Source organism: Thermoactinomyces mirandus (assembly GCF_013868055.1).
Lineage (GTDB): Bacteria > Bacillota > Bacilli > Thermoactinomycetales > Thermoactinomycetaceae > Thermoactinomyces > Thermoactinomyces mirandus.
On record NZ_JACEOL010000002.1, the window covers coordinates 1 to 57,671 of the forward strand.

At 43.8% G+C, this 57,671-nt stretch carries 57 protein-coding genes and 1 riboswitch (1 of these 58 running past the window's edge); of the genes, 39 read left to right on the forward strand and 18 right to left on the reverse strand.

What is annotated here, in order from left to right; genetic code table 11:
* Positions 1-48 precede the first annotated feature (48 nt).
* Genes H2C83_RS00475 through H2C83_RS00485 form a run of 3 tightly spaced genes read right to left on the reverse strand, consistent with a single transcriptional unit; the run spans position 49 to position 2,754 of the window.
* Positions 49-1,032: an ABC transporter permease gene (locus tag H2C83_RS00475; protein ID WP_181736694.1), complete on the reverse strand. Its 984-nt coding sequence runs from the start codon at positions 1,030-1,032 to the stop codon at positions 49-51.
* Entirely contained in the window at positions 1,029-1,961 is a 933-nt protein-coding gene (locus H2C83_RS00480; RefSeq protein ID WP_181736696.1) for an ABC transporter ATP-binding protein, read from the reverse strand. The genes H2C83_RS00475 and H2C83_RS00480 overlap by 4 nt, the downstream gene beginning before the upstream one ends.
* Positions 1,942-2,754 carry a GDSL-type esterase/lipase family protein gene (locus H2C83_RS00485; protein ID WP_181736698.1) on the reverse strand — a complete coding sequence of 271 codons (813 nt, stop codon included), beginning with the start codon at positions 2,752-2,754 and terminating at the stop codon, positions 1,942-1,944. Before H2C83_RS00485 ends, H2C83_RS00480 begins: the two co-directional genes overlap by 20 nt.
* 147 nt (positions 2,755-2,901) lie before the next feature.
* Between H2C83_RS00485 and H2C83_RS00490 the strand changes: the two genes are divergently transcribed.
* From H2C83_RS00490 to H2C83_RS00510, 5 genes are all read left to right on the forward strand, one after another.
* Positions 2,902-3,564, forward strand: a complete 663-nt coding sequence (locus tag H2C83_RS00490; RefSeq protein WP_181736700.1) for a LysM peptidoglycan-binding domain-containing protein — start codon at positions 2,902-2,904, stop codon at positions 3,562-3,564.
* A gap of 19 nt (positions 3,565-3,583) precedes the next feature.
* Positions 3,584-4,525, forward strand: a complete 942-nt coding sequence (locus H2C83_RS00495; protein ID WP_181736702.1) for a phosphotransferase — start codon at positions 3,584-3,586, stop codon at positions 4,523-4,525.
* 71 nt (positions 4,526-4,596) lie between these two features.
* Positions 4,597-5,448: a nitrilase-related carbon-nitrogen hydrolase gene (locus tag H2C83_RS00500; protein ID WP_181736704.1), complete on the forward strand. Its 852-nt coding sequence runs from the start codon at positions 4,597-4,599 to the stop codon at positions 5,446-5,448.
* Between the two features lie 2 nt (positions 5,449-5,450).
* Positions 5,451-6,302 carry an NAD+ synthase gene (locus H2C83_RS00505; protein ID WP_246333665.1) on the forward strand — a complete coding sequence of 284 codons (852 nt, stop codon included), beginning with the start codon at positions 5,451-5,453 and terminating at the stop codon, positions 6,300-6,302.
* Positions 6,303-6,324: 22 nt separating this feature from the next.
* Positions 6,325-7,083 (forward strand): YebC/PmpR family DNA-binding transcriptional regulator, encoded by a 759-nt coding sequence (locus H2C83_RS00510; protein WP_181736705.1) that lies wholly within the window; start codon positions 6,325-6,327, stop codon positions 7,081-7,083.
* Between the two features lie 303 nt (positions 7,084-7,386).
* On the opposite strand, the gene H2C83_RS00515 is transcribed toward H2C83_RS00510, so the two are convergent.
* Positions 7,387-9,405 carry a glycoside hydrolase gene (locus H2C83_RS00515; protein WP_246333666.1) on the reverse strand — a complete coding sequence of 673 codons (2,019 nt, stop codon included), beginning with the start codon at positions 9,403-9,405 and terminating at the stop codon, positions 7,387-7,389.
* A 441-nt stretch (positions 9,406-9,846) separates the two neighbouring features.
* Here H2C83_RS00515 and H2C83_RS00520 point away from each other — a divergent pair, with 441 nt between their 5' ends.
* The 13 genes from H2C83_RS00520 to yajC all read left to right on the forward strand — a co-directional run bounded on the left by H2C83_RS00520 (position 9,847) and on the right by yajC (position 22,242).
* Complete coding sequence (locus H2C83_RS00520; RefSeq protein ID WP_181736707.1) at positions 9,847-11,898, forward strand: alpha-glucuronidase family glycosyl hydrolase; 2,052 nt, start codon at positions 9,847-9,849, stop codon at positions 11,896-11,898.
* Positions 11,899-12,376: 478 nt separating this feature from the next.
* The gene (locus tag H2C83_RS00525) at positions 12,377-13,549 is read left to right on the forward strand and encodes an ABC transporter substrate-binding protein (RefSeq protein WP_181736709.1); all 1,173 of its coding nucleotides are present in this window, start codon (positions 12,377-12,379) and stop codon (positions 13,547-13,549) included.
* A 54-nt stretch (positions 13,550-13,603) separates the two neighbouring features.
* Positions 13,604-14,713: an ABC transporter ATP-binding protein gene (locus H2C83_RS00530; protein ID WP_181736711.1), complete on the forward strand. Its 1,110-nt coding sequence runs from the start codon at positions 13,604-13,606 to the stop codon at positions 14,711-14,713.
* 4 nt (positions 14,714-14,717) lie between these two features.
* Positions 14,718-15,581, forward strand: coding sequence for an ABC transporter permease (locus tag H2C83_RS00535; protein ID WP_181736713.1), 864 nt, complete (start codon positions 14,718-14,720; stop codon positions 15,579-15,581).
* Positions 15,582-15,591: 10 nt separating this feature from the next.
* Positions 15,592-16,491, forward strand: a complete 900-nt coding sequence (locus H2C83_RS00540) for an ABC transporter permease (protein WP_181736715.1) — start codon at positions 15,592-15,594, stop codon at positions 16,489-16,491.
* A 438-nt stretch (positions 16,492-16,929) separates the two neighbouring features.
* A complete protein-coding gene (locus H2C83_RS00545) occupies positions 16,930-17,103 on the forward strand; it encodes a hypothetical protein (protein ID WP_181736717.1) in 174 nt (57 codons plus the stop codon).
* Positions 17,104-17,236: 133 nt separating this feature from the next.
* Entirely contained in the window at positions 17,237-17,743 is a 507-nt protein-coding gene (ruvC, locus tag H2C83_RS00550; protein ID WP_181736719.1) for a crossover junction endodeoxyribonuclease RuvC, read from the forward strand.
* Positions 17,740-18,342 carry a Holliday junction branch migration protein RuvA gene (ruvA, locus tag H2C83_RS00555; protein ID WP_181736721.1) on the forward strand — a complete coding sequence of 201 codons (603 nt, stop codon included), beginning with the start codon at positions 17,740-17,742 and terminating at the stop codon, positions 18,340-18,342. The genes ruvC and ruvA overlap by 4 nt, the downstream gene beginning before the upstream one ends.
* Positions 18,343-18,353: 11 nt before the next feature.
* On the forward strand, positions 18,354-19,352 hold the full coding sequence (gene ruvB / locus H2C83_RS00560) for a Holliday junction branch migration DNA helicase RuvB (RefSeq protein WP_181736724.1): 999 nt from the start codon (positions 18,354-18,356) through the stop codon (positions 19,350-19,352).
* A complete protein-coding gene (locus tag H2C83_RS00565; protein WP_181736726.1) occupies positions 19,349-19,567 on the forward strand; it encodes a DUF2905 domain-containing protein in 219 nt (72 codons plus the stop codon). The genes ruvB and H2C83_RS00565 overlap by 4 nt, the downstream gene beginning before the upstream one ends.
* A 45-nt stretch (positions 19,568-19,612) precedes the next feature.
* A complete protein-coding gene (gene queA / locus H2C83_RS00570) occupies positions 19,613-20,647 on the forward strand; it encodes a tRNA preQ1(34) S-adenosylmethionine ribosyltransferase-isomerase QueA (RefSeq protein ID WP_181736728.1) in 1,035 nt (344 codons plus the stop codon).
* 156 nt (positions 20,648-20,803) lie between these two features.
* Positions 20,804-21,940: a tRNA guanosine(34) transglycosylase Tgt gene (tgt, locus tag H2C83_RS00575; RefSeq protein ID WP_181736730.1), complete on the forward strand. Its 1,137-nt coding sequence runs from the start codon at positions 20,804-20,806 to the stop codon at positions 21,938-21,940.
* 14 nt (positions 21,941-21,954) lie between these two features.
* Positions 21,955-22,242, forward strand: coding sequence for a preprotein translocase subunit YajC (gene yajC, locus H2C83_RS00580; protein WP_181736732.1), 288 nt, complete (start codon positions 21,955-21,957; stop codon positions 22,240-22,242).
* A gap of 27 nt (positions 22,243-22,269) precedes the next feature.
* Here yajC and H2C83_RS00585 read toward each other — a convergent pair whose 3' ends face one another.
* Positions 22,270-22,677, reverse strand: a complete 408-nt coding sequence (locus H2C83_RS00585) for a TIGR04086 family membrane protein (protein WP_181736734.1) — start codon at positions 22,675-22,677, stop codon at positions 22,270-22,272.
* Between the two features lie 188 nt (positions 22,678-22,865).
* Between H2C83_RS00585 and H2C83_RS00590 the strand changes: the two genes are divergently transcribed.
* The gene (locus H2C83_RS00590) at positions 22,866-23,480 is read left to right on the forward strand and encodes a DUF421 domain-containing protein (RefSeq protein WP_246333667.1); all 615 of its coding nucleotides are present in this window, start codon (positions 22,866-22,868) and stop codon (positions 23,478-23,480) included.
* 2 nt (positions 23,481-23,482) lie between these two features.
* On the opposite strand, the gene spoVB is transcribed toward H2C83_RS00590, so the two are convergent.
* Entirely contained in the window at positions 23,483-25,048 is a 1,566-nt protein-coding gene (spoVB, locus tag H2C83_RS00595; RefSeq protein WP_181736737.1) for a stage V sporulation protein B, read from the reverse strand.
* 220 nt (positions 25,049-25,268) lie between these two features.
* Here spoVB and H2C83_RS00600 point away from each other — a divergent pair, with 220 nt between their 5' ends.
* From H2C83_RS00600 to H2C83_RS00630, 8 genes are all read left to right on the forward strand, one after another.
* The gene (locus H2C83_RS00600; protein WP_181736739.1) at positions 25,269-25,562 is read left to right on the forward strand and encodes a post-transcriptional regulator; all 294 of its coding nucleotides are present in this window, start codon (positions 25,269-25,271) and stop codon (positions 25,560-25,562) included.
* 118 nt (positions 25,563-25,680) lie between these two features.
* Positions 25,681-26,910: a protein translocase subunit SecD gene (gene secD, locus H2C83_RS00605; RefSeq protein WP_181736740.1), complete on the forward strand. Its 1,230-nt coding sequence runs from the start codon at positions 25,681-25,683 to the stop codon at positions 26,908-26,910.
* On the forward strand, positions 26,900-27,811 hold the full coding sequence (secF, locus tag H2C83_RS00610) for a protein translocase subunit SecF (RefSeq protein ID WP_312853818.1): 912 nt from the start codon (positions 26,900-26,902) through the stop codon (positions 27,809-27,811). The genes secD and secF overlap by 11 nt, the downstream gene beginning before the upstream one ends.
* 110 nt (positions 27,812-27,921) lie before the next feature.
* Positions 27,922-30,342 (forward strand): single-stranded-DNA-specific exonuclease RecJ, encoded by a 2,421-nt coding sequence (recJ, locus tag H2C83_RS00615; protein WP_181736744.1) that lies wholly within the window; start codon positions 27,922-27,924, stop codon positions 30,340-30,342.
* Entirely contained in the window at positions 30,281-30,796 is a 516-nt protein-coding gene (locus H2C83_RS00620) for an adenine phosphoribosyltransferase (RefSeq protein WP_181736746.1), read from the forward strand. Before recJ ends, H2C83_RS00620 begins: the two co-directional genes overlap by 62 nt.
* A gap of 523 nt (positions 30,797-31,319) precedes the next feature.
* Entirely contained in the window at positions 31,320-31,451 is a 132-nt protein-coding gene (locus H2C83_RS17985) for a hypothetical protein (protein ID WP_281364062.1), read from the forward strand.
* Positions 31,452-31,741: 290 nt separating this feature from the next.
* Positions 31,742-32,374, forward strand: a complete 633-nt coding sequence (locus H2C83_RS00625) for an FMN-dependent NADH-azoreductase (RefSeq protein WP_181736976.1) — start codon at positions 31,742-31,744, stop codon at positions 32,372-32,374.
* 130 nt (positions 32,375-32,504) lie between these two features.
* Positions 32,505-33,137, forward strand: a complete 633-nt coding sequence (locus tag H2C83_RS00630) for an FMN-dependent NADH-azoreductase (protein WP_181736747.1) — start codon at positions 32,505-32,507, stop codon at positions 33,135-33,137.
* Between the two features lie 179 nt (positions 33,138-33,316).
* On the opposite strand, the gene H2C83_RS00635 is transcribed toward H2C83_RS00630, so the two are convergent.
* Both H2C83_RS00635 and H2C83_RS17990 read right to left on the reverse strand, forming a co-directional pair.
* Positions 33,317-33,460 carry a hypothetical protein gene (locus tag H2C83_RS00635; RefSeq protein WP_181736749.1) on the reverse strand — a complete coding sequence of 48 codons (144 nt, stop codon included), beginning with the start codon at positions 33,458-33,460 and terminating at the stop codon, positions 33,317-33,319.
* Positions 33,461-33,546: 86 nt separating this feature from the next.
* Positions 33,547-33,681, reverse strand: a complete 135-nt coding sequence (locus H2C83_RS17990; protein ID WP_281364063.1) for a hypothetical protein — start codon at positions 33,679-33,681, stop codon at positions 33,547-33,549.
* A 452-nt stretch (positions 33,682-34,133) separates the two neighbouring features.
* On the opposite strand from H2C83_RS17990, the gene H2C83_RS00640 reads away from it, so the two are divergent.
* The 3 genes from H2C83_RS00640 to H2C83_RS00650 are packed head-to-tail and all read left to right on the forward strand — an operon-like array spanning position 34,134 to position 35,955.
* Entirely contained in the window at positions 34,134-35,315 is a 1,182-nt protein-coding gene (locus H2C83_RS00640; RefSeq protein ID WP_181736751.1) for a homogentisate 1,2-dioxygenase, read from the forward strand.
* A complete protein-coding gene (locus H2C83_RS00645) occupies positions 35,305-35,679 on the forward strand; it encodes a flavin reductase family protein (RefSeq protein WP_181736753.1) in 375 nt (124 codons plus the stop codon). Before H2C83_RS00640 ends, H2C83_RS00645 begins: the two co-directional genes overlap by 11 nt.
* A gap of 21 nt (positions 35,680-35,700) precedes the next feature.
* Positions 35,701-35,955 carry a hypothetical protein gene (locus tag H2C83_RS00650; protein ID WP_181736755.1) on the forward strand — a complete coding sequence of 85 codons (255 nt, stop codon included), beginning with the start codon at positions 35,701-35,703 and terminating at the stop codon, positions 35,953-35,955.
* Positions 35,956-35,970: 15 nt separating this feature from the next.
* On the opposite strand, the gene typA is transcribed toward H2C83_RS00650, so the two are convergent.
* The 6 genes from typA to H2C83_RS00680 all read right to left on the reverse strand — a co-directional run bounded on the left by typA (position 35,971) and on the right by H2C83_RS00680 (position 44,556).
* Positions 35,971-37,797, reverse strand: coding sequence for a translational GTPase TypA (gene typA, locus H2C83_RS00655; RefSeq protein ID WP_181736757.1), 1,827 nt, complete (start codon positions 37,795-37,797; stop codon positions 35,971-35,973).
* 235 nt (positions 37,798-38,032) lie between these two features.
* Entirely contained in the window at positions 38,033-39,484 is a 1,452-nt protein-coding gene (locus H2C83_RS00660) for a peptide ABC transporter substrate-binding protein (RefSeq protein ID WP_181736759.1), read from the reverse strand.
* Positions 39,459-40,535 (reverse strand): ThiF family adenylyltransferase, encoded by a 1,077-nt coding sequence (locus tag H2C83_RS00665; RefSeq protein ID WP_181736761.1) that lies wholly within the window; start codon positions 40,533-40,535, stop codon positions 39,459-39,461. Before H2C83_RS00665 ends, H2C83_RS00660 begins: the two co-directional genes overlap by 26 nt.
* Positions 40,536-40,693: 158 nt before the next feature.
* Positions 40,694-41,908, reverse strand: a complete 1,215-nt coding sequence (locus H2C83_RS00670) for an MFS transporter (protein ID WP_181736762.1) — start codon at positions 41,906-41,908, stop codon at positions 40,694-40,696.
* 15 nt (positions 41,909-41,923) lie between these two features.
* Entirely contained in the window at positions 41,924-42,658 is a 735-nt protein-coding gene (locus H2C83_RS00675) for a DUF5825 family protein (protein WP_181736764.1), read from the reverse strand.
* Complete coding sequence (locus H2C83_RS00680; RefSeq protein WP_181736765.1) at positions 42,658-44,556, reverse strand: RiPP maturation radical SAM C-methyltransferase; 1,899 nt, start codon at positions 44,554-44,556, stop codon at positions 42,658-42,660. The genes H2C83_RS00675 and H2C83_RS00680 overlap by 1 nt, the downstream gene beginning before the upstream one ends.
* Before the next feature lie 147 nt (positions 44,557-44,703).
* Here H2C83_RS00680 and H2C83_RS00685 point away from each other — a divergent pair, with 147 nt between their 5' ends.
* Positions 44,704-45,549, forward strand: a complete 846-nt coding sequence (locus H2C83_RS00685) for a cupin-like domain-containing protein (RefSeq protein ID WP_181736767.1) — start codon at positions 44,704-44,706, stop codon at positions 45,547-45,549.
* A gap of 212 nt (positions 45,550-45,761) precedes the next feature.
* Here H2C83_RS00685 and H2C83_RS00690 read toward each other — a convergent pair whose 3' ends face one another.
* Positions 45,762-45,926, reverse strand: coding sequence for a hypothetical protein (locus H2C83_RS00690; RefSeq protein WP_181737000.1), 165 nt, complete (start codon positions 45,924-45,926; stop codon positions 45,762-45,764).
* Positions 45,923-46,111 carry an H-type small acid-soluble spore protein gene (locus H2C83_RS00695; RefSeq protein WP_181736769.1) on the reverse strand — a complete coding sequence of 63 codons (189 nt, stop codon included), beginning with the start codon at positions 46,109-46,111 and terminating at the stop codon, positions 45,923-45,925. The genes H2C83_RS00690 and H2C83_RS00695 overlap by 4 nt, the downstream gene beginning before the upstream one ends.
* Positions 46,112-46,287: 176 nt before the next feature.
* Between H2C83_RS00695 and H2C83_RS00700 the strand changes: the two genes are divergently transcribed.
* The 5 genes from H2C83_RS00700 (at position 46,288) to H2C83_RS00720 (ending at position 51,580) form a co-directional block, all read left to right on the forward strand.
* The gene (locus H2C83_RS00700; protein WP_220183934.1) at positions 46,288-47,616 is read left to right on the forward strand and encodes an anti-phage deoxyguanosine triphosphatase; all 1,329 of its coding nucleotides are present in this window, start codon (positions 46,288-46,290) and stop codon (positions 47,614-47,616) included.
* 259 nt (positions 47,617-47,875) lie between these two features.
* Positions 47,876-48,259 (forward strand): hypothetical protein, encoded by a 384-nt coding sequence (locus tag H2C83_RS00705; RefSeq protein ID WP_181736773.1) that lies wholly within the window; start codon positions 47,876-47,878, stop codon positions 48,257-48,259.
* 494 nt (positions 48,260-48,753) lie between these two features.
* A complete protein-coding gene (gene zwf, locus H2C83_RS00710) occupies positions 48,754-50,289 on the forward strand; it encodes a glucose-6-phosphate dehydrogenase (RefSeq protein WP_181736776.1) in 1,536 nt (511 codons plus the stop codon).
* 17 nt (positions 50,290-50,306) lie between these two features.
* Entirely contained in the window at positions 50,307-50,936 is a 630-nt protein-coding gene (locus H2C83_RS00715; RefSeq protein ID WP_181736778.1) for a cyclase family protein, read from the forward strand.
* 395 nt (positions 50,937-51,331) lie between these two features.
* Complete coding sequence (locus H2C83_RS00720) at positions 51,332-51,580, forward strand: helix-turn-helix domain-containing protein (protein ID WP_181736780.1); 249 nt, start codon at positions 51,332-51,334, stop codon at positions 51,578-51,580.
* A gap of 9 nt (positions 51,581-51,589) precedes the next feature.
* On the opposite strand, the gene H2C83_RS00725 is transcribed toward H2C83_RS00720, so the two are convergent.
* Positions 51,590-52,393 carry a YqhG family protein gene (locus H2C83_RS00725; protein ID WP_181736782.1) on the reverse strand — a complete coding sequence of 268 codons (804 nt, stop codon included), beginning with the start codon at positions 52,391-52,393 and terminating at the stop codon, positions 51,590-51,592.
* Positions 52,326-54,119 (reverse strand): DEAD/DEAH box helicase, encoded by a 1,794-nt coding sequence (locus tag H2C83_RS00730; RefSeq protein WP_246333669.1) that lies wholly within the window; start codon positions 54,117-54,119, stop codon positions 52,326-52,328. Before H2C83_RS00730 ends, H2C83_RS00725 begins: the two co-directional genes overlap by 68 nt.
* A 141-nt stretch (positions 54,120-54,260) precedes the next feature.
* Positions 54,261-54,350, forward strand: a riboswitch (glycine riboswitch).
* A 160-nt stretch (positions 54,351-54,510) separates the two neighbouring features.
* Here H2C83_RS00730 and gcvT point away from each other — a divergent pair.
* The 3 genes in view from gcvT to gcvPB are tightly spaced (at most 22 nt apart) and all read left to right on the forward strand, a layout consistent with a single transcriptional unit that may run on beyond the window.
* Entirely contained in the window at positions 54,511-55,605 is a 1,095-nt protein-coding gene (gene gcvT, locus H2C83_RS00735; protein ID WP_181736784.1) for a glycine cleavage system aminomethyltransferase GcvT, read from the forward strand.
* Positions 55,606-55,627: 22 nt separating this feature from the next.
* Positions 55,628-56,977 carry an aminomethyl-transferring glycine dehydrogenase subunit GcvPA gene (gene gcvPA, locus H2C83_RS00740; RefSeq protein ID WP_181736786.1) on the forward strand — a complete coding sequence of 450 codons (1,350 nt, stop codon included), beginning with the start codon at positions 55,628-55,630 and terminating at the stop codon, positions 56,975-56,977.
* Positions 56,974-57,671 carry the 5' end (the start) of an aminomethyl-transferring glycine dehydrogenase subunit GcvPB gene (gcvPB, locus tag H2C83_RS00745; RefSeq protein WP_181736788.1) on the forward strand. The gene runs 766 nt beyond the window's last position, so only the first 698 of its 1,464 coding nucleotides appear in the window; its start codon is at positions 56,974-56,976; its stop codon lies beyond the right edge, outside the window. The genes gcvPA and gcvPB overlap by 4 nt, the downstream gene beginning before the upstream one ends.

Sequence of the window (57,671 nt, forward strand, 5' to 3'; positions counted from 1 at the left end):
TTTTGTCAACAGCCTCAATGCCATGCTGTTTAGCATGGCATTCTTTTATTATGCCAATACGTCTCTGCGCATAAAAGTAATAAAAGCAACCGTCAAGGCCAAAATGGCCCAGACACTTAAAACGGTCAGGGAAAAGGGCAGACTCATTCCCTCAATCAAAATTGGATTTCCCGCTAAATAATCGGTCAGGCTCAAGTGGGTAAAGGCAAAATATTTTAGCGCGGTCCAGGTTGGGGCCATTTGTGTAAGCAAACTGCCGGAGATGACAGCAGCCAGCATAATTCCAATGCTTGCCGCAGTACTTTTGACAAGGACTGACACCATAAACGACAGAGTCCCGACCATAAGGCCTGAAAACCAGGCCAGCCCGTAAGCCATTAAAAGGTATTTCCATTGCGGAATCAGATGGACGCCTTGAGTAACAAGCTGGTCTCCCTGCACTTTAAAACCGGTCAGTACAGGCATTGTCCAACCCCGGTAACCAAATACCGCACCGGAGATAACATAGCCGAGCAAGGCTGTCAAAAGCATTAACAGAGAAATTCCCAAACCAAGCGCCATATATTTGCTTAGCAAAATTTTCCATCGGGGTACTGGCCGTGACAGAAGCAGCTTGATTGTACCCAGGGAATGCTCGGCGGACACGATGTCTGCGGCTAACACAACCACCAGCAATGGGAGAAAAAGTGAAGTGGATTGTTCAATAAACTTGCGCAAAAATGTCGGAGCACCCGGTGCGCCCGGATTAATGTCATGTTCAAGATAGTATTGTTGCTGCTTTATATTCAGTTTGGCCCAGGTTTTCCATTCTTCCGGAATCCGGCTTGATGCAATCCGGTTTTGCTGGTCAACAATTTTTTGCTGCAGCAATGTCCTCCAGTCGGATGTGCCCAGTTGCCTTATCTGTTCCTGTGAGTTTCGATATTGCGCATAAGTAAAAACAGGGATTAACACCAGCAAAATCAGTGTAATAACAAGAATCCGTCTGTTCCGCAGGATTTTCAGCATTTCATTGTAGACCAAAGCTTTCATAGACCGAATCCCCCTGTAATATCAAAAAAAAGGTCTTCCAACGTTTGCCTTCGAGGGCTGATTTCAGAAACACGAATGTCATGTTTTAACAAATAATGATTTGTTTCCGCAATTTTATCCAAAGGCATCTGGACCGTTACTTTGCTATTTCCGGTCTGTAGGACTTTTGCAATATAAGGCAAGCTTTGCAAAAGGAGGAGTCCTTCTTCAAAAGGCTCCAACTTCCATTCGACCAGCGAATGGACACCGGTCAATTGGTCGATGGGTCCGATTTGCAGCAATTGACCGTTTTGAATAATGGCAACCCGATCGCAGAGATTCTGGATTTCATGCAGGATATGACTGGATATAAAAATGCCGATCCCTTCTTCGCGAGCCAGCTGACGGACAAAAGAACGCATATCCCGGATTCCCGCCGGATCGAGGCCATTCGTCGGTTCATCGAGAATTAAAAGTTTTGGTTGATGCAACAATGCCTGTGCAATTCCCAACCTCTGTTTCATGCCCAGGGAATATGTTCTTACCAGATCGTTGATCCGGTCTGTCAATTCTACCTGTTCAACAGCCTTAAAGATCCGTTCATCGGGAATTCCGGTCATGCGGGCAAACAATTCCAGGTTCTCCAGACCCGTTAAATATGGATAAAGCTCGGGATTTTCCACAATGCATCCCACATGGGAGATTGCTTTCATAAAATCTTTCTGAAGGTCATATCCTGCAATATGGATGCTGCCTTCGCTCGGACTGGCCAACCCGACCAGCATGCGGATAGTTGTTGTCTTACCGGCTCCATTGGGGCCCAGAAAACCAAAAATCTCTCCTGCACGTACTTCAAATGAAAGATTTCGAACGATGTCCCGGCCACCAATTTTTTTGCCCAGTTTCTTTACTGAAAGAATGGTTTCATCTTTATTTATTTTTGGTTGCATGAGGAGATGCCACCCCCGATTCGGTTGTATTCATCACTTGCCATAACCGGTCTGCCATTTTCTGATAGCCGGTTTTGTTGGGATGAAAATGATCACTGTAAAGGTAAGACCGGGGACTTTTATGAAAAAGGTCATAAACCGGAACGATCGTAACCTGGTTAAATGGTTGTGCTGTAACAATGGTGGCATGGTTCCAGTCAGCGACAATTTTTGAAGTTCGGTCAGAGTCTGGCAAATCGCCAAAAGGATTGTAAAGGCCAAACAGATAAACAGGGCATTCGGGATTTAGCCGTTGAATTTCAGTTAAAATAGCGGTCAGATTTTCCTTGTACCGTTCTTCCCTTTTCCGGATGGTTTGCAGGTCTATCATTTCGATGTCCTTTCTTTCCCGGAAAAGATCGTTTCCTCCGATGGTGATGACGATCGTTCCTGCTTCTTTAACAAATCGGCGTATTTGAGCTTCTTTGAACTGGTCACGCAAGTTTTGCGAACTTTGCCCGCGGATGCTCAAATTTACCGATCCGGAAGCATGGGCTGTAGCCTGCCATTTCTTTTTGATGATTCCGAAATAACCAAGCCCGTTTTCGTCTCCGACACCACGCGTAAGAGAATCTCCCAGCCCCAGCAGTATGCCTTCCCGGTCAGGAGAGGCCGGTTTAATACCAGCAGTGCTGTTTGCTTCTGCAGGCCCCAGGATTTCCTGCACAGCCAGTCCAAACCCGGCAAGCAACAGGCAGAAGGATAAAAAAGCCAGCCAATTGATGATTCTCGTCCATATTGGACCAGGTTTCATTCAGTTTCGCCTTCTTTCCGGATAAAAATTAATCATTCCAAAACGGGTCTTTTTTTGAGACATCTGCTATTTCTTTAAGCAAGAAAGCGTTTGTTGCTGCATAGGATGGTATTGATTCAGGGCTTAATCTAAAAGGGGGTAGTCACATTGAAAATCCATATTGTCCGTTCCGGTGAAACATTGTCGGATATTGCCCAAAAGTATAATATAACTCTGGAGCGGTTACAAGAATTGAATCCGGATCTTAGTAAGTCGGAAATGCTGAATGCAGGGGAAAAAGTTCGGGTTCCGACCGGAAAAATTGCACTGGCTGTGGAAAAAAGAGAAGAAAGCACAGATCCGGATGAGGAGGTTCGATATAAAGAGTATGAAGGGTATCCCAAAGAAAACGAAAAAAATTCCGATGCTGAACCTTTGTCCAATCAGTTGCCAAAACCGCCTTCAATTGAAGAATTGACTAACTGGTCTGAAATGATGGATTCATCTTCCATACTTGATTATTCGTCATTTGATTATTCGTCGGTTTATGAAAATCTGGATACTTCTGATACTTTATATTTGGAAACGCCGCCTGAGCCTTATCCCCGTTTTCGGCAGGAATCCGGTATGCTGCCGGTACCACCGTTTTTGAATCTGTCCTGTTATCCGATGGTGCAGGGATGGGGGCCCGCGCCCTGTTATGTACCGCCAATACCAATCAGCAATCCATATATAAACCTGTCTTATCCTCACCCTGCTGTTTCCGGACCGGAAAATGGTTTTGCCGTGGAGCATCGGGAGTGGAAAGAAAGTTCATCAAGCGAAGGATAAGGAAAATGAGGGAGAGCCGATGATTCAACCTGATCCACTTCATTTGGAAAAAGTGTTACATACACCTGTGCGCCGGATCAGACCATATCGAAACAATTGGTGTATTGAAACGGATTTTATGTGGTGGATAGCCAAGCCGGTTCCCGGTTCAAAAGCAAAATGGTGGCATCAGGTGGACAGTGAACTGCGAAACCGCGGTTTTCACTCTATGCTTCCAATGATTACGGATGGTTACCAGTGGATTTTAACCCCATTTATTCAGGGACAATCGTGCAAATACAACAAGATGAGTGAAGTAAAACGAATGGTGAAAACCCTGGCACATTTTCATCGGGTGGGACGAAATCTCAGAACGCCGCCACCAGAGGCGGCGTTTCTTTTGTCTCACCGGTTGGTGAATCGGCTGCAAAAATTTCACAGGCTGCTGTTATCGGCGGATCAGGTCAAGAGCCCGCTAAGGGAACTTCTGCTGAAAACGGGCAAAGATTTTTATCTGGACGGGATCGAGGCCTGGAAACGGCTGGAAAAGCTTCCTTTTCAGGATTGGATTGAGCGGGAGCGGAGTCACCATGTGCTGGCACACCGCGATCTGGCAAGTCACAACTGGATGACCGATCAAACGGGCGCATTGTGGTTAATTGATTTTGAAACGGCTGATTATGATGCCCAGGTAGGGGATGTATGGCAGATGTCGACACGAATTCTGGCAGCAAACCAATATCCTGAGCGGGGGATTGAGACGATACTTCGTGCTTATGAGATGGTTCGCCCTTTGGCCGGAATTGAAAAAAAGATTTTGGCTGCTTTATTTTTGTACCCGAATGAGTTTTTTCGGGAAATGATCGGGCTGGTGGAGAGGAAGAGAGGTTATGAGATAAAGGTTTCCTATCCATACCTGAAACAGATCGCCTGCAACAGAAAAAAATGGAAAAAACAAATTGCCGAATTCATGTATTGGTAGTGGTTAGATGCTTATGGTATGATGTAGAATGGTTTTATCGAAGCCTTGTTCCTGCTTGAGGAGGCAAAAGAATGAAAGTAGGACTTGCACAAATCAGACCACGATTGGGGCGAGTGGACAGCAATGTCGAACTGCATGAAGAAATGATCCGCCGTGCCCAGGAAGAACAGGTTGATCTTCTGGTTTTTCCTGAACTGAGTTTAACAGGCTATAATTTGTTAGATCTTACCTATGAAATGGCGAGAGATCCATTTAGTCCTGAAATACAAGGGCTGATTCAATTGGCTGGTGATATGGATCTGGTATTTGGTTTTGTTGAGCACAGCCCTGAACATATTTTGTATAACTCCGCAGCTTATATTTCTGCCGGGAATTTGCATTATTTGCATCGTAAAATTTATTTGCCTACATACGGAATGTTTGATGAAGGGCGTTATTTTGGGAAAGGTGAAGTGATTCGCAGTTTTCCGACCCGGTTTGGGCAAGCGGGGTTGCTGATCTGCGAAGATGTCTGGCACAGTTCTTCTTCTTACATTCTGACACAGGATGGGGCACAAATCCTGGTTGTTATCTCAAATGCGCCAGCGTCAGGTGTAGGAGGCCCAAAATTGGGAGCACAGGATACCTGGGATACTTTGCTGAAGAATCAAGCCATGCTTAATGGCAGTTATGTGCTCTACTGTAACCGTGTCGGAACGGAAGACGGAATTACGTTTTTCGGCGGCTCACAGGTGATAGATCCATTTGGAGAGATAGAAGCACGAGCCGATTTGTTTCATGAAGATCTGCTGGTCGTTGACCTGGATCTGGACAAAGTTCGAAAAGCCCGTTTTCAAACACCAGTTTTAAGGGACGAAAATCTGGATTTAACCATCCGTGAATTAAGTCGGATCAGACGGAAGCGGGCAGGGGAGGGAAGCTGATTATGCAAATGATCGATGAGTTTTTGGAAAAAGCTCCTTGTTTGCGATTAAATGAAGAATTGGCAACCCGCCTTCTGACAACGGCTTTACGTGAAGAAGTGAATAAGGCTGGATTCGATAAAGTCATTGTAGGCTTGTCCGGTGGAATTGATTCTGCCCTTTCATTGTATTTGTGTGTCGAAGCACTGGGACCTGAAAATGTGGTTGCCGTCCGCATGCCTTACAGGACAAGTAGCCCGGAAAGCCTGGAAGATGCGCAACTTGTCATCGATGATACGGGAGTTGAAGCGTTGACAGTGGATATCACGCCACAGATTGACGCTTATTTTGAACGTATGCCTGACGCATCGCCTTTGCGAAAAGGAAACAAAATGGCACGAGAGCGGATGACCATTTTATATGATTTATCTGCCCAGTATGATGCATTGGTAATTGGAACCAGCAATCGGACGGAGCTTTTGCTGGGATACGGTACGCAATATGGAGATTCGGCGTCGGCAATTAATCCGCTTGGGGATCTGTACAAGACCCAGGTCCGTCAGTTGTCCGCCTATTTGGGAGTGCCCGAGCCGATTATCACCAAGCCTCCCAGCGCTGATTTATGGGAAGACCAGACAGATGAAGGCGAGCTGGGATTTAATTATTTTGATGTGGATCGCTTGCTGTATTATATGATTGACAAGCATTATACCCTGGATCAGCTGCACGCGCTTCAGTTTGATGATGCTTTTATCCAGGAAGTAAGCAAGCGGATCATTCGAAATCAATACAAACGGACCATGCCTGTGATCCTGAAAGTAAGCAAACGGACAGTTGGTGTGGATTTCCGCTATTTGCGCGACTGGGGCTTGTAAACTTCAAAAGGAGTGATAAAGAATGGCTGGGCATTCAAAATGGAAAAACATTCAACATCGGAAAGGGCGTCAGGATGCTCTGAAAGGGAAAATATTTGCCAAACTCGCACGGGAGATTTACGTTGCAGCCCGTTCAGGAGACAAAGATCCTGCAAATAACCATCAATTGCGGCTGGTTATCGCCAAAGCCCGTTCGCAGAACATGCCCAATGAAAATATTGAGCGGGCAATAAAAAAAGCATCTGGCAGCGGAACCGGGCAAAATTTTGAATCAATCACTTATGAAGGATATGGGCCAGGTGGCACCGCCGTTATGGTTGAGGCGTTAACGGACAATCGCAATCGGACAGCTGCAGATATTCGCCATATTTTTTCAAAAAATGGCGGGAATCTGGGGGAATCCGGTTGTGTATCCTGGATGTTTGAACGAAAAGGTATCCTGGTTGCTGACCGTGTACAAACAGGCCTGGATGAAGAAGAATTGATGCTTGTGGTTCTGGAAAGCGGGGCAGAAGATATCGAGTCCACGGACAGCAATTATGAAATTACCACTTCCCCGGAAAACTTTGAAACGGTAAAAGAGACACTGGAAAAAGAGGGGCTTTCCTTTTCAACGGCAGAAGTCACCTTTATTCCTTCAAATAAGGTGGAGATTCACGGGGATGCGGTTAAAAAGGTGATCCAGCTGATTTATGCGCTGGAAGATCATGATGATGTTCAAAATGTATATTCCAATTTTGAAGCAAATGATGAGGAACTGGCAAAGGTTATGGATGAATAAATATTGAGAAATAAACAGTCGATATCGCCAGATAATGAACCACATCAGTAACGCAACAACTGGACAGATATGTAATATATTCTTCTTTGGTTCAGCTGTTATTTACCGAAACGGATTGGCTCCGTGTCTGTTCCAATCATGCACGATGGTGCAAGGTAACGAGCAGACGGTAAGTCTGTTCCGGTCTTTTAGTCAATTAAAGGATATTGTTGATGGAGAGTATAATGAAAAGGGGGAACACACACCCCCCCTTTTTTCTTTTTAATGTGTGAACGTCAAACTCAAAGTCAAACGCTGCCAGAGTTACTCTGTTTTTGTTGCTTGTACAAGTTTTCCGTCGCTAAATCCAAATTGGCTGACATTAAACATGTTTTTCTTCTTGTCACCTTTAAAAACAAGGTATACGTCATGCAGGCCGTACGCTCCATCTGTCGGGTTTGTATCAATCATGGTCGACACGGTAAACCATTTCCTGGGATTCTTCATTTTTGGAACTTCCATGATCCCTACAGTTTTGCCCTTTGGATGATCCAATCGTACTTCAATCTTTCCGCCACCATTTGAGGCGACACGGGCGTTCATACTTAAAATACCGCGCATATCTGCTTGTCCATTGGCAGATCCGTCAGCAAAATTGACATTGGTATACCTGATATAGGAGCCGTTTTTAAGATTTGTGATCATTTTGCCGCCTTCCGAACTCTTTTTCACTTGAAGTACAGGGGACTGTCCGTTATTTTCATATGCCAGGTAGCTGGAAAATACGTCTTTCAGATCAGGTAGTGCAGGCAATTGGAATTTTTCGGGTATAAAAGTTGTCACACTTTTTCCTCTTAACTCCATGGAAAACTGCTGCTTGTTGACTTTGATCGCATCCAGCTTTTTCAGATTTTCACTGGCGGAAGTACGATACGGAACAACTGCACCGGTATTGCCTGGAAAGTCTTTCAATTTAAAGGTGACGGTTTGATTCTCAGGGCTATTGTTTACAGCAACAATTGTGAAGTTTCCGGCACGTGGCTCTTTATACGCCGTAATCAACACATCATTAACCGGATGTTTATCCGCTTTTATCATTTTGTAACCGGGTTGGATAAAGCGGCTGTAATTGCCAAAAGTATAAAAACGCTTGAAAACACGGAACAGATTATTTTCTGTGGGAGCGACTCGCTGGTCTGAGCCGTCGTTAACGAGCCGGATCAAATCGGAACCATCAGCGCCGTTATTGGCTGCGGGCCACCACCAGAAATAGGCATTGACACCTGTTACATCGAATATGTTTCCGATGAGATTTGCATATTTCAGGCCATCGGTTATCGTGTTATTCTCAAAGGTTTGTTTATCATTGCCCTGGTTCATGAACTCTGTTTGCCAGATGGTTTTACCCAATTCTTTGGACCTGGCAAATTCATCGGGATCAGGAGTCGTGTCACCATCGAGCAAACCTTGATATGCATGAGCGGCAACGACGTCAATGTAAGGGTTTGTTTTAATATCATTTAAAGCGGGCAAAACATAATTTTCCGAGAACTCCATCGATTCACCAAGCACGATTTTAGAGGGAATCTTCTCTTTTTTAAAGGTAGGTGCCAAATAATCACGGACGAAGGTGTTTAATTCCTCGGGTGTCCACAGGCAGCTGGAATAACTTGTAGACAGTTCTGGCTCATTTGCGGGGGAAATGTGTGTAATGTTGAGGTTGAAATGTTCTTTATAGCCTTTTACGTATGCAGCCAGATATTCTGCATATTGTTGATACATGTCTTCATCGAGTTTGTTTGGTGTTTCACCGGTATCGATTACGCTTTTATTTTTCTTCATCCATGCAGGAGGACTCCAGGCAGTGCTCAGAAATGTATCTACACCTCTTTTTTTTGCCTCTTTCATGATCCATATCTGATATTTGTCAAATTCATCTTTATTCCAACGATCATCGTCCCAGACGTACTTATCCGGACCAGGCATAATGGTCTCAGTAGGGCCGTCATAGTGAGAGTCTCCCCAGTCATCAATTCCGCCGTCACCGATCATATTTCGGACAATGCTTAAACCGATGCCTTTCTCCTTGCTAAATATCATATCAAGAATCTGTGATCTTACTGGCTCATCCAATCGCATAACAGATCCGCCTTTATGGAAGGCGAAGGATCCGCCAAATCCGTCAATTTTCTGTTTTTCCACATTCCAGTATACGATACTGACATTTTCAGGAGATTGGGGATTCTTTGCTGCATAAACAGCGTTGCCTGAACCTGAAATACTGATCATAAGGAGCAAACTTATAATCACACTGAAAATTATAGTAAAATTTTTTCTTGGCAATAAAATCCCCTCCTTTTTCAAAGTGATCAATTACTTTAAAAGCTACTTAATCAATTAAACATAAGCGTTTTGTATTTTTGTTTAATGAAAAAATTTTCCCTTTATTTGGTCCAATTTTATTACACTATGAAACCGTTGTCAATTTTGGAAAGATAAATATAAAAGAGTTGTAAAATAGTCAGAAGAAAACTATAATAATATCCCGACCATCATGCCTGTGCAATTGGCTTGAAAAAGAAAAAAGGAATTATTTCATTAGATTAAGAAAATTTTAATCTATAATTTTTTTGCAAACGCTGATATGGAGTTATTATATCAAGCCTTATAATTAGAATGATCAATTTAAAAATATTTTTAGAGTTGTTGAGGTGGAAGGTTTATTAAAGTCCAGTAAGGTGTTTTTTGTCAAAAAAGGGATATGAACTGATGAGGTGATCGGCGATGGAGGAAAGTTATCGTTGCTGGCTGCAATATCGGTTTGTACAGGATACACAGCGATTCTATCAATATCGAAAATGGGTTTCTAATATTGTGGTTGCCAGGGAGACTGAAATTATAAATTCAGCTGCAAGAGAACTTCAGGATGCTTTGAAATCAATGTTAAATCTCAAGCCGTCGATTTGGCGACATCCGTTTCATCAGCAACCTTTTCTTTTTTTGGGATCATATGAGGATATCAATCCGGAAAACCATGGGATTTCAGCCTCGTTATTAAATCGTCTTGATGATGAGGGTTATTTGTTAAAAACAGTTAACAATCAAATCCTTGTAATCGGCAAAACGGATCGGGGAACCTTGTATGCAACATTCCATCTGTTAAGATTGCTGCAGTGTGAACAACCGATTGATTCTTTGGAAATAACCGATTCACCAAAAAACCAATTAAGAATGATAAACCAATGGGATAATATGGATGGCTCGATTGAACGTGGCTATTCCGGCAATTCTATCTTTTTTCGTGATAATGATTTTGTGGATGATTTAACTCGCGTAAAGAATTATGCAAGATTTTTGGCATCTGTTGGAATTAATGCCATTTCGATTAACAATGTAAATGTTTGGAACCTAGAAACGAGGTTGATTACAAAAGAATTTTTGCCAAAAGTAAAAGAAGTTGCGGAGATTTTTAAATCCTATGCAATAACTGTTTTTTTAAGTATTAACTTTGCGAGTCCGATTGAATTGGGCGGTTTGTCTACTGCGGACCCGTTGGATAGAGATGTCCAAAAATGGTGGGAAAATAAAGCAAAAGAGATTTACCAATATATTCCTGACTTTGGCGGATTTGTGGTAAAGGCTGATTCGGAAGGCAGACCGGGGCCTTTTACTTATCACAGAAGCCATGCCGAAGGTGCAAATGTATTGGCTCGTGCGCTGAAACCTTATAATGGAAAAGTGATTTGGCGTTGTTTTGTTTACAACTATTTGCAGGATTGGCGAGACAGAAGTACTGATCGGGCAAAGGCAGCTTATGACCATTTTGGGCCGTTGGATGGCCAGTTCCTGGATAATGTCATTTTACAAATCAAAAATGGTCCGATGGATTTCCAGGTTCGGGAACCGGTATCCCCACTTTTGGGGGCGATGAAGAAAACAAATCAAATGATCGAATTTCAAATTACACAAGAATATACCGGCCAGCAAATAGATGTATGTTATTTGGTTCCTCAATGGAAAGAAGTTTTTGATTTTGATACTTATGCTCAGGGTGAAAGCTCAACCGTTAAATCCATTGTGAATGGTTCTCTTTATAACTGTAAATACAGCGGAGTAGCAGGAGTTTCCAATATAGGTGATGATGTGAATTGGACCGGGCATGCATTGGCACAGGCTAATCTGTATGGTTTTGGAAGATTGATATGGAATCCGGATTTGTCAACAGAACAAATTACTAAAGAATGGATTTATTTAACCTTCGGCATTCATCAGCAAGTTGTGGAACCAATAAAATGGATATTGCTTCATTCATGGGAAACTTATGAAAATTATACAGCTCCACTGGGTGTAGGCTGGATGGTAAATCCAAATCATCACTATGGACCGAATGTAGACGGATATGAATATTCAAAATGGGGAACATATCATTTTGCAGATCGTGACGGTATTGGCGTCGACCGTACAGTGGAAACAGGAACTGGTTATACAGCGCAATATTTCAGTCCTTGTTCGGAAATATACAATTCATTGGAATGCTGTCCGGATGAATTGTTGCTGTTTTTTCACCATGTTCCTTACAGTCATCAGTTAAAATCAGGAAAGACTGTGATTCAGCATATATATGATACACATTTTGAAGGAGTAGAAACAGTAAAATTGTTTATCAAACTGTGGGATTCATTAGAAGGGAAAATAGATAACGGGATATTTCAAAATGTGAAAGAAAGGTTAAAACGGCAATTGGAAAATGCGATAGAATGGAGGGATCAAATCAATACGTATTTTTACAGAAAATCGGGTGTACCGGATGAGAAGAACAGAATGATTTATCGATGAAATTGAGTGGTCATGTTTCCGCATTAAAAAGTTGCCGGTCTAGCAAATAATATGGATTAATGAACAAAATGCAGTTTTTGTCGTCGAAACGCGAAAATGAATTGTCATCCCTAAAAAAAAACGTTAACATATAATTAGATTATTTTTTTAACAACTTTTTCTATTCATTAAACAAAGTTATATATAAAGTTTTTTTACTCAACGTTAATTGACGTTTTTTTGGATGGAGTTGGAAAACGCATTTTCAGCCAACCGATCTGTACAATTGATAGTAGGTAAGTACAAAAGACAGCAAACAGACAATATTTTTTCTTCAAAAATGAAACCGCTATCAAATTCAAGCTGAACTCGTGATTGCCGGAGAAGAACCGAGAGAAGTAAATCCCATTTTTCAGTTGTTAAACAAAGTGTCGCATACAAGTTGTCCCCACGACGTTTATTTGTTTGTAAATACTCAAAATTACGGGGAGGATAGAACATGCTGGAAAAAAGATGGCTTGTGATAACGGTTGTTTTATTGTTTGGCATTTGCCTCGCTGTGGGGCTGATTTTGTGGGATCCCTCTTCTGAGGGTAAAGATGATGCTGTGACTTTGACAATATATACCGTAGCAGGTGGAGATGAATACTACAAAGATATTGTCATTCCCATGTTTGAAGAAAAGACAAATGGAAAATATCAAATTGAATATGGACGCGGAACCGCACAGGAAATTATTAACAAGATTAAAACGCAAGGGAACAGTGGGACAATTGATATTGTAATTACAGGCTTGGATGGCCTTCCGTTAGGAATAAAAGAGGGATTGTGGGAACAGCTTTACCCCAAATACAGTAACGAAATACATGCCAATGAGTGGAATGAAATTGGAAAGGCTTATATAGAAAAATATGACGGATATGGTGCTCCTGTAACGACTGGATCCGGCGGGCCTGTCCTGGTTTACAACAGCAAAAAGGTGAACAATCCGCCTTCCACATACGCAGAACTGAAAGATTGGATTTTAAAAAATCCAGGGAGATTTACCTATGCTGCTGTTCCTTCCAGCGGTCCAGCTCGCGGATTTTTCTTTGGTCTTGCCCAATCTTTGGGAGAGGATTTTAATAATCCTGATTCATTAAACGAAACTTGGAAATATCTGGCCGATATCGGCAAGACAATTGACTATTACCCCTCAAAAACTTCAGATACCTTCGATTTACTTTATGAAGGGGAAGTGGATATTATTCCCCATACCCCATTTTGGTTTGCCAACCTCGTAGCGACGAATACAGTTCCATCACATATTAAAGCTGTGGCCCTGGAAGATACCAAACAAATTATCGATTCTCACTTCTATGTAATGGTGAAAAACTTGCCAGAAGAACGGAAAAAAGCTGCATTGGAATTTTTGAAGTTCGTAACTTCCAAGGAAATTCAAGCACAAGGTTACGCTGTTGGGCTTATTCCGGCAAATGAGAAATCTTCTCCAGCTTTGCTGGAATCGAAATATAAAAAGACTTACAATCATTATCTTAAAGGTGTCATGCCTGATTTCAAGGAAAAAGACACGATTCTTGTCCCTGAGAATAACTGGGTTTTATTCCCTGATCTGGAAGTTACAAATAAATTATATAATCTGTGGGAACAGAAAATTCAAGCACAAAAATAATTTTGGAGATTCCCCGCCTTTTTTGCTAAAAGGCGGGGAGAAGGAGTTGGTACAATGATTCAGGTAGAGAGGAAAAAAATATTTACAGGAAATTCTACAAGAGTAGAGCTGAAAAACCTGACTAAAAAATTTGGTTCGACTACTGCAGTTGAAAATGCCAGTCTTGAAATTGACAGCGGAGAGTTTATGACTCTCCTTGGTCCGAGTGGATGTGGAAAAACAACTATTCTTTCAATGATATTGGGCATTTTGGAACCTACATCGGGAGAGATCGCTTTTAATGGTCAGCCCATCAATCATATTGATATGAGTAAAAGGGATATTGGGATGGTTTTTCAAAACTATGCCCTGTTTCCTCATATGACAGTCTTCCAAAATATTGCTTTTGGGTTGGATATGAGAAAAGTAGAAAAAGAAGAAAAGAAAAAAAGGGTGAGGGAAGTTATTAAAATGGTCCAATTAGATGGTCTTGAGGACCGGTTTATTAAAGATTTGAGCGGCGGACAGCAACAAAGAGTTGCATTGGCCAGAGCAATAGTGATCAGGCCACGTATATTGTTGTTGGATGAACCTTTGAGCAATCTGGATGCCAAATTGCGTAAAGAAATGCGCACTCAGTTAAAAAAATTACATAGGGAATTGGACATCACTACGATCTACGTCACCCATGACCAGGAAGAAGCATTATCCCTGTCAACAAAAATTACAGTCATGTCCAAAGGGGTTATACAGCAAATAGGAGCACCTGAAGAAATATTCAGGAGACCGAGAAATTATTTTGTAGCTAATTTTATCGGATATGGCAATTTTTTAAAAGGCAAGCTTGTGGATGAAAAAAATGGACAATTTATTTTTGAAACGACGAAAGATTCCTTGCGTTTAACGGTTAACCGTGATAACAAGCACCAGGTCGGTGATCAAGTATTTTTGACAATCAAGCCTGAAATGTTGGAAATTGTCACAGGAGAGAAAACGGGTGTGAACCTGTTGGATGGGGAAATCGTGACAAGTGACTATATTGGAAGCGCTACCGGATATGAGGTTCAGATGGAGAATGGAAGGACGTTTCAGGTCAACGTACCGGGTTTGAATCCATACGCTGTTGGTCAAAAAGTGAAACTGTATCTGGATCCGGCCAAAATATTAATTGTTGACGAGGAGTGATCACATGAACAGAGTGGTTTTTGCCAGAAAAAGAGATTATCTTTTTTTTCTTCCTTCTTTGGTGCCCCTGTTGTTGCTCTTTGTTTATCCGTTATTGAAGGGACTGGTAATGACTTTCCAGGAGACTGGTTCATCCGGTTTAACATTGCATAATTACATCGAGTTTTTTACGAACCCAAGATACTATGATACGATTTTCCGAACCTTATATTTGGTTATACCGGCCACAATTATCGAGCTGATTATTGCTTTCGGGATTACCTATTTTATCAGGGGAAAAATGAGAGGAAAAGGAATTATCGCCGGGTTGACTATTTTTCCCCTTACCTTGGGATCGATCATTATTGACATGGGGATTATCTCTTTCTTCAAGCCCACCGGATGGTTTAATACTGTTTTGATAAACATTGGATTAATCGATGAACCATTCAAGTTGGTTTACAACTATTGGGGGACTTTTTTGGCACTAATTATTTTAGGAGTGGCATTTATGGCTTCAAACTTTGTGGGAATAATGGATTACATTGACCCCAACCTGGAACAGGCAGCACGGAGCCTTGGAGCTTCCCGCTGGATTACTTTCAAGCGGGTATATTTTCCTTTGATCCGTTCCAACGTTTTAACCGTTTTTGCTTTAAATTTGATTATGCAGATCGGCGTTTATTCATCTGCAGTAATTGTCGGTAATCCAGCCTCTGAAACCCGTACATTTGTAGTTGTGGCATTTGAGGAAGCGATGCGCAACTTTAATTATAACATGGCCAATACAGTCGCCATCGTAATGGGCATTACCCAGATCGTCATCCTTGGTATTGTTTTTGCGATTCGCAAACGGGGATATATCGGGAGTGCAAGCACGTTTAAATAAAGGGTGATGAATGATGAAAACGAAAAAAACAGTTTCAGAAAACGGAAATTACCATGCTCCTGTTCAAGGTAAAACCTTTATAAAAAATAGCATAAAAGAAATTGTTTTCTACAGGGGGTATCAAACTGTTTCATGGATTTTGATTATCGCTTTCCTTGCTGTTGTACTGGGAATGACCGTGTCAGTGATTCTGAATGCTTTTGGAGAAGAATGGTATGGTACATTTTTACCACAAGGCTTTACGCTGGAATGGTTTATTAACGCCTGGAACGCATACGAGGTTGGAGAATATTTCAAAATAACCATGCAAATTGTGTTTATCGCTACAGTCATTTCCTTGATTTTAAGTATTCCAAGTGTATATATATTAGCGAGAAGGAACTTTCCATTCAAGCAGGCGTTGATCAGTTTCTTTCAATTGCCGTTTACTTTGCCGGATCTCCTTTATGCCATACCCGTAGCCTCCATATTTTATTCCATTGGTCTGGCGGAAACGATGACTGGACTAATTATCGTTAATTTAATTGTCGGTGTTCCTTTCTCTGTATTTATCCTGCTTCCTTATATGGAATCGATCGATCCCCGTCTGGAGTATGCTGCTGAGTCTCTTGGAGCAACAAAGTTTCAATTGTTCCGAAGAATTATTATTCCACAAATAGTACCCGGGATAACTGCATCAGCTATCAATATTTTTATTCGCATGTTCAACACATTTACCATTATCCTGTTAATTTCGGGACCCAAAACGCAAACCCTGAATGTTATGGTATTCAGCGTGCTGCAGGGTTCTGGTTCACAACCGCCGGCTATGCTTAATTCACTTGCTTTGACACTCATGATCCCACTGTTATTCTTTTCATTTATCAGTCTATGGGTATCATCGTATACACAAAGACGTCTCGGCAAATAATGGATACTTGCCCGAGAACAGGAGGTGTATACGAATAAATGCCGTCTCCCATACAACACCCCGTACAACCCCGCCCTCTATGCTCTGGACAACTGTTGCAGGCTTATTGCTGCCTGCTTTTTTCTTCGAATGATTTCTCAGATAACACAAATTGTTTTTTGGTTAGTGGCAATCCCTGAATTTTATTTGCAAATGAAGAGGGTTCAGGCAATTATTAATGATACAACGGATTCGGGATGAAACATCGCCTTTTTTTAGTTCTTTGAACCGGTACTCCTGTCAGGCTGCTTTCGCCAATTTACATTTTACGGAAAAGCCGAAAAGTTAATATTATAAAAGGTTTGTTATAAAGAGAAAATAGTTTGTGTAAGTTTCATCATTTACCAATGATCATCATAAAGTATAGCGAAGGCATTTTTCTGTACAGGAGCACAGGCCATGGGAAAAATTTTTTGGAACTTTGCGTTGGAGAAGGCGATTCGGGAGGCTTTAAGTATACAGAAAGGACAGGGAACCTGGGAGGAATGGGAAAGCAGATGGCCGCCCGAGGTCAGGGAAAAGGCTGAAAGGGAATTGAAAATTTTTACGTTGTTGGGCTGGTTGAAACGCTAACCTTTTTAAAAGGGGAAGCGTTTTTTTCTGGGCATATTTTGTGTGAATAATGCAGGATCATGGTCAAACTGTGTTATAATTAGTCATGCCATAGGAATGAACGTTCGCTTCATGCTTGGAGAGGAGCTTACATATGCGTATTATGGGGATAGATCCGGGGATTGCCATTGTCGGGTACGGAATATTGGATCAGAAAGGAACCCGGCTGATTGATGTTGATTACGGGAGTATTCAGACACTGGCAGGAATACCGACCGCTACCCGGTTAAAGCAGATTTACGATGCCTGTACCAGGCTTTTCGGGGAATTTCAGCCGGATGTGGTGGCGATTGAGAAACTGTTTTTCAATCGCAACGTCACGACCGCTTTTACGGTAGGGCAGGCACGGGGTGTAATAATGCTTGCAGCGGAAGAAGCGAATATCACAATTACCGAATATACACCGTTGCAAGTAAAAATGGCTGTGGTCGGTTTCGGGCAGGCCGAAAAAAAACAGGTGCAGGAAATGGTCAAATTATTGCTTCATTTGCCGGCTGTGCCCAGACCGGATGATGTTGCGGATGCCTTGGCGATTGCGATTTGTGAGGCGCATTCATCATCGGCCGTTCACAAATATAGTAAGTGGGGATTGAAGCGATGATTGATTTTGTCAAGGGAAAGGTTCATTATCAGGAAACCGGTTATCTTGCCGTGGATGTGGGCGGGATTGGTTATCAGGTTTATGTGACCAATCCTTTGGCCTGGGAAAAAGAGTCGGAGATTTTCTTGTATACCCATCTTGTTGTCCGGGAAGATGCCCAATTGCTGTATGGATTTCCTTCGAAACAGGAACGCGACCTGTTTCGCCTGCTGCTGGAGGTGTCCGGTATTGGCCCGAAAGCAGCCATGGGGATGCTGGCAGCCATCCAGCCAAACCAGCTGGTTCAGGCCATTCAGATGGAAGATCTGAAATCATTGACGCGTTTGCCAGGGGTAGGGAAAAAGACCGCTCAGCGTCTGGTGCTTGACCTGAAGGACAAATTGAAAAAGATCAGCGATTTTGATTTTGTGGCAATGCAGCCATCTGTGGCACAGATTTGTCCTGACAGAAAACGGGATGTGATTGAAGCATTAATGACCCTTGGCTATAATGAAGAGGAAGCGAAGTGGGCAGTTCTTGAAGTCGCCAAAATTGCGGAAGAAGAATACGATACAGAGACCTGGATTAAACAGGCACTTAAAATGATAATGAACAAATAGGAGGGTCGGACATGGAGGAAAGGATCATCTCCGCCAGGATGAACCATGAAGATGAGATGGTCGAGTATAGTCTGCGCCCTCGTTATTTCAACGAGTATATCGGGCAAACTCAGGTGAAAGAGAATCTGAAAATATACATAGAAGCGGCCAAAATGCGTGGCGAATCATTGGACCACGTATTGCTTTACGGGCCACCAGGGCTTGGAAAAACCACTCTTTCCCATATTATTGCCAATGAACTGGGGGTTAACATTCGGACCACTTCCGGTCCGGCGATTGAACGCCCCGGGGATTTGGCCGCAATTTTAACCAATTTGCAACCAAACGATTTGCTGTTTATCGATGAAATCCATCGTTTGAACCGGTCTGTTGAGGAAGTCCTGTATCCGGCGATGGAAGATTATGCTTTGGACATCATGATTGGAAAAGGGCCCAGTGCCCGTTCGATCCGGCTTGATTTGTCGCCGTTTACCCTGGTTGGTGCCACGACAAGGGCAGGTTCCTTGTCTTCTCCGTTGCGTGACCGGTTTGGTGTGATGAGCCGTTTGGAGTTTTATAACGTGGATGAGTTAACCCTGATTGTTGAGCGGGCTGCAGATTTGTTAAACGTTAAGATTGTAGGCGAAGGTGCGAGAGAAATTGCTTCCCGGGCCAGAGGAACGCCGCGGATCGCCAACAGGCTCCTGAAGCGGGTGCGTGACTTTGTGCAAGTGAGGGGAGATGGCATTATCACGGAACAAGCCGCCCGTGATGCATTAGACCGCATCCAGGTGGATAAAATGGGACTAGACCATGTTGATCATCGTCTCTTAATGGCCATTATCGAAAAGTTTCGCGGGGGACCCGTGGGACTAGGTACACTGGCTGCCACCATTGGCGAGGAAGCACACACGATTGAAGATGTGTATGAGCCTTATCTCATGCAAATCGGTTTTTTGCAAAGGACGCCAAGGGGACGTATGGTGACGATGAGATGTTGCGAGCATTTTAAAGTGGAGTGGCCAAAATGAATTCTGTTGCAAAAATGCTGATCGTCATTGGGATCGTGCTGATTGTGATCGGGCTTGTATGGCAGGTTGGCGGGAAGTACCTGAACCTGGGAAAACTGCCTGGAGATATCGTGATTGAAAAGGGAAATACCCGGATTTATTTCCCTATTGTCACATGTATCGTAATCAGTATTGTTCTATCCTTGTTAAGCTATTTATTCCGCCTGTTTCGATAGGAACGGGCTTTTTGTTTGAGTTTGTCAGGAGGAAGGGAAACCGTTGTGGATGTATCCTTGTATGATTATCATTTGCCGAAAGAATTGATTGCACAGACTCCCATCAAGGATCGGGACCGTTCTCGCCTGCTGGTTGTCGATCGCCGGACATCCCGGCTGAAACACGGTCATTTTCCTGATTTGCTTGAGTATCTGAATGCAGGTGATGTGCTTGTATTAAATGACAGCCGCGTCCGGCCAGCCCGTCTGATCGGAGAAAAAGAAGGAACCGGTGCCAGGATTGAGCTCCTGCTATTGAATCCTTTGGGTGGAGATCACTGGGAAACCCTGGTCCGGCCAGCCAAACGGATCAAACCGGGAACGGTGGTTCTGTTTGGAGGCGGTCGTATAAAGGCAATCGCTGAAGAAAAAACAGAAGCCGCGGGTGGCCGGATTTTCCAATTGCAATATGAGGGCAATGATATTGAAAAGCTGTTTGAAGAGTTGGGGCAGATGCCATTGCCCCCCTATATTCATGAACAGTTGGACGATCCGGAACGTTACCAGACCGTTTTCTCCAGGGTAATCGGTTCGGCGGCTGCTCCGACAGCCGGGCTTCATTTTACCCCGGAATTGTTGGAAAAAATCACGGAAAAAGGGGTAAAAGTTGCTTTTATTACTCTGCATGTCGGCATCGGTACATTTCGCCCGGTGACAGTGGAGCGGGTGGAAGACCATAAAATGCATGCCGAATACTATGAACTGGACGAAGGGACCGCCAGGGAAATAATAGCCGCCAAAAGCAGAGGCAATAAAGTCTTTGCCGTAGGTACCACATGCATCCGTACTTTGGAAACCGTGGCGCAAAAATTTGCCGGTGAAATAAGAGCTGACAGTGGCTGGACGGATATATTTATTTATCCGGGCTTCACTTTTCGGGTGGCAGATGCCCTGCTGACCAACTTTCATCTGCCGCAATCCACTTTATTGATGCTGGTGAGCGCCTTTGCTTCCCGCAAATTGATTTTGTCCGCTTATGAGGAAGCTGTTCGTCAACGTTACCGTTTCTTCAGCTTTGGGGATGCGATGCTGATTCTCTGATTGTGCCGGTGGGAAGAAAGGGCTGTTCAAATTATTGTAGGCAGGCAAATAGGCAATGGTTCTGAAAAAACTTGTCCTGTGTACCCATGTTTTCTATAATGGGTAGCAGGAGTTTGTAATTTTGGTTAGAATGGTTTTTTAGTAGGAGGAAACACCTTGGCTGTACGATATGAACTGATCAAAGAATGCAAGCAGTCTGGTGCCCGGCTGGGTCGTTTACATACACCGCATGGGACGATCGATACCCCTATATTCATGCCGGTCGGAACTCAGGCTACCGTCAAGACAATGAGTCCCGAGGAATTGAAAGAAATGAATGCGCAAATCATTTTGAGCAATACCTATCATCTGTTTTTGCGCCCGGGGCATGAGATCGTCAAGGAAGCAGGGGGATTGCACACATTTATGAATTGGAAACGCCCGATTCTGACAGACAGCGGCGGGTTTCAGGTGTTCAGTCTTAGCCAGCTGCGCAACATCACCGAAGAAGGGGTCGCTTTCCGCTCTCATCTCAGCGGGGAAAAACTGTTTATCGGCCCTGAAAAAGCAATGGAGATTCAAAACGCCCTTGGAGCAGATATTATTATGGCGTTTGATGAATGCCCGCCTTACCCTGCACAACGCGAATATGTAAAAGCTTCTACGGAACGTACATACCGCTGGTTGAAGAGATGTATGAAAGCTCACCAGCGCCCGAAAGAGCAAGCGTTATTTGGTATTGTCCAAGGTGGAATGTATCAGGATTTGCGCGAGGAAAGCGCACGGCAGCTTGTTGAACTGGATTTGCCGGGTTATGCATTGGGAGGATTAAGCGTGGGGGAATCCAAAGACCTGATGTATGAGGTGCTCTCATATACCACACCATTGTTGCCAAGGCATAAACCGCGGTACCTGATGGGTGTGGGTTCACCTGATGCGCTGATTGAAGGAACGATCCGGGGCATTGACATGTTTGACTGTGTGTTGCCGACGAGGATTGCCCGTAACGGGACGACGATGACCAGCCAAGGACGCATTGTCGTGCGCAATGCCAAATATGCGCGTGATTTCACGCCGCTTGATCCTGAATGCGACTGCTATACCTGCCGAAATTACACAAGAGCCTATCTGCGTCACCTGATCAAGGCTGATGAGACGTTTGGCATACGCTTGACAACCTACCATAACCTGTATTTTTTGCTGAACTTGATGAAACAGATCCGCCAGGCGATCCTGGAAGACCGATTGCTTGATTTCCGCGATGAGTTTATGATGAAGTATTATGGTTCCTTGCAACCAAAAAATGCTTTTTAAGGAGGATAAACATAATGAGTCAGTGGGGTACATTGATACCACTCATTTTAATGTTTGTTGTTTTTTATTTCTTTTTGATTCGCCCTCAACAAAAACGGCAAAAAGAGCGCACGTCCATGCTGAATTCCCTGAAAAAGGGAGACAAAGTCATCACCATTGGTGGCATTCACGGGAAGATCGTGGAATTGACTGAAGATCGGGTAACTTTAAAAGTAAGTGAAAACACACGTCTTGTTTTTGAACGTTCGGCTGTTAACTCAGTCGTATCGGAAGATGAGCCTTCCTCGGAAGAAAACAAATAAGAAAGCAAAAAAGCTTCTGACGCCGTATCAGAAGCTTTTTTTATTCTTTTTCGTTTGTATGCCGGCAATGCCTCCCAGCGCGCCGCCTCCAAAGGCGAGCATGGAAAGCCATAAAGGATGAATCGTTGTAAATGTATCAAAAGCCAGGAAAGCGAGGAGCAAGATGATCAGTATGTACAAGGTTCCCTGAATTCCGCCGGCAATCCATCCCTGGTATTCCGATTTGCGGGCGGTTACAAAGCCGCCGCAAAACAGCGCAACTATGTTAAGCACAAGTGCGAATACAGGGAGTTGATTGGTAGATAATGAAGAATATTGCAGGAACATGGCGATAATCAGGGAACCGAAAATCAGGATGGCCCAAATCACAAATTGCCCGATCATCCATGGTGAGCGAAGTCCTTTTTTGGCTGAATTATAAAAGGTTTCTTTCATCACTTTTCCCTCCTTGCCGATTGGTACATTTCTATGCCGCAACGCTTTGAAATATCCCCCGCACCGATTCATAAAAACAGGGGGTTTGGTGAAACTAAGCGTGAAAAAAGGAAGTGATCAAGGTGATATGGAGCATGTTTTTGCGGACTGTGTTTATTTATCTATTTTTACTGTTGATTATGAGGTTGATGGGAAAACGGGAAATCGGCAAGCTTTCCATATTTGATCTCATTGTTTCATTCATGATCGCAGATATCTCCGCAATGGTAATTGAAAATCTGACTGAACCGCTGATCCTTGGAGTGGTCTCCATAATAACCTTGGCTCTCCTGCAAATTCTCCTTTCCTATCTGTCCCTGAAGAGCAAAAAAGTGCGCGAATGGGTCGATGGAAAACCTGTCATGATTATCAAAAATGGAAAAATTCTTGAAAAAGAGATGGCCCAGTCCCGTTACAATCTCGGTGACCTGATCATGCAATTAAGGGAAAAAAACATTGCCGACGTCTCGGATGTTGAATTTGCGTTCCTGGAGACAAGCGGCAAGCTAAGTGTTTTTAAAAAAGAGGAAAAACGTCCGGCGCAGCGCGGGGATATCCGCCGGTCCCTCAGGCCGTTCAGCATGCCAATCCCGGTGATTATCGATGGAAAGGTCCAGGATGATGGATTGCAAAAAATTGGCAAGACCCGGTTTTGGTTGAAAAACGAAATTCAAAATCAGGGATATCGCGATTTTAAGGAAATTTATTATGCGACAGTAAACAGCAATGGCAAGTTGTTTATCGATCGGAAAGACCACTCGTAAATTTACTTTGGCAGCAAACGGGAGATCCACTTTCCGATGTAGGGGATGCGGTATACATCATTTTTTCGAACCAGGGAAAAAGCTATCAGGCAAATGGTATAGGCGGCCAAAGCCAAGCCCGCCTGGAAAAGGGTTTTATCCAATAAAGACGGGTATTTGTCCAGGCTTGCATAGCGGCAAACCAATGCCGTGATAATGATGGTCAGCAACAATTTCCCCCATTCTTTCAGGTTCAGGTGAAATGGGATCAGGCGGACAATATCAATAAAATGCAGAGTGGTCACAATGAGAATTCCGCAATTGATGGACAGAGCGACCCCGTCGATGCCCAATTCCGGTCGGGAAGCGAGCAGTAAAATAAAAATGGTTTTAAACACGGCTCCGATAATTGAGTTGCGCATCGGGGCCTGTGCTTTGTCCAGACCTTGCAACACGGAAGCCAACGGTCCCTGCAGAGCGTGAATCATGGTAAAAGGTGCCATGATTTGGATCAAACGGGCGACATCATCCTGGCGATATAACAGAATGGAGAGTGGTTCCGCCAGCAGATACAAAAGCAGAGCGCAAGGGGCGGTTACAATGAAAGACATCCGGATTGCCTGTTGCAGGCGATGTTCAATCAACCTGGCATTGTTTTGCGCGGCCGCTTCACTGATTGCCGGGACAAGCGAGACGGACAGGGCATACGTGATAAAAGACGGGAAAAAGGTTAACGGGACAGCCATTCCCTCCAGCTGTCCATATAAGGAGGTTGCGGTTGCGGTCGCAAATCCGGCCATGGCCAGGCTTTGGGCAACGACAATCGGTTCGATCGCATAGGAGAACGAACCGACCAGTCTGCTGGCAGTCACAGGAATTGCCAGGCGCATCAGGTCCCGCAATGTTTGCCGGAATGAATCCCGTTTGGGTTTGTAAAATTTGCGGCTTAATTTGGGGCGCATGGGATCTTTTTTAAATGAATAGACGAGAAACATCATTCCCGAAAATTCTCCGATAACCATGCCGATCATCGCACCGGCGGCGGCAAATTCCACTCCGTAGGGAAGCAGAAACTGTGCCAGCATCAAAACGGTAAAGATCCGGACGGATTGTTCGACGATGGTGGAGAAAGCATAAGGACTCATGTTTTGCCGTCCCTGGAAATAACCGCGAAAAATGGAAGAAACGGCAATAATCGGGATGGTTGGCGCAATGCAAAGAAGGGCATAAATGGCACGCTCATCAGTAAGAAGCACCTTTGCAATCCATGGGGCGGCAATTAAAACCGTACTGGTTATGACGAGGCTGGTGATTATTACGATAAATATCGAAACCATAAGAATGGAACGGATTTTTTCTTCCTGGTTCCTCGCCTGCGCCTCTGAAACCAGTTTGGAAATAGCCACCGGCAGACCGGCAGTGGTAATGACAATGGTAAATATCAAGATCGGAAAGGCCATTTGAAACAATCCCATGCCCTCATCGCCAATGATTCGGGAAAGAGCAACCCGATATATAAATCCGAGAATTTTCGTAATAAATCCTGCACTGACAAGGACAAAGGTTCCATACAAGAATCCCCTGCGCACTGTTAGGCGGCCTCCTTCACAGTATCCTATTTAAAAGTATGAGTTGGTGGGACAACTCATGACAAAAAATGTTTACATTTACGTAAAATGTCTTGGCAACCCTTGCACAAATCAATGCAGAGTTGTTAACTAGAAGAAGCAGGGATTGAGTAGGAGTTTTTGTGCAAACCCCGAATGATTAACTTAAGATAGGAAGTGAACTTGATTGAGGAGGAACAGTATGACCAGACATGGTGCATTAAAGCCTGTCACCAGACGGCAAGAGTCGGTTGAACTTTTGTCCGAGTATGAACTGAAGCAATGTATCGAAAATTTGTGTAATACCAAAGCCGAAGAATTTCGAATGTACGGTTACAAAAATGTGACTGGCGAGCAGGTGTGGGCCTGTGTTTCGGAAGGGTACCGGAGAGGATGGCCCCGTTTGAACCGCCTGGTAAATGATATTATGTCCCTGAAAGCGAACCGGTTTATGAACTGGCTCATGTTATCCGTTTACAAGGATGAGGAAGAGTAGAATAACGACAGCCGCTTTTCATGCTGTCGTCTTTTTTTATGATCGTTAAATTGACATCGTTTTTCAAAGCATGGATAATTAAGATTATGGTGTGCTACATAGAAGGAGGAGCAAAGAAATGAAGGAACGAAAAAGGAATATTGTTTTTTTTATCCTCCTGGTGGTTGCAATTATCGTGCTAGTGTCTACAACTACCGGTTACATATGGAAAAACATTACCCTTGGTCTGGATTTGCAGGGCGGATTTGAGGTGCTTTATGAGGCGGCGCCCGGACAGAAAGTAAATACGCAGATGTTAAAAGATACAGCCGCTGCTTTAAATACCCGTATTAATGTGCTGGGGGTATCCGAACCGGACATTACCGTCGAACCGCCTAACCGGATTCGTGTACAGTTGGCGGGAGTAAAGGATAAAAACAAGGCACGCGAGATGTTGGGAAAGCAGGCAAAACTCACATTTCGGGATGCATCGGGGAAAGTGTTGCTGACAGGAAGTGACTTGAAGGAAAATGGCGCAAAAGTAGACTATGATCAAATCGGACAACCCGTGGTTACGCTCCAACTGAAAAATCCCGATAAGTTCACCAATATCACCCGTCAGTATCTGGGTCAGCCGATCCCTATCTATCTGGACGAGCAACAGCTGAGCGCACCGGTCGTGCAACAGGTCATTACTGGAGGCACAGCTCAAATTACGGGGCAAAAGAATGTTGAAGAGGCCCAGCAACTGGCTGATCTGCTGAACGCCGGAGCCATTCCGCTCAAGTTGAATGAAGTGCAGAGCTTTACGGTGGATGCCAGCCTGGGGGATGACTCTTTAAGAGACAGTCTGGTTGCAGGTGCATATGCCGTTATTGGCATTTTTATCTTCATGATCGGTTTTTACCGCTTGCCTGGATTGGTGTCGGTGATCACACTGATTTGTTATTCCTATCTGCTGCTGGTAACGTTTATGGTTATGGGAGCCACCCTGACATTGCCAGGAATCGCAGCCTTTATCCTCGGAATTGGAATGGCAGTTGATGCCAACATTATCATGAATGAACGGATCAGGGAGGAACTCAGGATTGGCAAGAGCATCAAAGCAGCGGTGCGTTTGGGTTCAAAACGCTCGTTCCTTACCATCTTTGATGCAAACATCACCACCATTATTGCGGGCGTTGTGCTGTTTATCTTTGGTACTGCCGCGCTCAAAGGTTTTTCTGTTACCCTGATCGCCGGCATTATTGTCAGCTTCCTGACGGCAATAGCACTCTCCCGGATGATGATGAACCTGATCATCCGTTCCAATCTAGTGAAAAACCCGGCATTGTTCAGGGTTCGAGAGGATGAGATCAGTGACTTATAAGTTTGATGTTGTCAAGCACCGCAAAAAGATTTTCATCATCACCCTGTTGGTCATGGCTGTCATGGTTACATCCCTGTTTGTGAGAGGGTTGAACCTGGGAGTTGACTTTGTCAGCGGAACGCGGCTGGACATTCATGTGAAGCCCAATGTGAATCTTGAACAGGCGCGGGAAATATTGCAGGATCTTGGTTACCAGAACCCGAATGTTCGTGTCGGGGGATCTGAAAACGAGTTTATTTTCTTTCGTTTGAGCGATACGGTAGACACCGGCCAAATCAACCGGATTCAATCGGCTTTCAGCGAAGCATACCAAACCAAGGTAAATATCCAGGAACAAACCGTCAGTCCGATTATTGGACGGGAAACAGCGATGAACGCCATTAAGGCAGTGTTGATTGCATCCCTGTTTATAATCCTATACATGGCATTCCGGTTTGAATACCGGTTTGCCGTTGCGGCAGTGATTGCCCTGTTTCATGATGCCCTGTTTATTGTCGGGATCTTTTCCCTGTTTCAAATAGAAGTAGACCTGGTTTTTATTGCCGCAGTCTTAACCATTGTGGGTTATTCCGTAAACGACACCATTGTTATATTCGACCGGATTCGTGAAAATCTTGATCTGGTAAAACCAAAAAAATGGGATGAATTGGCAAAAGTCGTCAATGACAGTATTAACCAGACACTGGTTCGTTCATTAAATACGGCGCTGACCGTGATTCTGGCCGCTTTTGCCTTGTGGATTCTGGGCGGGGAAAGCATCAGCAACTTCTCGCTGGCCCTGCTGCTTGGTCTGATGGCTGGTGCCTATTCTTCCGTCTTTGTTGCCAGCCCGATTTGGGTCACCTGGAAATGGAAATCGATGCAAAAACAAAGTACCAAAAACAGACCGGTAACGGAGTAAGAGAAAAAGAAGCCATGATTGATTTCACGGCTTCTTTTTTTTGGCAGAATAAAGGATACTTGACTTTTGCCTTTGTGCTATAATGTTAACGCGAAGTGAGGTGTTCGGCAATGTTACATGCAAGGGCAAAATGGCAATTTGAACCAGTGGATGAAGAACTTGGCAGAAAAATTGCCAAACAGCTGGGGATTCATCCAGTGGTATCAAATATGCTGTTACGCCGTGGAGTGACAGACGTTTCACAAGCCAATCGTTTTTTAAATCCTGCCTTAAGCGATCTTCATGATCCTTTTTTGATGGATGGAATGGATAAAGCAGCCGAGCGAATTCACCAGGCGTTAACCGGAAAGGAGCCAATCCTGATTTATGGAGATTATGATGCTGACGGGGTAAGCAGTACCAGTTTGCTGTTAAAGGTATTTGCTCATCTGGGGGCTTCTGTCGATTATTATATTCCGCATCGCTTCCGTGAGGGTTACGGCATTCATAAGGAAGCGCTCAAACTGGCGAAGGAACGTGGATTTAGCCTTGTTATTTCTGTGGATACCGGGATTTCTGCCGTAGAGGAAGCAGCTTATGCCAAAGAACTGGGACTGAATCTGATTATTACTGACCACCACGAACCACAGGAGGTTTTGCCTGATGCACTGGCCGTCATCAATCCCAAAAAACCTGGCTGTCCCTATCCGTTTAAAATGCTGGCCGGCGTTGGCGTGGCTTTTAAATTGGCGACGGCCCTGTTAAACCGCGTTCCGGAGGAATGGCTTGATATTGTCGCTCTCGGGACAATCGCCGATCTCGTCCCTCTGGTTGACGAGAATCGAATATTGGCCTATTACGGACTGAAACGCATGAACCAAACAGAAAACAAGGGGATTCAGTCATTGATCGAGGTAAGCGGGATCGATCGTACGCTGCAAGCAGCCCATGTCGGTTTTGCGCTCGGACCGCGCATTAATGCCAGCGGCCGGTTGGACTCAGCCGATACAGCCGTTCGTCTGCTGATTACCGATGATTGCGATGAAGCGGAAGAACTTGCCGGTTCGCTGGACAAGATGAATTGGGAAAGACAGCAACTGGTGGAAGAAATGACGCTTGAAGCGATTGCTGAGGTGGAAGAAAATCCCGAGCAGCATCAATATGTCATTGTCGTGGCAAGACCAGGATGGAATGTGGGTGTGGTTGGGATTGTTGCTTCCCGATTGGTTGAAAAGTATTACCGGCCGGTGCTGATATTGGGAATTGACGAAAAAAAACAAATTGCCAAAGGCTCTGCAAGAAGCATTCAAGGCTTTCATTTGTTCCAGGCTTTATCGCAGTGCAAGGAATGGCTGCCTCATTTTGGCGGACATGCCATGGCAGCCGGAATGACATTAAAAGTAGAGGATATCCCGAAATTGCATGATCGGCTTTCCTGCTTGGCAAAAGAATGGATTCGCCCGGAAGATTACACCCCTCTTCTTACGGCGGAAGGGGAACTGGAAGCGGACCAGATCGTGTCCGGTCTGATTGACCAGCTTGCAGCCCTGGCTCCGTATGGTGTGGGAAATCCAACTCCTCTGTTTATCATAAAGGAGACGCAGATTTCGCGGGTGCAACTGATGGGCAGACAAAAGGAACATATGAAACTGTTTTTGCAGGGAAAGAAAGGGATGATCAATGCTGTAGGATTTCGCCTGGGAAGCAAGGCGAACAGTTTGGCTCCTCATGTAAATGTACGTTTGCTGGGTGAACTGCAAATGAACGAGTGGAATGGCAAGAGAGCGCCGCAGGTGATTATCCGTGATCTGGAAGTTCCCCATCTTCAGGTTTTCGATTGGCGAAGCAATCGCAAAGACTGGTCACGGCTGACCGAACTGGATATGAAGAAGGTTTGCTTTGTCTGTACTTTGGGATCTCCCCTTTTCAAACAGTTAACCGGTCATCCGGATTGGATCGTGGTTACCTGGGAACAATTGAAAAAAGAAAAGCAACAGCAATCTCTCAAGCAATCCAGGTATTTGGTTCTGGTTGAATCACCACCCACGTTAAAGCTGTTTAAGAAAGGGTTAAGCTATGGATATGAGGCGGAACGGATCTATGTGATGTTTGGAGACAAGGAATTTGACGATCTGTTGCCTAAAACACCTACACGTGATGATTTCAAAAAACTATACAAAGCGATCGCCAGAATAGGAAAATTCCCCTATCAAAAATATTTACCCTCATTGATGCGAATTACAGGATTGCAAAAACGTGTTATTTCTTTTATGATTCAGGTGTTTGAGGAATTGGGATTTGTTACCCTTGAACAGGATGTATTGATTCTTCAAAAACATCCAGCCAAAAAGCCGCTGAATGAATCGAAATCCTATCAGACCCAGTTGGATCGGGAACATGTTTTAAAGACCCTGGTATATTCCAGCTATAGAGACTTATGCCGTTATTTGTTTTCAAGGATTGCTTTTAAACATATAGGAGGATATGCAGATGGACTTCAAGGAGAAGATTCGAGTTATTCCAGACTTTCCGCAACCGGGGATCAGGTTTAAAGACATTACAACTCTTTTGATGGATGGAAAGGCGTATCAGGCTGCGATCAACGAACTGGTTGAAAAACTGAAAGGAACTGAAATCGATTTGGTTGTCGGACCTGAAGCGAGAGGCTTTGTCGTGGGTGCTCCGCTGGCCTATGCCTTGGGAGTCGGCTTTGTGCCTGTACGGAAATCTGGAAAATTGCCAGCTGAAACAATTGAAGTAAAATACAGTCTGGAATACGGAAAAGACGCCCTTGCCATGCATAAGGATGCCATTGTTCCGGGACAGAAAGTGTTGATTGCAGATGATCTGCTTGCCACTGGCGGTACCATCTCAGCTACCCTGGATCTTGTCAAACAGCTTGGAGGAGAACCGGTCGGAGCATCCTTTTTTATTGAATTGAGTTATTTGAATGGACGTCAAAAGCTGGAAGGTTTGGATATCATTTCACTGGTGCAATATGAATAGGGAGGAAGTCCCATTTTATGGTGGTCTTGAGCTGACCGACAAAGAGTGAAGAAGTCACCCCGTCAAATGATGGGGTTTTTTGTGATCTTAAGCAGTTCCGAAAATAATATCCAATTGTGGGCAATGCTTTTTACCCGCTATGGTGCTGATCTCTGATTGTCAATGAGTCCGGCCCGCAAACGATGATTGCCAAATTTCCCGATTCGAAAGCAATTTGACTCTCCATTCTGCCACCTGGTTCTTTTTGGAGTTTTAATTGCTCATACTTTGACAAGATCAACAACTTCTTCGCAAAATGTTGATACTGTTCAAGTGCTTGACGATCAAATTTGATACGAACCCGGTTTTCTTCGGAATTAAAACATACTTTCTCAAAATAGTATTGAACTAATAAAATAACAATTCATCAACTAACGTATAAAATCAGATAAAAACAAATTATGTAATATAACAGACTGTTGCATAATGGAGTCTGTTATAATATAATGTTAACGAATTCTAAATTCTGCGGGGGGTTTTTTCCATGGATGCCCAAAAATATTCCGAAGAGCAGGAAGAACGTTGCGAACATTGCGGGGCTGTACTGGCGCAGGGTGAATCTGAGCCTTCAGCGGAAGAAATCATTCATCAATATCTGCTTGATTATTATAAATAGGATCTGTTTCCGGAAAGCGAAGCAAGTGTTTGCTGCAAGCAAATCTTTGGGCAATGTGTGTTAGTTATGTTCCCAGAAAGTGAGTTGGCACTCCACGGCGGGAGGCAGCGGGAATATGCCTTTAAATAAAGTTTTTCTGCAATCTGATGCTGGCTTATTGCCAGCTTTTTTATTTTTATCCAACGTTTCCTGCTCAAAGAGTGGTATATTGATTTAGTGTAGGTTTTTATACACAAACTGAACATTATTGATCAATTTCAATTGATCTTTGAATATGGGGGTTGTCCATGATGGCTACTCTACTTTATGTTACAGCCAACCCGAAACCGGAGTCTGAATCTGTCAGTCTGCAGGTTGGACGAGCTTTTTTAAGTGCTTATGAACTGGCAAACCCGTTTGATGAAATTGAGAAAGTGGATGTTTATCAGGATGATATTCCCCTTTTGGATGGGAATGTGTTTAATGCATGGGCAAAATTGTCCGAAAGCCTCCCTCTGTCCTTGTCAGAAAGAAAGAAACTGACCAGAATAAACCAGTTGGTTGACCAATTTGTCGAAGCGGATAAATATGTGTTTGTGACGCCCATGTGGAATTTTGGATTGCCGCCAATGTTTAAGGCTTACATTGATTTGATCTGCATGTCCGGAAAAACCTTTCGATATACAGAGCAGGGGCCGGTTGGCCTGATGGTGGGAAAAAAAGCGATCCATATCCAGGCAAGGGGAGGAATTTATTCGCATGGTAACGCCAGGATCATGGAGTATGGAGACAGTTATGTGCGGATGATCCTGGGGTTTATAGGAATTGATCAGGTTCAGTCGATCATTGCAGAAGGGACATCTGATCCAAAACAATACCAGGATATTATCAATCAGGCAAAAAAATTGGCCCAACGGACAGCAGTTCAGTTTGCCAGGCAATAATTGGATGTATGAGAACAGAATAACAGGAGGATAATACAGGCATCCATCCATATGTTGACCAAAGGAATTATATATATTATTTACTTACTGATTGCAAGTTAGTTATTTTATTTGTTAAGTGGTGATCATTTTGGCCAATATCTTGTACATTACCGCAAATCCCAAACCGGAACAGGAATCTTTCAGTTTGCGTCTGGGGCGAAACTTTATTGAAAAGGTGAAAGAATTAAGCCCCCGTGACGAAATAGTGGAAATGGATCTCTATCAGACAGGTATCCCGTTCATTGATGCGGATGTATTTAGCGGTTGGGGAAAACTGGCAAATGGACAAACCCTGTCAGCTGAAGAACAGAAAAAAGTGGACCGCATCAATGAACTGACCGATCAATTTGTCGAAGCCGATAAATATGTATTTGTGTCACCGATGTGGAACTTATCCATTCCGTCCCGCCTGAAACTGTACATTGATACGATATGTATAGCGGGAAAAACCTTTAAGTACACAGAAGAAGGCCCGGTTGGTCTGTTGCAGGGAAAAAAGGCCGTTCACGTGCATGCTCGCGGAGGAATATATTCCGAAGGTTTGGCCAAAGAAATGGAGTTTGCGGATCGGTACCTCTGCACGATTTTGAAATTTATGGGGATTTCCGATATCCAGTCAGTGATTGCTGAAGGAATGGCAGCCAATCCGCAGGAAGCTGAATCCATTTTCGCCAGGGCACTCGCACAAGTACCACAGGCCGCCGCCCGATTTGTGGAATGAGAAAATCTGATTTGGACCTTGTTTTCGAAACAGCGATAAGGGAACGATTTTCAAGTGTTTGCCGGAAGGAAATACGGGTGAACCGCATGAATGCATGCCTTTGTAAGCCCGCCTGAAAGCAAACGCTCTCTGGTTCCCTTCAAGGAGAAGATATACAGCCCAAAGAGTTTTCCAATGTTTCATTGTGGGGCAGCTTCGGTGACCGGCAATTGGATCTGATCAGGTGCCATGGGAAGATTTGGATTTGATAACCAAATCATGCAACTCACGATAAAAATCAAAAACCCTAACGACAAACCAGAAATAATCAGATCTTTATTCATTGAAAAGACCGCCTTTAAAAAAAGTCTTTTTCTATTAGACTGGTTTTCTTTTCATCTGGTTGCAAAAAATGATGTTAGAGATTATTTTAACCAACCTTTGAATCCGGAGTATCCATCTTCTCTTTGATGTGGTCTTCTTTGTGCAGCCGGTCATTTATGGCAAACCTGCTTGTTTTTAATTTCAACCACATCCCGCGCAGTCCGATGACTTTTTTGTTCAAAGATAATGTGGATGACCGTTTGCAAAAAGGCAGATGACTGGAGAGCTGAAAAAATTATCGATGATGGTGTGCGTCTTAGTCTGATTTGATCGGGGGTTTTATGGATGGTTCAGGCACTTTGGTGGGCTGAAAAACAAATATACTGACCAGAATGGCAACAATGATTCCAGTCGGGATGGAACTTTAGCCGAATAACGATATCTTTGATTCTATGAGGACCAGCTGATCCCCGGGGGAAGCAATCGTAATTTGGAATCAATTTTCCTGTTATATATTCGGGCAAGATTGGTGATCTGTTTCATTGGAAGATTATTTGGTTGGTATGTGTGATTATTCTGCAACAAAAGACAAAACGCGAGAATAGTCTTAATAATTTGTTTTGAATGAAAACATATTATTTTGCTAAAATAATAATAAAGCCTGGTTCCTAAAAAAGACAGGAGGAAAATAAGATGCCGTTTTACCATCGCCTGGGCAAATTGCCTCCCAAAAGACATATTCAGTTTCGACAGCCCGATGGCCGTCTTTACAGGGAAGAGGTAATGGGAACGAAAGGTTTTTCAGGGAAAGCGTCCATCTTGTATCATATTTATCCCCCGACTCAGGTTAAGGAGACCAGGTGGATTCGTACATGGTCGGTTTCCGTGACCGGGGAAGAGGCAAATCGTCACCGGCACTTGCTTACCTTTCGGGCAAAAGAGGGAAAAGATCCCATAGAGGGGCGAATCCACTGGCTGGTCAATGAAGATGTGGCGATTGCCACGGTTTCTCCAACAGAGACGATGAATTATTTTTTTCGCAACAGTGATGGTGATGAAATCATCTTTGTCCATGAAGGGGAAGGAGTGCTGGAAACAGTATTTGGCGATTTGTCGTACCGTCCTGGCGACTATTTGGTCATTCCGGTTGGAACAACCTACCGAGTCCGTATGAGTCACTGCAAGCACCGCTTTCTGGTGATTGAATCGAATGGAGAAATTGCCACTCCCCGCCGTTACCGGAATGAATTCGGCCAGTTGCTTGAGCACAGTCCATTTTGTGAACGGGATATCCGCATTCCTGAAAATTTGCAGACCAGGGATGAAAAGGGAAATTACGAGGTGCGTGTCAAGGCCAGAGGTGGCCTTCACAGCTATATTTACGATTTTCATCCGTTTGATGTGGCCGGCTGGGATGGTTATTTGTATCCATGGGCATTTAACATCGAGGATTTTGAGCCCATTACCGGATCAATTCATCAACCTCCGTCGGTGCATCAAACTTTCGAAGGCCCCAATTTTGTGGTTTGTTCATTTGTCCCCCGGATGTATGATTATCATCCGCTGGCAATTCCGGCATCATATTATCACAGCAATGTGGACAGTGATGAAGTGTTGTATTATGTGAAAGGAAATTTCATGAGCCGGCGCGGAGTCAGCGAGGGTTCAATTACTTTGCACCCGGCCGGGCTTCCTCATGGTCCCCAACCCGGGAAAACCGAGGGAAGCATTGGAAAAGAACGAACGGAAGAACTGGCGGTGATGATTGATACATTCCGTCCTCTGAAATTGACAGGGGCTGCGCTGGAAATTGAAGATCCCCGATATATATACAGTTGGTTGCCTGAACAGAAGGGTGATGGCAGTGCAAATTGATCCAGCTGCAAAGGCAGGAAAGGATAACTACAAGTTGCTGATCGGTAGCGTGCTTCCGTGGCCGATCGCTTTTGTGACTTCAGTCAGCTTGTCAGGTGTTGTCAACGCGGTTCCGTTCAGTTTTTATAACGCAGTTGCTACGGAACCACCGCATGTCGGCTTTTCATGTATGCACAAACCGGACGGGGCAATGAAGGATACGGCCCGGAATATTGTAGAGATAAGGAATTTGTCGTGCATAATGGTAAGTGAGGAAAATGTATCTATGGTTAATGAAACAGCTGTTGATTTTCCGCCCGACAAAAGCGAAGTAGAAATGGTTGGTTTTTATCTGGTTCCTTCTTCGGTCATTCAGGTTCTGTGAGTGAAAGAAACAAAACTTCAAATGAAGTGCAGGCTTCATCGGCATTTGCCGCTGGACGGAATGGAGAAAAGGCCAAATGCCGATTTTTTGATCAGTGAAGTTGTGCAATTTCATATCGACGATGAGCTTTATTTTTCCGGGAAGATTGATGAGAAAGCGTTGCTGCCTGTAGGGCGTTTGGCCGGGACAAATTATGTCAGGAGCAGGGAGATGTTTTCCATGCCGCATCTTTTTTATCACGAATGGATTGCCCAAAACAAAAAGAGCCGGTCTTGACCCAGCTCTTTCTTTTTATCCGTCCGTTATGGCAAATTTTTTCCGCTTGTTCCGTTCGCTTCTTGACAAATATTTTTTGCGCAGACGGAATGTTTTGGGCGTGATTTCAAGCAACTCGTCATCTTTCATGATTTCCAGCGCATCGTCAATACTTAATTGTCGCGGAGTATCCAGGCGCAATGCTTCTTCAGCCGTTGCCCGGCGAATACTGGTCAAATGTTTTTTCTTGCAGATATTTACTTCCAAATCGTTGTCACGAATATGCTCTCCCACAACCATTCCTTCATACACCTTCGTGCCGGGAGAAATATACAACTGTCCGCGTTCCTGGGCAGTATGGAGAGCGTAGGTTGTGGCTGTGCCGGATTCCCAGGCGATCAGGGAACCATGTTCATGGGTCTCAATCGGTCCGGCAAATGGTTCATAATCGTAAAACATGGTATTCATGACCGCTTCCCCGCGTGTAGCGGTCAAAAGCTGCAGGCGGAAACCAAGCAAACCGCGGGAAGGGATTTTGTACGTAAAACGGATATTTCCGTTTTCCAGTACCTTCATATCCTGAAGAAACCCTTTCCGCTTTCCTAACAATTCAACAACGGAACCCTGGTGCTCACTATTCACCTCGATTTCCACGAGCTCATAGGGTTCCAGTTTTTTCCCGTTTTCTTCCTTCAGAATTACTTCCGGTTTGCTTACCTGGAATTCATATCCTTCCCGGCGCATATTTTCAATCAAAATGCTTAAATGCAATTCCCCTCTCCCCGATACCAGAAAGTGATCTGCGGAGTCGGTATCTTCGACACGCAAGGCAACGTCTTTTTCCGTTTCCCGGATCAAGCGTTCCCGGATTTTGCGCGATGTGAAAAACTGACCGTCCTGTCCGGCAAATGGGCTGGTATTGACTCCGATCATCATGCGCAAAGTGGGCTCTTCTACTTTGATCGGAGCCAACGGTTCAGGATGTTCGGGATCAGCAATGGTATCGCCGATTCCCACTTTGCCCAGACCGATGATGGCGATAATGTCTCCGGCATTGGCTTCTTCCACTTCCTGGCGAAGCAGGCCGTTGTGAGTGAAAACTTTTCCCACTTTTACCGTTCGCTGACCCCCGGACTGGGGAAGCAGGGCAAGCGTCTGATTGCGCCGGATGGAGCCTCTGTTTAACCGTCCGATGACAATCTGGCCTTGATACTCATCATGGCTCAGCAAAGTGGCCTGCATTTGTGTCGGTCCGTTCTGTTTCACTTGCGGGGAAGGAAGATAGTCAAGAATCGTGTCAAAGAGCGGTTCCATGGTTGGAGTGAGTTCGTCAGGAGAGAACCCGGATGAACCTGTCAATCCGCTTGCATAGATAATGGGGAAATTGCATTGTTCATCCGTTGCGCCCAAATCGACAAACAGATCAAAGGTGTCATTGACAACCTTGTCCGGTTGCGCATATTTCCGGTCAATTTTATTGACGACAACGACAGTTTTGTGCCCGCGTTCGAGTGCTTTCCTCAAAACAAATTTGGTTTGTGGCATCGGTCCTTCCACTGCATCTACCAGGAGGAGGACTCCATCCACCATGTTCATTACGCGTTCGACTTCCCCGCCAAAGTCAGCATGTCCGGGTGTGTCCACGATATTGATCTTAATGCCTTTATAATAAATGGCTGTATTTTTAGACAGGATGGTAATGCCCCGTTCCCGTTCAAGGTCATTGGAATCCAGGATTCGTTCTTCTATCTGCTGATTTTCGCGAAAAATGTGGCTCTGTTTCAGCATGGCATCAACCAGTGTGGTTTTCCCATGGTCAACATGGGCAATGATGGCGATATTGCGAATTTGTTCAGGTTTCATAGTGGTAAGGGGTAATTTACCCCAGCCCCCTTTTCTTCAACTTAATAATAATCACAAACGAAATCGTATCACATAAATCCATTTTCGCGCTACAAACATCTTCATTTCAGGACCGGGATTATCCTGTAACCCTTTAAGGGAGGCGTGGGGAAATTGTATATATTCCTGACTTGTGGCGGTTTTTCCGGCAGGAGAAAAAAGCTATTTACTGGGAATATTCGCCTTATTGACTTTATTATTTTCTGTTACTGTTTGAGCTAAACCAGGATAACTGGCGAAAAGACACGCTGCCATCAGTAAATAATTTATAACCCTTAATTTTCGGAGAACAAAAATACAAACTCAAACCATTAAACAATGGCAGAGATGGCAATTCTTCGCAAAGCAATTCATCTGCTTTTTGGTACCATAACCATCTTGTTTCACCCTCATCCATTGCCCGTTCCAGATATTCGATAAATTGATCCTGAATTTGTTCATCCAAATCGGGTAAATGATATTGCAAACAACCAAGTGGTTCTGCGTTTCCAGGAGTTAACAATGATAAGCAGAGATCAAATTCTCTATGATTTAATCGCTTCGAGAACTCTTCCAGCGAAACTCCCTCCATCCGCATATTGATCCCCAACGTTTCATTCCACATGCCAACAATGAACTTTGCAATTTCGCTATTTGGATAATAATCGGGAAATAACAGGGATAACTCAGGAATCTGATAATTTTCCCATAGTTTCCGGGAATATTCCGGATTGTATGCTATATTTGACGTTTGATTCCACTGGTGACCCGAAATATTAATTAATCCCTTGGGAATAAAATGATCCCAATCTACAATTCCGTAATTTAGCTTCTTCACAATTCTCTTTTTATTAATCGATTGATACAAGGCCCGGCGCACATTTCGCTCACTAAATAAGGGATGTCGATCCTTGTTAAATTGTAATATAAATAAAACGCTTGATAATTCCCTGTAAAGATCATTTCTTCCAGTGCAGTGTTTTATCAGATCAAATGGGAAATAAGTATTGCATGTAATATCTACCTTTTTTTTCAGATAACGCTCTGCAGTGGAATGTAAGTTCCTTTCTATTTTAAATAATATTGTTTGAATTCGGTTTTCGCTGTCTGGATAATAAGGATTGGCTTTCAATCGGATATGAGATCCTTTTATATATTCTGCTAATGTATACGGGCCATTCCCAAGGCAAGCAGTTTCACGGATTGGAGATGCTGCCGGACAGCCCAAAAGTTCTTTTAAAAATGGGATTGGATAGGCTAACATAATTTCCAGGGTTTGATCATCGACAGCTCTTACACCCAAACTTTCTTCTGGCAATATTCCTTCCACCACCTCATTTGCATGCAAAAGCGGCAAGAAATTACTACTCATTGGTGCCGCCAACTCCGGAGACAATAAACGGCGAAAAGCCATTACAAAATGCTCAGCCTTTACAGGCATCCCGTCCGACCAGCGTTTTTCTGAGGACAGTACAAATATATGCCTTCTTCCTCCCATTGATATTTCATGTGATATGGCTGCACCCAGCATCCATTCACTGTTTTTTTCATTACGCACATACAATGGCTCAAAAATAGCCTGACATATGATTTGCCCGAGATAATCTGCCACGAAAGTGGGATTAAGTGACAAAGGATCTGTATCAATCTCGTAGATAAGCTCTCGCATTTCGTTCAGTGGTGCCTCCTTTCCAACAATCACATGTTTTTTGAACGGTTGATTCTGATGTTTCTAATTGAAATTTTTCAAAATCAACAATGCAACGCCTGCCAAAGCTTGTTGGTTCGTGTTTGATGGCCAGATAAAGAATAACATCTTTGGCTAGAAGGGCAGAGATTACTGTATTTGTCGGGCCGAATGATGCTTGCAATGACGCTGTGCACAAACGGCGCAATCTTTTTTCCAATTGGCCCATCCGTTCTTCCTCATCACGTTCGAAACAATTCATGCAAACCGTTTGAAAAGGTACTAATAAAGGTCCCCATGTGCCAGAATAGCGTCCTACCCCGGCACTGATCCATGGTATCCGGTGCTTTATGCAAAAGTTATTGATAATCCGGGACAAATTAAATGGTTGATCGGCCGCATTGATCAGAAAATCAATCGAAAAATCCTTTAACATCTGTAAAGAATCTTGAGAATCGACAAATATTCCAAAAGTGTTCACTTCACAATTGGGATTAATCTGTAACAGCCGGTCTCTTGCCGCCTCTACCTTCTTCCGGCCAACATCTGATTGGCAATATAAAAACTGGCGGTTCAAATTGCTTTTTTGGACAATATCACCATCAATCAGTATAAATTTCTGTACTCCGGCGCTGACCAAATGCTGTAGCACAACAGAACCAATACCACCGACACCTAATACTACCACTGTTACTTCAGACAGATTCTTTTGTAACTGGTTTGGGTTTGATCCAAAATCATCGAGAAAATAAATCTGCTTTTCAACTATCTCACCTTCAAATTCATTGGTAAAATTGCGGCGTAACAAATTTTGTTCATTTAGAAAAGAGAATAATTCTTTTCTTTCTGAATCACTTAATAATTTACAGATTTTCTCTTCGGGATATCCCTGCTTTAGAAGTTGAAGCACCTTTACTTGTCCTTTGGTACAACCTTCTAGTTCCATTATTCCGTCATCTACCAGAAAAACCCGTTGGTCATCTAAGACAATTACCTGTATACGGTCAGCTAATTTATAAAAAATTTTTATCACCTCTTTAACGTCTTAAAATAAACACTTTCCCGGCAAATAGCCGGGAAAGTGTATGATAACGGACAAAACTAGGAACGTACTGCCATTGGACGTGAGGAAGTCGGTTTAATTCTTTTGATTTTCATCCTTTGATTCACCTCCTTTTAAGGTATGAGTCCTCAGTTTGGTTCAAAAGAATCAGCCGTTTTGGAAAAGTAATTCTTAAAGAAGTGAACCAAACACAACCAGACCAACACCATCGATCCAATGCCGGCAAGACTGATAAATTTATGGGTGCCAAACAATTCTGACGTATATCCCATAATCGGAGCCAAAACAAACATGACTGCAGACGACAAAAAACTGATGGTAGATAACAGTGTTGCTCTTTGCTGTGAAGGAATTTCGAAGTTGACCAAACTGTTTGAGATCGGGGAAAACACAAAATAAATGAGATTAAGCAAAACAAACGCTGTTAATGATAAAATCTTTGACTCAAAAAAAACTGTCAGGAAGATGATTCCCGATAGCAGCACTGAAGTTAGCATAACGCCCTGAGGCAAATATCGTTTTTCCAAGAGATGGGCTTTATCAGAAACCAAAGCAGACAACAGGGAAACGACGGCAAAAATAACTGAAATTATGTAAGTTGAATATCCTATTTCTTTAAACAGTTGCTGAGCAAACAAATAATAGATTGAAAACATGCCAATGTATAATGAAATGCCTATTACCAGAGAACGAACATGGACATTTACTTTTAAAAGCCGGATTGAATCCTTGATGATAAAAAGTAAGCGATGTGGTTTTTGCGAATTCTCTTCGAAAGATATTTCCTTTAAAAAGAAAGAAACCAACATTGCCGCGAGTTGGAACAATATAGAGGCAACGAAAACCCAATTCCAAGTAAATTTGCTTATTAATCCTCCAATTACCATTGCCAGTGAAAGGACTAAAGTGATAATCGCCATGTATCTTCCCGCATATCGGCTGTACAAAGCTTCTTCTTTGGCATGTTTGGCCGAGTCATATAACAGTGCTTCCTCTGATCCTGAAATAAATGTCACTCCTATACCAAGCAGTATGAAGGTAATTGCGAACATGGTAAAGTTGGTTGAGAAAATCATGCCCAAGAAGTGCAAAATAATAAGAGTCCGACCAATAATCAGAGAATTTTTTCTGCCGTATCGGTCAGCGAACATCCCACCAGGAATCTCACAGACAAACATCGCCAAATTAACAAGCGATTGCAAAAGACCGACTTCCAGCATTGAATAGCCCTTATCAATGAGGTAGAGCATAAAAATTGCCCGATCAAAATAGGCGTTCCCAAAAAATGTTTGAAAAAACAGCAATCGAATGTTGCGTTTTCCACTTTCCAAAGAAGATATCAATTTAAGCATCTCCTGTTACAAATATGGAATGATCTTTTTATTTGCCGGGTTGACCAGGTTAATTACCCAATTTCCTATTTGGAGGAAGAGTTTATGTTCTAAATAAGTGTTTAGTTTATCTTCAGCAAAATTTTTTAATACTTTTTCCATACTTACCGGCTTTCTGGTATACCAAAACAATTGGTAATCATCCGGTTCCAGAGTCTGAAATAGTTGAGGAACGAGTGTCGGCCGTTTATCTCGAATCAATATAAATCCTGGACCGCGGCGAAAAGTTAATCCTTCATTAATGTGGTTTTGTCTCCAAAGCGAAGCCCATTCAGACAAATTTTTATTTGTTTCACCAGGTGGAGGACAATGCACCAACGGAGCGTAGTCAACTGGCTTTACGAGCGAGGTAAGAGTCCAATCCACACGCATATAATGGCAGGCGGCTTCTCGTAGAAAATGAAGTTCACCAATTGTTTCTTCTGGTTTTTTGGGATTGAGGGATAATGTTGTTGAAATGCTTTCTACACCGTAATGCTTGAGGGTTTTTATATAACGTCCATCTAGTAAGTCATGGTTTTCCCTTTCCAAGAGCAGGTGCAGGTGCCAATCATTCTTGCCAATCTCAGTTAGATTATTGACTAATTCCGGCAACTCGAACGATTTAAGTGTCAGCCGGAGATTCGGCAGACGCAGGCGAATCGCATCTTCTCGTGCTGAATACACTTTAGCTGCCGGGTATTGTGGCATAGTCTGTTTCATTATTGTTGCACCCCGCTTAAATACCTGTTATAACGTAAACGCTGAGAATCATAAGGAAGAGCAAGCGCCAAATAACGACCGTTTTCCTCATAAAGCACTCCTGTTTTTGCCAGTTCTTTGCACCATTGTTCCAATTCTTCATACCCTTTCTGCAGACGATTGTCTTCTATTGATCTTGATAGGATTTTATGAAGGGATTCCACCGTTTTGGCGGTGGCCAAATTCTGATGAGCTGCTACAAATAAGGGATCTGAAATTGTAAATTCATTTTTCCTAGCAATTGGTCGAGTGTCAAAAAAGTGCAAGCTGCCATCTGGAGATTGGCGATAATAGAAGTCTGCATGGGAATAAGCTTTTTGCCATTTAACAATTTCAGCGGAAAGGATGGCTCCCTCTTCCTTACTCAATCCGGCGTGGTTACTTTCAAAGATATAAGCCATATCAAGCAACTCATTCCGTGGAAGCTGATACACCAATTCATAAAATTTTGCTGGACCTTTGACGAACAATCCCATTTCCGGTTTTCTGTAATAAGGGCTGAATCTTTCCAGACTAATTCGGTTTGCGGCAGCAGGTGGCTGTAAATGAGTCAGGAGTTTCATTTTTTCCAGATCATAGTGCTCCCATAGTTCACCAGGAAATCCATAAAGAATATTCCAGGTTAGGGCAATACTGTATTGTTCGCAATATTTAAGCAATTGAATATTTTGAATTCCGGCGATACCTTTATTCATTAATTTTAAGACTGGTGTACTTAAACTTTCAATGCCTGGCTGAATTTTTTTGATACCAGCTTCATTAAACAGTCTGATGTGTTCTTCGAGGAGATTTGCCTTTACTTCGTAAAAAATATTTAAATCCCAGGGAAGTTCTTTTAAGCGTGGTAATAATTCCTTTAAATAATCCAAATCCATTATGTTGTCAACCATAAATATATCAATAACCTTGTACCGTTCAACCAACGTCTTGATCATATTGTAAGCGTAATCCGGTTTTTTGCTTCGAAAGTTAATGAATGATCCATTTAATCCGCAAAACCTGCATTGATGTTTAGCGCCCCACCAACATCCACGGGAAGTTTCAAGTGTTAGATGAGGGTGAATATGTTCGGATATATCTAATTCATCAACAAGTTGGAAGTAGTCTTCGTAATAAGGAATAGGAACCAATTCAAAGTCAATTGATTGTTTGGTCATCGGATTGACGATCGATTTTTCATCCTTGCGATAACACAATCCTGAAATATGGTTAAATTGTGGATTCTCTTTATAAAAGAGCTGATTGATCAGTTCAATAAAAGTGATTTCTCCTTCACCGCGAACAACAAAGTCCACAAAAGGAAAATTCCGATGCAAGGCTGCTCCTTGTTTATCATCACAGTTTGCACCGCCAAAAACAATATTTGTGTTGGGATATTTTTCTTTGATGAGTTTTGCGACGGCTAACGAGGGAATATTTTGCATAAAGGAAGAGGTGAATCCAATTATCTTATACTCCTCAGTGATAAATTCGGATACCAGCCATTGCACAAATTCACAAGACTGTTCATACATCCATTCAACTACCTTAATCTCTTCTTTAGACAAAACGCTTTTTTTGGATATATATTCCAAGTATTCTTCGCGCTTGTATTCTTTACCGTACAAGGCAGGTGTGAATATCCATTCCCCAACACCAAAACCAAATGTTGATTCCGCAATCAATGGATAGTCGTTGGAACGGGTAACTTTTCCGTCACTCTTACGGTATAAATAGTCCGCCCACAACAGATTGGCATAAAGATTTTTGCACTCTATCTCAGGGAATTTATTGTAAACTACAGACTTTAGAATACCTAGCTGAATTGAAGGTAAGTCTAGTGAGCTCCAGGGCATTGTTATCAACAATATTTTTTTCATAGCTGCAACTCCCGAATATTATTTGCGCACTTAATATTATATTTGCAATTTATTAAAAAATCAAGTTAATATAATATTATAATAATTTCATATATTAATAAAATAGGTTGCAATTGGCTTTATTATTTTAGTAAGTGGAGGAATTTTATGGATAGCTTTGAGATACCACCGGACAAAATGATTGACAAACGTTTTAATCTGAGCGTAGAAGAATTTGATAACGAATACGGAAAACCTGGCAAACCAGTTTTACTTACTGGAATAATGGAGAAATGGCCAGCCAGTCAAAAGTGGACTTTGGAATTTTTTAAAACGTTCTTTAATGAACACACCGTGATAGTCAAACGTTCTTCAAAGCGAGATGAACAGTATGAAGTAAGTCTTGGGGAATATGTCGATTATTTATTAAAACCTGAAAAGGAGGAGGATCCTCTTTATTTGGCTGACTGGAATTTTTCTCTTGATTTTCCAGAACTGCTGAATGATTACAAGGTACCGGATTTATTCGGGAACTGGCTGCATTATGTACCACGGGTGGTTATGCCTCCCTTACGCTGGATTTACATCGGGCCCGCCCGCTCTGGAACCGGATTGCATATGGATGTAGCGATGACAGGCGCTTGGAATGCGATTTTGTCAGGGAGAAAACGTTGGGCCTTTTTTTCTCCTGATCAGACTGGATACATGTATAATGGGGCGGTCAATGCTTTTGCTCCTGATTATGAAAAATATCCGCTTTTTAAAAATGCCAAACCAATTTATGCCATACAAAAACCTGGAGAAATTATTTTTACTCCGAGCGGCTGGTGGCATCAGGTAATTAATGAAGAAGATTGTGTCTCAATCACAGAAAATTTTGTTAACCATACCAATTTCAAAAGAGCTATATTTCCCTATTTATCTACTGTTTGTAAATATCAAAAGGATTTGCTTCTTTATTATTTGAGACAAATTAGGGGAAAAATCTTTAAGCGGAATGATAATGAGGTTTAGGGAGCAGGTGAATTCTGAAAGAACCTGTTGCAAGATGGGAACGGTCGGCAAATTTTTATGGAAACCGCATACTTACAGGATGGATGATTCCGAAGAGAAAAACCAAATTTTCATCAGTAAATTTCAATTTTGCCCAGAGAAACAGGAAAGGATCAACGCCGCTTGATTCTGCTTCTTACAAGTAAACTATAATTGTAATATTTTAATCAAGTTTAAAAACAGACAAAATTCAAAACATCTTTATCCATCGTTATGGATAATTCCTGCAACTTCTGGATCTCAGCCTTTTTGGCAGAAAGTTCAGCAAGGGAAATCGGGGAAATATATTTGGAGGCGATTTCAGGGCTTCTGATTCGCCTCCATTCTGTTTTTCTCAATGAAGTTGCTGCTCTTCCAGGTCATAAACAGGAACGATCTTGATCTCATCCGGGTTTGTTTCTGCATGAACGCGTACTTTTTCGGCAGTTTCATCCACCATTTCGATCCATACCGGTTCTCCCCGGTAATTGACAGTAATCTTTTGCGGAGATTGCAAAATTTCTTTGGCACGTTCCAGGTCCATAACCATTTCTCCTTTTCCAAGGTTTTGTTATTAGCTTGTTAAAGAATGGGAAGAGTTATACTGGAAATTGATTCGACAAGGAGAGCGGTTGTGTCCTGTAGAATTGGTTGAAGGCCAGGAAAAACCGGAATTCAGGTCACAACTCATGAAAGATGGATCAGGCAAGGGTGAGGTTAATGATCATTTATCGTTCACAGGAAAATAATTTATATTTGCCGTCAGACATGGAAAGAAGGAGAACATCTGCAGCAACACATGGGAAAGATGCGCGGGATGCTTTTGAAAAGGATTATGGGCGGATTGTGCACAGTGCCGCTTTTCGGCGGCTCCAGTCAAAAACCCAGGTGATCGGGCGGATTGCGGGGGACTTCCACCGGACAAGGTTGACCCATTCAATGGAAGTGGCCCAAATTGCGCGGGGAATTGCCATTTATTTGAACAACAATTCTTCGTATTTTACGGGAAACAAGGCTTTGGATGTTTCTTTGCTGGAGGCAGCTGCTTTGGCCCATGATCTGGGGCATCCTCCCTTTGGTCATCGCGGAGAGGAAGCTCTGCATACGTGTATGGAAGATTATGGCGGATTTGAAGGGAATGCCCAGACATTCCGGATTCTGACCAGACTCGAAGGGGAGCAGGATGCATGCGGATTAAACCTGACCAGGGCATTGCTCATGTCCATCATGAAATACCCGATCTTTCTGGATACGGCCATGAATCCCGGACAAGAGGAACCAGTCCTTAAACTTCCTCCCAAAGCAAGTGTTTTTCGCTGTGATCAGGAAGCTTTTGAATGGACGCTTTCCTCACTGACGGAACAGGAAAGGGATTTCCTGATGGAAACCGAGAAAGTTCCCAACCAGCATCGCCGGACATTGCACCAGACATTGGAATGCTCCATCATTGAACTGGCTGATGACATTGCTTACGGAACCCATGATGCAGAAGACGCAATCCAACTGGGATTAATTCGGCTATCCCGCCTGAAAACACTTTTGCGTCCATTTCACAATAGCGGTATTTACCCCGAACTTCAGGAAGCGAGCAAAGATCTGGACGGTCTTGATCCGGAAGACACCCAGTTAAAGTATCGTTTGAAAAAAGTGTTTGCCAGATTGATCTCCACCTTTATTACGCATGTGCAGGTAGTGGAAAATCAATTTCCTGCCAGCACGCCCCGGCTGCAGTTTCATGTGGCTTTACCCGGAGATTTGCGAACCTTGCTGGACTGTCTGAAACAGCTGGTTTCCGAAAAGGTGATCCATTCACAACGGGTGCAAACCATTTCATGGAAAGGAAAGCATGTCATTCATTGTCTGTTTCATGCTTTTATGACAGAAGACCGTTTGTTGACAGAGCATGATCGGATGCTTGTTAATTGTTCAGCTACCGAGGCGGAACGCGCACGGGTGGTGTGTGATTACATTGCCGGCATGACCGATTCATTTGCAATGCGGATGTATGACCGATTATTTGGACAAAGCCGCAATTTTTTTGATTATTGACTGAAGAAAAACGGAAAACAGGGGATGTTTGGCTGTCTTTGGAGAGTAAAACAAACAGATCAGCGAACGCAATGGTTTTGTAATAAAACAAAAAATCAGGAAAGTACAAGATTGCGAACACCATGATGGCGGTGATATAGTTTGGAAGAGGAAGAAATTGTAAACTTGGAGGAACAGGCAGCTGAAGATGGACTTCATTCAATATGGATCAATCCATCGGTTTCCCGTCACCACTTGAGACGGAGGTAGGAGTAGTGTCATGATTTACAATGTAAAACCTTGCTCCAATGAGTTAGGGGAAATCCTGAAAGAAATTGATGAAAGCATTCGGCAATTGAATGAGCTGTCAGAATTAGACCGAAAGTCCGCCCAAATAATGAGAATCAGCAAAAAAGTGGAATGGATGCTGGAGCGGACGCAAGAAGGGGAATGGGAAGGAATCCATACCCAGTTGCAGGAGCTGATTTATTACCTGGAATTATGCTGTTTTAGCTGGACGAAAATGAATGGAGATCATTTTCATGTTTATCTGGAGGAAGTGAATCAGCGTTACCGGATGTTGCTGTGGGTTTTGTACACCTTCCATAAACAGAGAAAAAAACGGACAATGCAAGCTTACGGAAAAACGGGGGAGAGCAAATGACACTGCCTTGACAGCTTGACAGGAAAAGACCGAATAGTAGTATAAAGTTGCTTAAATGCTAAAAACAAACCTGTTAACCTTGCTTTGGAATAAGAGAAGACGGAATGAAACGGATGAAAATTTGTCCTGACCATTTTTTCTTTCAGTGGGATAAAGATGGCAACAGGTTCTGTAAATGATCTTCCATTATATGTTATAATAAATCTCAAGCTCTTTACCGGCTTCAGGAGCTTGGGTGTACTGACCAGATGAGAGGAGCGTTTGTTGAAGCGGTCAGCTTTAAAACCCGCCTCCACAATATGTTTTTGCAGTCTATGCTCTTTCCGATAAGGAAGGGCTTGTTTTATCTCATCCCATATTACAATCATCTGATTTTTGTTTGCAGAACTTGGTTCACCGGAACCTGGAGTCGTGTACCGAATGAACAACGAGGATGGAACACATATTAACATCAGGAATGATAGAGAACGTTGTTGTAATAAAGGAGTGACATCATGACTCAGACTAGAATGGCAGATCCCTTTTCACTGGTTATTTTTGGAGCGACGGGTGATCTGGCAAAGCGGAAACTGTTTCCGGCCATGTTCAATCTGTTTAAAAGCCGAATATTGCCTGATCATTTTTTGATTGTCGGTGTTGGACGATCCATACGAACCGTTGACGCTTTTCGTCAGGCTGTACGAAATTCCGTTGAAAACTACAGTCGGTTTCAAATAGATTCGGAGGCTGAATGGTCGGAGTTTGTAAGGCATTTTCAGTATACTTCCTCGGATATCCACGATGATCAAGGCTACCGGGAGATGAAGGGGATTATTGAAGAACATGAAAAACAGCTTGAAGTCACATTTAACCGCTTATTCTACCTGGCGATTGCTCCTGGCCTGTTTGCGACGGTTTCCCAAAAACTGAAGGCATCGGGTCTGGCTGCTGCCAATGGTTACAAACGCCTGATCATCGAAAAGCCGATTGGACATGATTATGAGTCAGCCAGGGAATTAAATAAGCAGATTAAAAGAACATTTGAGGAAGAAGAGATATATCGGATCGATCATTATTTGGGCAAGGAAATGATACAGAATATCGAAGTGATCCGCTTTGCCAATTCCCTGTTCGAACCTTTGTGGAATCACAGATATATTGAATCGGTTCAGATTACGGCCAGTGAAACGGTCGGGGTGGAAGAACGGGCCAATTATTATGATCGGGCCGGGGCCCTCAGGGATATGGTGCAGAATCATTTACTGCAAATGTTAATGATGGTTTGTATGGAGCCGCCGAGCAGGCTGAAAACAGAAGCCATTCATGATGAGAAAATCAAGGTGCTGCGTTCCCTGCGCCGGTATGGAGAAGACGAAGTTGGAAAATATTTTGTACGTGCCCAATACCGGGAAGGGAAAATGAATGGAAAACGGGTTCCTGCTTACCGGGATGAACCGGGAATTGATAAAAACTCAATGACGGAAACATTTGTTGCGGCAAAACTGTATGTGGACAATTTACGCTGGGCAGAGGTTCCGTTTTATATCCGCACAGGCAAACGCATGGCTGAAAAAGTGACAAAAATTATTGTCCAGTTTAAAGATATGCCTAAAAATCTCTATTTCAACAGGGATAACGATCTGAAACCAAATATATTGGAAATCAGCATTCATCCTGAAGAAGGGATAAAACTGTTTTTAAATGCCAAAAAGCCGGGGACAGATAACCAGATAACACCCATTGCCATGGAATATTGTAACAACTGTGAAGAGGAGACGCCGGAAGCTTATGAATCACTCATCTATGATGCCATTATTGGCGATCAGACCTACTTTACACATTGGGCTGAAGTCGCATTGGCATGGAAATTTATCGATCCCGTCCGCCGCCTCTGGGATCAGGACCCGCAGTCGCTCCAGTTTTATGATAGCGGAACGTGGGGTCCCAAGAAAGCCCATGAATTACTGGCACAGGAAGGACATGGCTGGTGGCCGCAATATTCCGGGGCTCAGCCGGAGATTATCAAGGCGAACGAATTGCCATTCAAATAAGCCAAGGAGAGAGAACGATGAAAATATATGATGTTTCAATGCCGATTGTTCCAGATATGCAAGTATATAAAAACAAACCGGAAAAGAAACCGTTGATCCGGGTTGTCCAGGATTTTGATACAGCATCGGCCAGAGAATCAAGGATCGATATGGATGTACATTGCGGTACACATATAGATTCCCCGCTGCATATGTTTCCTGAGGGGGGAACAATGGAAACCATTTCGCTTGACCGTCTGGTTGGAAAAGCACGGGTGTTGGACCTGACTCATGTTGAGGGCGGCATTTCAAGAGAGGATCTGGAAGACAAAGAGATTCAGGCGGGGGAATTTCTTTTGCTCAAAACCAGAAACTCCGGGCAGGATCAATTTGATTTTGAGTTTGTCTATTTGAAAGAGGATGGAGCCATCTATCTGGTGGAAAAACAGATAAGAGGAGTCGGGATTGATGCGCTGGGAATTGAACGTTCCCAACCCGGGCATCCGACCCACAAGAACTTGTTCCGGGCAGGTGTCATTATCATGGAAGGATTACGGCTCCAGGGAGTTCCGGAAGATACTTACTTCATGGTGGCTGCCCCGATTAAACTGGTAAATACAGAAGCTGCCCCCGCCCGGGTCATCCTGTTTAAAGGCATCACAGAATAAGGAACAGATAAAGGGCGGACCGGTTCAGGTTGGCCCTTTTTCACAAAATTAAAGACGTATATTAAAATATGATTATTTATCAATTCCAAGTGGCAGAAGAGAGTACCCCGTTTAATTTCAAGGCCTTACAGCAACTATTTGGATGGGCGTTTAACCGATGAGAATTAGTCTGATATTAGGACTGAATTGCAGCGATGGAGAAGGATGTCGGCTAATCGTTGTTGCTGGCAGTTGACAGACAGGCCGTTTTCGGAATGTTATCTTATAGTGAGATTCAATGTTCTTTTGAAGCCTGGTGAATACCTGCTTTGCCCGGTTAAGAAACTCGATTCTGGTTAAAAGAGAAGGGTTGCCGGAGATTCCCCGGGCATTTACCGGCCCTGCTAGTCAATCATTTGAAGTTCTGTTCGATCCGTTATAATTGGCGGATCTGTATTGCGAGACAGTTAATCGCTTTCCGGATTTTCCGGGGGATGTCCCAGGCTGAACCGTCCAAAAAGCCGGGAGTAACACCGCTGCAGGTGTCACAGGATGAACGGAACGAATATGGTGGTGTCAGCATGGAGAAGGTGAAACAGGTACTCAAAGCATTGGACATGAATGTGTTTATCGTTCCCCATGAGCAGGAAAAGATGTCGGGTTAACAGTTTCTTTCATGATTCCAGGTAAAATAGCCCGGCGTTTATGACACTGATTTCGATGCGTGGATGATATTGCCAGACCAGCTCCTGTTCCTGCTGCTTTTTTTCTTTTAAAAGTTCCTCGTTTTGCTGGATATTTTCCGGATAATAGGAGTTAAGCTGTGCCAATTCGGCGGAAAACCGCTTTTTAGCTTTCCTGGCCCATGTCAGGTCTTCCTGTTTGATTTGCTCTTCCAGATAAAATTCCAATTCTCCGACAGCTTCCATCAGGGAAAGGCGCTGGGCAGGAACATGCCGGTTTGGCGGGATGTGGGAAGACCATTTTCGTCCAGCCACCGTTTCATAAAACGATTCAGCCACTTCGCCGTTCAAAAGATTTATACCCAAATGACACAGGCGGTCTTTTTTCTGGTCACAGATGTAAGAAATTTTGTAATTGATCCCCAGCCACGGTGAATAAGGTTTTGGCGGAGACTGGGGCGGATGCCATTTGGGCACTTCATAAAGGCGCACAAATTTTCCGTGCTTTTGGGCGGACTCAAGCATTTTACGAAAACGCGGGGCGCCAAAATAAAAAAGTTCCCCTTTGATGTCAGGAGGATGGCTGTCCGGTTCAAAAATCAGGCAAAGTTGAACCGGATTCGGCTTTATGCCCATTTTTTCAACGTACATCCAGTAAAAGGGGCGATTCAGCAAATCCTTGTCTGCCAGTACTGATAGCTGGGTGACAAGACAAGTCGGTGTTGATTCAATAATCTGGCACCCGTAAAGATGGAGATACCGTTCTGTCCATTTTCTGACTTGGGCTTGATCCATACAGCAACACATCCTCTTTTTCCCGTTGTTCCTTTTGGACAACCTCTTTAGCCTTAAAGAATGAATCTCCCCACCTGCTCAACTGTTCGCGAATCTGCCGGTCATTATCCGCTTCTAGCATAATGCGCATCAAGCTGTTCTCAACGCCTTCTTTGGATTCCATTTTCTCCAGGATCATTTCCAGCTCCCCGATGATCGATTCAAACAGGTTGATTTTTTCATGCAGCAGCCAGATAATGTGCTCCTCAATCGTGTCTACCGTGGCAAAGTTATAGATATGGACGTCCCTGGTTTGGCCCAGACGATGAATTCTGCCGATTCGCTGTTCAACCCGCATCGGGTTCCATGGCATATCATAGTTGATCATATGCTGGCAAAACTGAAGATTGATGCCTTCTCCCCCTGCTTCTGTGGCCACCATTACCTGGGAACGCTTCTGAAACAATTCCATCATCCAGTCCTTTTTGTTCCGGTTAAAGCCTCCACGGAACGGAACTGCCTGAATCCCGGCATTCAGTAATTCGCGCATCAGCATTTCCTGGGTTGCGCGATATTCGGTGAAAAGAACAACCTTTTCCGGAGACAGACGGCGAATCAGTTCGACAGCCGTTTTTACTTTGGATGAATATTTTACATTGCGCAGCAGTTGGATCAAGTGAGAGACCTCCGGTGAAATTTCCGATTGACCTTTTGCCCCTTTTTGAAGTAGTTTAAATAATGTATGAAAGACTGCGTCACGGCTGCTGCAAACCTCTTTTTGCAGAACCAGCAGGGACAACATGTTTTTCATATCCAGGAATTTATGATATTTTTGACGTACAAAGCGGGTAATTGCATCATAAAGGGCACGCTCATCAGATGACAGTTCAATGGTAATGGTCTTGACAATCCGTTTTGTCATTGGGAGTTGCTGATCTGAGCGCCGGTTGCGAATCAGGACACGCCGGATTTCTTCCTGAAGGCGTTTTTCATTTTTGGCTTTTCTTTTGCCGGCTACATAATTGCTCTGAAATTGCGACTGTTTTCCAAGTTGTCCCGGCTTTAACAAGGTTACCAGATTATACAGCTCATTGATTTCGTTTTGGATCGGTGTTGCAGTCAGAAGCAGGCAATACTTTTTCTGCAACTGGTTGATAAACTGCCAGTTTTTCGTGCGCCGGTTTTTCAGCTTGTGCGCTTCATCCACGATCACGAGATCGTAATGCTGATTCAGGGTCTGTTCGCGATGCGGTTCCCGTTTGGCCGTATCGATGGATGCGACCAGGATATCATATTTATCCCACATCCATGCCTTTTTCTGGGCTATCGCCGGAATTTGGAATTTTTGGTTTAATTCTCTTGTCCACTGCAAAACCAGTGAAGACGGAACCAGTATCAAGGCGCGTTTTACCAGGCCGCGGATAATATATTCCTTGAGAATCAGGCTGGCTTCGATTGTTTTGCCCAATCCTACCTCATCGGCCAGGATGGCGCGGCCATGCATTTCATTGATGACGCGTTTGGCCACTTCGATCTGATGGGGAAGGGGTTCAAATCCCCGGATCTGTTTCAGGCACTGGATGGATTCAAAAGAAGGGATTGCTTCTGCTTTCGCAGCTTCAAGAGCAAGTTGGAACCGTTCCCAAGTGGACCAATGTTGATTTGTTTCTACCTGCGACAAAAATGGATGAAGCCATTTTCGATCAAAGCGAATCGGGGGTTGCATCGGTTTGATCCACCTTTCCATCGTCATTTATCCCGTTATAGTATGGATCAAACCGGGAAAATCATGCATATAACAAAAACACGAACTTTTAAATTGTTTATATCGAAAACAATCGTAAAATATGGCAAAATAGGGTTTGAAGAACAGGATATCATTCGGCGATTGAAGGCGGGAGGAGAGACCACGGTTGTGGCGCCGAAGGAGCAAGCCGTATCAGGCGAATCTCTCAGGCAAAAGGAGGCCCGCTGGACGCACCTCTGGAGAGAGCTGATCTTGTCGATGAGCCACCAAAGGGGCAACTTCACGTACCCTCGTGAAGCAACTCTCAGGTTATGGGACAGAGTGTTTACCTTGCAAAAGGAAACGCTTTGTCCTTTTTTATTTGCAGCAAGCATGGTGAGGAGGAATTTGAGTGAGCCAATTAAAAAGAACCTCTTTATACGATGTGTATAAAGATGAGGCCAAGATGGTTCCGTTTGGTGGTTGGGAAATGCCAGTCCAATTCGGCGGAATCAAAAGGGAACATGAAGCTGTCCGCACAAAAGCGGGACTGTTTGACGTTTCCCATATGGGAGAGATCCTGGTCAGCGGCCCCGATGCGCTGGCACTTGTTCAAAAGCTGACCACCAACGATGCCTCCAGGCTTAAAACAGGTAGTGTCCAATATACTGTCATGTGCCTTGAAAATGGCGGAACCGTTGATGATCTTCTGGTTTACCGTACCGGAGAGCAGGAGTATCTGCTCGTAATCAATGCCTCCAACACAGAAAAAGATTTTAACTGGATCAAGGAGCATGCAACCGGCGAAGTTCTAATCCGAAATATTTCTGATGAAATGGCACAATTGGCCTTGCAGGGGCCGTTGGCGGAAAGCGTGATGCAGCGTTTGACAACGGCCGATTTGTCGGAAATCCGTTTTTTTAAATTCAGGCAGGATGTTGAGATTGCGGGAGTGAAGAGCCTGGTTTCCAGAACGGGATACACAGGAGAGGACGGTTTTGAAATTTATTTTAAAGCGGAAGATGCGCCTGCCTTATGGAAAGCGATTCTGGCAGAGGGAGAAAGCGATGGTGTGCTACCATGCGGATTGGGTGCACGTGATACCTTGCGGTTTGAAGCGGCTCTCCCACTGTATGGTCAGGAACTGTCCGAAATGATTACGCCGGTTGAAGCCGGTCTTGCATTTACGGTCAAGCCGGATAAAGGGGAATTTATCGGACGGGAAGTTTTGGCCCGGCAAAAACAAGAAGGCGCTTCCCGCAAGCTGGTTGGTTTGGAAATGATCGACCGTGGAATTCCGCGTACCCACTGTTCGGTGTATTCCGGAGAGGAACTGATTGGCGAAGTGACCACAGGAACGCAATCTCCCACCCTGAAAAAGAATATCGGGCTTGCTTTAGTGAAAACGGAATATGCCAAAACCGGCGAAGTGGTGGAAGTTGAAATTCGCCGTAAAAAGCTGAAGGCAAAGATTATCAGAATACCCTTTTATAAACGGCAGAAATAAATAGAGAAAGGTGAGGTTGGGCATGGCAAAATTCCGTTATTTACCCATGACTGAACAAGATGAGAAAGACATGATACAGGCAATCGGGGTAAACTCCGTCCGGGAACTGTTTGCAGAAATTCCAGAAAGTGTACGTTTTTCAGGTAATCTGGAAATTCCTGCTGCGATGTCCGAATCCGCTTTGCTGAAACATATGGGGCGCCTGGCAGCGAAAAACGCTTCGTTTGACCAGTATATCTCTTTTTTGGGAGCCGGTGTTTATGAACACCATATTCCCAGTGTGGTAAACCATGTCGTCTCCCGATCAGAGTTTTATACCGCATATACTCCCTACCAGCCCGAAATCAGCCAGGGTGAACTGCAGGCGATTTTTGAATTTCAGACCATGATTTGTGAACTTACCGGAATGGATGTGGCCAATTCGTCCATGTATGACGGATTTACGGCGTTGGCAGAAGCGGCGGGTATGGCAGCTGCAGCGTCCCGTCGGAAAAAAATCGTTGTGTCTGAGACGGTTCATCCGGAAGCACGCCAAATTTTGGCCACTTATGCAAAGGGGGCTGGTTGGGAAGTTGTGCAAGTACCGGCCAAAGACGGTTTAACCGATCTGGAGGCACTTGAAAAATTGTCTGATGAAAGGACAGCCGCTGTTCTTGTCCAGTCTCCCAATTTCTTTGGAAATATTGAAGATTTGGGTGCTGTGGAAAAAATCGCCCATGCGCACAAAAAGCTGTTTGTGGTAAGTGCCAATCCCCTGTCTTTGGGCCTGTTGAAGCCGCCAGGCCATTTCGGAGCCGACATTGTAGTCGGGGATGCACAGCCACTGGGAATTTCAGCTTCCTTTGGCGGTCCTCATTGCGGATACTTTGCCACGACCAAAAAACTGATGCGCCGCATTCCCGGGCGAATTGTCGGACAGACCGTAGATGAAGAAGGAGTGCGCGGCTTTGTCCTGACATTGCAGGCCCGGGAGCAGCATATTCGCCGGGATAAAGCCACCTCCAACATTTGTTCCAACCAGGCGCTCATGGCATTGGCTGCCAGTGTTTACATGTCGTCGCTTGGAAAAAAGGGCATGCAGGAAGTGGCAAGGCTGAATATACAAAAAGCGCATTATGCCAAAAAACGGCTGGCTTTGGTTCCCGGTGTACGCATCGTACATGAGCAGCCATTTTTCAATGAGTTTGTGATCGAATTGGACCGTCCTGCCAAAGAGATTAACCGGGAGTTGATAAAACTGGGAATTATCGGTGGCTATGATCTGGGCAGAATCAATCCGGCATGGAAAAAACAGATGTTAATCGCTGTAACGGAAGTTCGCACGAAAGAAGAAATCGACCTGTTGGCGGAAGGCTTGGGGGGATTGCTATGAAAAACAAACAAAAAGCATTGATTTTTGAGATGAGTCAACCAGGAAGGATAGCTTACAGCTTGCCGGAATTGGATGTGCCGGAGGCAGATAATTTGCCGGTTGAACTCTTTCGGGATGAACCGGCGGAGCTTCCGGAAGTTTCGGAACAGGATCTTATGCGTCACTATACGGAACTCTCCCAGCGTAACCATGGTGTGGACAATGGTTTTTACCCTTTGGGATCCTGCACGATGAAATATAATCCGAAGGTGAACGAAGATGTGGCCCGTTTTTCCGGATTTGCCAAAATTCATCCATATCAGGCAGGGGAAACGGTTCAGGGTGCCTTGCGACTTTTATATGAATTGCAAAAGGACCTGGCTGAAATAACCGGTATGGATGCTGTCACGTTGCAACCGGCTGCCGGGGCGCAGGGAGAATGGACGGGACTGATGATGATTCGCGCCTATCATGAATCACGGGGAGAAACAAAGAGAAACAAAGTGATCGTTCCCGATTCTGCTCACGGCACCAATCCGGCCAGTGCGACGGTGGCCGGTTTTAAAGCCATAACCATTCCCTCCAACGACAAGGGGCTTGTTGATGTTGAAGGGCTGAAAAAAGTATTGGGGGAAGATACCGCCGCCCTTATGCTGACCAACCCCAACACCCTCGGATTATTTGAAGAGGAGATTGCGGTAATTGCTGAACTGGT

Excerpts from the sequence above, each read along its gene's own strand:
- H2C83_RS00725 (WP_181736782.1), bottom strand. The coding sequence starts at position 52,393 with ATGGATCAAGCCCAAGTCAGAAAATGGACAGAACGGTATCTCCATCTT.
- ruvC (WP_181736719.1), top strand. The coding sequence starts at position 17,237 with ATGCGTATTATGGGGATAGATCCGGGGATTGCCATTGTCGGGTACGGA.
- H2C83_RS00660 (WP_181736759.1), bottom strand. The coding sequence starts at position 39,484 with ATGCGAGAGCTTATCTACGAGATTGATACAGATCCTTTGTCACTTAAT.
- H2C83_RS00540 (WP_181736715.1), top strand. The coding sequence starts at position 15,592 with ATGATGAAAACGAAAAAAACAGTTTCAGAAAACGGAAATTACCATGCT.
- H2C83_RS00505 (WP_246333665.1), top strand. The coding sequence starts at position 5,451 with ATGCAAATGATCGATGAGTTTTTGGAAAAAGCTCCTTGTTTGCGATTA.
- H2C83_RS00730 (WP_246333669.1), bottom strand. The coding sequence starts at position 54,119 with ATGGAAAGGTGGATCAAACCGATGCAACCCCCGATTCGCTTTGATCGA.
- H2C83_RS00545 (WP_181736717.1), top strand. The coding sequence starts at position 16,930 with ATGGGAAAAATTTTTTGGAACTTTGCGTTGGAGAAGGCGATTCGGGAG.
- H2C83_RS00635 (WP_181736749.1), bottom strand. The coding sequence starts at position 33,460 with ATGAATAAAGATCTGATTATTTCTGGTTTGTCGTTAGGGTTTTTGATT.
- secD (WP_181736740.1), top strand. The coding sequence starts at position 25,681 with ATGAAGGAACGAAAAAGGAATATTGTTTTTTTTATCCTCCTGGTGGTT.
- zwf (WP_181736776.1), top strand. The coding sequence starts at position 48,754 with ATGACTCAGACTAGAATGGCAGATCCCTTTTCACTGGTTATTTTTGGA.
- H2C83_RS00480 (WP_181736696.1), bottom strand. The coding sequence starts at position 1,961 with ATGCAACCAAAAATAAATAAAGATGAAACCATTCTTTCAGTAAAGAAA.
- recJ (WP_181736744.1), top strand. The coding sequence starts at position 27,922 with ATGTTACATGCAAGGGCAAAATGGCAATTTGAACCAGTGGATGAAGAA.
- yajC (WP_181736732.1), top strand. The coding sequence starts at position 21,955 with ATGAGTCAGTGGGGTACATTGATACCACTCATTTTAATGTTTGTTGTT.
- H2C83_RS00590 (WP_246333667.1), top strand. The coding sequence starts at position 22,866 with ATGGGAAAACGGGAAATCGGCAAGCTTTCCATATTTGATCTCATTGTT.
- H2C83_RS00625 (WP_181736976.1), top strand. The coding sequence starts at position 31,742 with ATGGCTACTCTACTTTATGTTACAGCCAACCCGAAACCGGAGTCTGAA.
- H2C83_RS00715 (WP_181736778.1), top strand. The coding sequence starts at position 50,307 with ATGAAAATATATGATGTTTCAATGCCGATTGTTCCAGATATGCAAGTA.
- H2C83_RS00500 (WP_181736704.1), top strand. The coding sequence starts at position 4,597 with ATGAAAGTAGGACTTGCACAAATCAGACCACGATTGGGGCGAGTGGAC.
- H2C83_RS00685 (WP_181736767.1), top strand. The coding sequence starts at position 44,704 with ATGGATAGCTTTGAGATACCACCGGACAAAATGATTGACAAACGTTTT.
- ruvB (WP_181736724.1), top strand. The coding sequence starts at position 18,354 with ATGGAGGAAAGGATCATCTCCGCCAGGATGAACCATGAAGATGAGATG.
- H2C83_RS00475 (WP_181736694.1), bottom strand. The coding sequence starts at position 1,032 with ATGAAAGCTTTGGTCTACAATGAAATGCTGAAAATCCTGCGGAACAGA.
- H2C83_RS00535 (WP_181736713.1), top strand. The coding sequence starts at position 14,718 with ATGAACAGAGTGGTTTTTGCCAGAAAAAGAGATTATCTTTTTTTTCTT.
- H2C83_RS00510 (WP_181736705.1), top strand. The coding sequence starts at position 6,325 with ATGGCTGGGCATTCAAAATGGAAAAACATTCAACATCGGAAAGGGCGT.
- H2C83_RS00705 (WP_181736773.1), top strand. The coding sequence starts at position 47,876 with ATGATTTACAATGTAAAACCTTGCTCCAATGAGTTAGGGGAAATCCTG.
- H2C83_RS00695 (WP_181736769.1), bottom strand. The coding sequence starts at position 46,111 with ATGGACCTGGAACGTGCCAAAGAAATTTTGCAATCTCCGCAAAAGATT.
- typA (WP_181736757.1), bottom strand. The coding sequence starts at position 37,797 with ATGAAACCTGAACAAATTCGCAATATCGCCATCATTGCCCATGTTGAC.
- H2C83_RS00525 (WP_181736709.1), top strand. The coding sequence starts at position 12,377 with ATGCTGGAAAAAAGATGGCTTGTGATAACGGTTGTTTTATTGTTTGGC.
- H2C83_RS00495 (WP_181736702.1), top strand. The coding sequence starts at position 3,584 with ATGATTCAACCTGATCCACTTCATTTGGAAAAAGTGTTACATACACCT.
- H2C83_RS00640 (WP_181736751.1), top strand. The coding sequence starts at position 34,134 with ATGCCGTTTTACCATCGCCTGGGCAAATTGCCTCCCAAAAGACATATT.
- H2C83_RS00700 (WP_220183934.1), top strand. The coding sequence starts at position 46,288 with ATGATCATTTATCGTTCACAGGAAAATAATTTATATTTGCCGTCAGAC.
- H2C83_RS00680 (WP_181736765.1), bottom strand. The coding sequence starts at position 44,556 with ATGAAAAAAATATTGTTGATAACAATGCCCTGGAGCTCACTAGACTTA.
- H2C83_RS00530 (WP_181736711.1), top strand. The coding sequence starts at position 13,604 with ATGATTCAGGTAGAGAGGAAAAAAATATTTACAGGAAATTCTACAAGA.
- H2C83_RS00600 (WP_181736739.1), top strand. The coding sequence starts at position 25,269 with ATGACCAGACATGGTGCATTAAAGCCTGTCACCAGACGGCAAGAGTCG.
- gcvPA (WP_181736786.1), top strand. The coding sequence starts at position 55,628 with ATGGCAAAATTCCGTTATTTACCCATGACTGAACAAGATGAGAAAGAC.
- ruvA (WP_181736721.1), top strand. The coding sequence starts at position 17,740 with ATGATTGATTTTGTCAAGGGAAAGGTTCATTATCAGGAAACCGGTTAT.
- H2C83_RS00650 (WP_181736755.1), top strand. The coding sequence starts at position 35,701 with ATGAAGTGCAGGCTTCATCGGCATTTGCCGCTGGACGGAATGGAGAAA.
- H2C83_RS00675 (WP_181736764.1), bottom strand. The coding sequence starts at position 42,658 with ATGAAACAGACTATGCCACAATACCCGGCAGCTAAAGTGTATTCAGCA.
- H2C83_RS17985 (WP_281364062.1), top strand. The coding sequence starts at position 31,320 with ATGGATGCCCAAAAATATTCCGAAGAGCAGGAAGAACGTTGCGAACAT.
- H2C83_RS00585 (WP_181736734.1), bottom strand. The coding sequence starts at position 22,677 with ATGAAAGAAACCTTTTATAATTCAGCCAAAAAAGGACTTCGCTCACCA.
- H2C83_RS00565 (WP_181736726.1), top strand. The coding sequence starts at position 19,349 with ATGAATTCTGTTGCAAAAATGCTGATCGTCATTGGGATCGTGCTGATT.
- H2C83_RS00620 (WP_181736746.1), top strand. The coding sequence starts at position 30,281 with ATGGACTTCAAGGAGAAGATTCGAGTTATTCCAGACTTTCCGCAACCG.
- H2C83_RS00485 (WP_181736698.1), bottom strand. The coding sequence starts at position 2,754 with ATGAAACCTGGTCCAATATGGACGAGAATCATCAATTGGCTGGCTTTT.
- H2C83_RS00520 (WP_181736707.1), top strand. The coding sequence starts at position 9,847 with ATGGAGGAAAGTTATCGTTGCTGGCTGCAATATCGGTTTGTACAGGAT.